This window comes from Isoptericola sp. Y581, from assembly GCF_059445475.1.
This window is the reverse complement of record NZ_JCAIUK010000003.1, coordinates 1-56,536: the sequence shown is the minus strand read 5'-3', so window position 1 is coordinate 56,536 and position 56,536 is coordinate 1. Positions and strand designations below refer to the sequence as shown.

53 protein-coding genes (1 of these 53 cut by a window edge) are annotated in these 56,536 nt (G+C 72.7%); 31 read left to right on the top strand and 22 right to left on the bottom strand.

Features of this window, described 5'->3' with window-relative positions; translation table 11 throughout:
- The 6 genes from AC1C2W_RS06430 to AC1C2W_RS06405 form a co-directional block, all read left to right on the top strand.
- Positions 1-557, top strand: partial view of a sensor histidine kinase gene (locus AC1C2W_RS06430; RefSeq protein WP_495412675.1) — the end only. It extends 673 nt beyond the left edge of the window; 557 of the gene's 1,230 nt are visible here — the last part of the coding sequence; the start codon falls outside the window, past its left edge; it ends in the stop codon at positions 555-557.
- The gene (locus AC1C2W_RS06425; protein ID WP_495412674.1) at positions 554-1,222 is read left to right on the top strand and encodes a response regulator; all 669 of its coding nucleotides are present in this window, start codon (positions 554-556) and stop codon (positions 1,220-1,222) included. The genes AC1C2W_RS06430 and AC1C2W_RS06425 overlap by 4 nt, the downstream gene beginning before the upstream one ends.
- A gap of 127 nt (positions 1,223-1,349) precedes the next feature.
- Entirely contained in the window at positions 1,350-2,189 is an 840-nt protein-coding gene (locus AC1C2W_RS06420; protein ID WP_495390947.1) for a CPBP family intramembrane glutamic endopeptidase, read from the top strand.
- Positions 2,186-3,397, top strand: coding sequence for a sensor histidine kinase (locus AC1C2W_RS06415; RefSeq protein ID WP_495390948.1), 1,212 nt, complete (start codon positions 2,186-2,188; stop codon positions 3,395-3,397). Before AC1C2W_RS06420 ends, AC1C2W_RS06415 begins: the two co-directional genes overlap by 4 nt.
- On the top strand, positions 3,394-4,053 hold the full coding sequence (locus AC1C2W_RS06410) for a response regulator (protein ID WP_495390949.1): 660 nt from the start codon (positions 3,394-3,396) through the stop codon (positions 4,051-4,053). Before AC1C2W_RS06415 ends, AC1C2W_RS06410 begins: the two co-directional genes overlap by 4 nt.
- Before the next feature lie 147 nt (positions 4,054-4,200).
- Positions 4,201-4,662 (top strand): hypothetical protein, encoded by a 462-nt coding sequence (locus AC1C2W_RS06405; RefSeq protein WP_495390950.1) that lies wholly within the window; start codon positions 4,201-4,203, stop codon positions 4,660-4,662.
- Between the two features lie 42 nt (positions 4,663-4,704).
- Here AC1C2W_RS06405 and AC1C2W_RS06400 read toward each other — a convergent pair whose 3' ends face one another.
- Positions 4,705-5,274 (bottom strand): 3'-5' exonuclease, encoded by a 570-nt coding sequence (locus tag AC1C2W_RS06400; protein ID WP_495390951.1) that lies wholly within the window; start codon positions 5,272-5,274, stop codon positions 4,705-4,707.
- 110 nt (positions 5,275-5,384) lie between these two features.
- Between AC1C2W_RS06400 and AC1C2W_RS06395 the strand changes: the two genes are divergently transcribed.
- The 10 genes from AC1C2W_RS06395 to AC1C2W_RS06350 all read left to right on the top strand — a co-directional run bounded on the left by AC1C2W_RS06395 (position 5,385) and on the right by AC1C2W_RS06350 (position 16,330).
- On the top strand, positions 5,385-6,068 hold the full coding sequence (locus AC1C2W_RS06395) for a GNAT family N-acetyltransferase (protein WP_495390952.1): 684 nt from the start codon (positions 5,385-5,387) through the stop codon (positions 6,066-6,068).
- A 145-nt stretch (positions 6,069-6,213) separates the two neighbouring features.
- A complete protein-coding gene (locus AC1C2W_RS06390) occupies positions 6,214-7,398 on the top strand; it encodes an exo-beta-N-acetylmuramidase NamZ family protein (protein ID WP_495412673.1) in 1,185 nt (394 codons plus the stop codon).
- On the top strand, positions 7,395-8,093 hold the full coding sequence (locus tag AC1C2W_RS06385) for a PIG-L deacetylase family protein (RefSeq protein WP_495390954.1): 699 nt from the start codon (positions 7,395-7,397) through the stop codon (positions 8,091-8,093). The genes AC1C2W_RS06390 and AC1C2W_RS06385 overlap by 4 nt, the downstream gene beginning before the upstream one ends.
- Positions 8,090-9,052 (top strand): GNAT family N-acetyltransferase, encoded by a 963-nt coding sequence (locus tag AC1C2W_RS06380; RefSeq protein ID WP_495412672.1) that lies wholly within the window; start codon positions 8,090-8,092, stop codon positions 9,050-9,052. Before AC1C2W_RS06385 ends, AC1C2W_RS06380 begins: the two co-directional genes overlap by 4 nt.
- Positions 9,053-9,087: 35 nt before the next feature.
- Positions 9,088-10,746 carry an ABC transporter substrate-binding protein gene (locus AC1C2W_RS06375; protein ID WP_495390956.1) on the top strand — a complete coding sequence of 553 codons (1,659 nt, stop codon included), beginning with the start codon at positions 9,088-9,090 and terminating at the stop codon, positions 10,744-10,746.
- Positions 10,747-10,837: 91 nt separating this feature from the next.
- Positions 10,838-11,815, top strand: a complete 978-nt coding sequence (locus tag AC1C2W_RS06370) for an ABC transporter permease (RefSeq protein ID WP_495390957.1) — start codon at positions 10,838-10,840, stop codon at positions 11,813-11,815.
- Positions 11,816-11,818: 3 nt separating this feature from the next.
- Positions 11,819-13,645, top strand: coding sequence for a dipeptide/oligopeptide/nickel ABC transporter permease/ATP-binding protein (locus AC1C2W_RS06365; protein WP_495412671.1), 1,827 nt, complete (start codon positions 11,819-11,821; stop codon positions 13,643-13,645).
- Complete coding sequence (locus tag AC1C2W_RS06360; protein WP_495390959.1) at positions 13,642-14,514, top strand: ABC transporter ATP-binding protein; 873 nt, start codon at positions 13,642-13,644, stop codon at positions 14,512-14,514. Before AC1C2W_RS06365 ends, AC1C2W_RS06360 begins: the two co-directional genes overlap by 4 nt.
- On the top strand, positions 14,511-15,443 hold the full coding sequence (gene murQ / locus AC1C2W_RS06355; protein WP_495390960.1) for an N-acetylmuramic acid 6-phosphate etherase: 933 nt from the start codon (positions 14,511-14,513) through the stop codon (positions 15,441-15,443). Before AC1C2W_RS06360 ends, murQ begins: the two co-directional genes overlap by 4 nt.
- Positions 15,444-15,454: 11 nt before the next feature.
- Positions 15,455-16,330, top strand: a complete 876-nt coding sequence (locus tag AC1C2W_RS06350; RefSeq protein WP_495390961.1) for a MurR/RpiR family transcriptional regulator — start codon at positions 15,455-15,457, stop codon at positions 16,328-16,330.
- A gap of 26 nt (positions 16,331-16,356) precedes the next feature.
- On the opposite strand, the gene AC1C2W_RS06345 is transcribed toward AC1C2W_RS06350, so the two are convergent.
- The 11 genes from AC1C2W_RS06345 to AC1C2W_RS06295 form a co-directional block, all read right to left on the bottom strand.
- Complete coding sequence (locus AC1C2W_RS06345) at positions 16,357-16,716, bottom strand: DUF2200 domain-containing protein (RefSeq protein WP_495412670.1); 360 nt, start codon at positions 16,714-16,716, stop codon at positions 16,357-16,359.
- Positions 16,717-16,725: 9 nt separating this feature from the next.
- Complete coding sequence (locus tag AC1C2W_RS06340) at positions 16,726-21,093, bottom strand: FtsK/SpoIIIE domain-containing protein (RefSeq protein ID WP_495412669.1); 4,368 nt, start codon at positions 21,091-21,093, stop codon at positions 16,726-16,728.
- A 1-nt stretch (position 21,094) separates the two neighbouring features.
- Complete coding sequence (locus AC1C2W_RS06335) at positions 21,095-22,744, bottom strand: LysM peptidoglycan-binding domain-containing protein (protein WP_495412668.1); 1,650 nt, start codon at positions 22,742-22,744, stop codon at positions 21,095-21,097.
- 104 nt (positions 22,745-22,848) lie between these two features.
- Positions 22,849-23,553, bottom strand: coding sequence for a hypothetical protein (locus AC1C2W_RS06330; protein WP_495412667.1), 705 nt, complete (start codon positions 23,551-23,553; stop codon positions 22,849-22,851).
- Positions 23,550-24,230 (bottom strand): hypothetical protein, encoded by a 681-nt coding sequence (locus AC1C2W_RS06325; RefSeq protein WP_495412666.1) that lies wholly within the window; start codon positions 24,228-24,230, stop codon positions 23,550-23,552. Before AC1C2W_RS06325 ends, AC1C2W_RS06330 begins: the two co-directional genes overlap by 4 nt.
- Before the next feature lie 4 nt (positions 24,231-24,234).
- Complete coding sequence (locus AC1C2W_RS06320) at positions 24,235-25,665, bottom strand: hypothetical protein (protein WP_495412665.1); 1,431 nt, start codon at positions 25,663-25,665, stop codon at positions 24,235-24,237.
- Positions 25,666-25,721: 56 nt separating this feature from the next.
- Positions 25,722-26,006 (bottom strand): hypothetical protein, encoded by a 285-nt coding sequence (locus AC1C2W_RS06315; protein ID WP_495412664.1) that lies wholly within the window; start codon positions 26,004-26,006, stop codon positions 25,722-25,724.
- A 7-nt stretch (positions 26,007-26,013) separates the two neighbouring features.
- Positions 26,014-26,310: a WXG100 family type VII secretion target gene (locus AC1C2W_RS06310; protein WP_495412663.1), complete on the bottom strand. Its 297-nt coding sequence runs from the start codon at positions 26,308-26,310 to the stop codon at positions 26,014-26,016.
- Between the two features lie 134 nt (positions 26,311-26,444).
- Entirely contained in the window at positions 26,445-27,089 is a 645-nt protein-coding gene (locus tag AC1C2W_RS06305) for a DUF6580 family putative transport protein (protein WP_495390970.1), read from the bottom strand.
- On the bottom strand, positions 27,086-27,505 hold the full coding sequence (locus AC1C2W_RS06300) for a DUF4430 domain-containing protein (RefSeq protein ID WP_495412662.1): 420 nt from the start codon (positions 27,503-27,505) through the stop codon (positions 27,086-27,088). The genes AC1C2W_RS06305 and AC1C2W_RS06300 overlap by 4 nt, the downstream gene beginning before the upstream one ends.
- Before the next feature lie 95 nt (positions 27,506-27,600).
- The gene (locus AC1C2W_RS06295; RefSeq protein ID WP_495390972.1) at positions 27,601-29,727 is read right to left on the bottom strand and encodes a DNA gyrase/topoisomerase IV subunit B; all 2,127 of its coding nucleotides are present in this window, start codon (positions 29,725-29,727) and stop codon (positions 27,601-27,603) included.
- 81 nt (positions 29,728-29,808) lie between these two features.
- Between AC1C2W_RS06295 and AC1C2W_RS06290 the strand changes: the two genes are divergently transcribed.
- Together AC1C2W_RS06290 and AC1C2W_RS06285 are read left to right on the top strand one after the other, a co-directional pair.
- Entirely contained in the window at positions 29,809-30,057 is a 249-nt protein-coding gene (locus AC1C2W_RS06290; RefSeq protein WP_495390973.1) for a DUF7455 domain-containing protein, read from the top strand.
- 189 nt (positions 30,058-30,246) lie between these two features.
- On the top strand, positions 30,247-31,662 hold the full coding sequence (locus tag AC1C2W_RS06285; RefSeq protein WP_495412661.1) for an FAD-binding oxidoreductase: 1,416 nt from the start codon (positions 30,247-30,249) through the stop codon (positions 31,660-31,662).
- A 79-nt stretch (positions 31,663-31,741) separates the two neighbouring features.
- Here AC1C2W_RS06285 and AC1C2W_RS06280 read toward each other — a convergent pair whose 3' ends face one another.
- From AC1C2W_RS06280 to AC1C2W_RS06270, 3 genes are all read right to left on the bottom strand, one after another.
- Positions 31,742-33,319, bottom strand: coding sequence for an RNA polymerase sigma factor (locus tag AC1C2W_RS06280; protein ID WP_495412660.1), 1,578 nt, complete (start codon positions 33,317-33,319; stop codon positions 31,742-31,744).
- 333 nt (positions 33,320-33,652) lie between these two features.
- Positions 33,653-34,027: a universal stress protein gene (locus tag AC1C2W_RS06275; RefSeq protein ID WP_495412659.1), complete on the bottom strand. Its 375-nt coding sequence runs from the start codon at positions 34,025-34,027 to the stop codon at positions 33,653-33,655.
- Between the two features lie 9 nt (positions 34,028-34,036).
- Complete coding sequence (locus AC1C2W_RS06270; protein ID WP_495412658.1) at positions 34,037-35,278, bottom strand: DUF4192 domain-containing protein; 1,242 nt, start codon at positions 35,276-35,278, stop codon at positions 34,037-34,039.
- 186 nt (positions 35,279-35,464) lie between these two features.
- Between AC1C2W_RS06270 and AC1C2W_RS06265 the strand changes: the two genes are divergently transcribed.
- Together AC1C2W_RS06265 and AC1C2W_RS06260 are read left to right on the top strand one after the other, a co-directional pair.
- Entirely contained in the window at positions 35,465-36,106 is a 642-nt protein-coding gene (locus AC1C2W_RS06265) for a hypothetical protein (protein ID WP_495412657.1), read from the top strand.
- 9 nt (positions 36,107-36,115) lie between these two features.
- Positions 36,116-37,222: a polyprenyl synthetase family protein gene (locus AC1C2W_RS06260; protein WP_495390979.1), complete on the top strand. Its 1,107-nt coding sequence runs from the start codon at positions 36,116-36,118 to the stop codon at positions 37,220-37,222.
- 44 nt (positions 37,223-37,266) lie between these two features.
- Here the strand turns inward: AC1C2W_RS06260 and AC1C2W_RS06255 are convergent, their stop codons facing one another.
- Entirely contained in the window at positions 37,267-37,674 is a 408-nt protein-coding gene (locus AC1C2W_RS06255; RefSeq protein ID WP_495390980.1) for an Rv2175c family DNA-binding protein, read from the bottom strand.
- Between the two features lie 48 nt (positions 37,675-37,722).
- Here AC1C2W_RS06255 and AC1C2W_RS06250 point away from each other — a divergent pair, with 48 nt between their 5' ends.
- Complete coding sequence (locus tag AC1C2W_RS06250) at positions 37,723-39,762, top strand: Stk1 family PASTA domain-containing Ser/Thr kinase (RefSeq protein WP_495412656.1); 2,040 nt, start codon at positions 37,723-37,725, stop codon at positions 39,760-39,762.
- A gap of 24 nt (positions 39,763-39,786) precedes the next feature.
- Here AC1C2W_RS06250 and AC1C2W_RS06245 read toward each other — a convergent pair whose 3' ends face one another.
- Entirely contained in the window at positions 39,787-41,151 is a 1,365-nt protein-coding gene (locus tag AC1C2W_RS06245; RefSeq protein WP_495390982.1) for a class II 3-deoxy-7-phosphoheptulonate synthase, read from the bottom strand.
- 37 nt (positions 41,152-41,188) lie between these two features.
- Positions 41,189-42,415: a pyrophosphate--fructose-6-phosphate 1-phosphotransferase gene (locus tag AC1C2W_RS06240; protein ID WP_495412655.1), complete on the bottom strand. Its 1,227-nt coding sequence runs from the start codon at positions 42,413-42,415 to the stop codon at positions 41,189-41,191.
- Positions 42,416-42,585: 170 nt separating this feature from the next.
- On the opposite strand from AC1C2W_RS06240, the gene AC1C2W_RS06235 reads away from it, so the two are divergent.
- Complete coding sequence (locus AC1C2W_RS06235) at positions 42,586-43,182, top strand: GNAT family N-acetyltransferase (protein ID WP_495412654.1); 597 nt, start codon at positions 42,586-42,588, stop codon at positions 43,180-43,182.
- Between the two features lie 33 nt (positions 43,183-43,215).
- On the opposite strand, the gene AC1C2W_RS06230 is transcribed toward AC1C2W_RS06235, so the two are convergent.
- On the bottom strand, positions 43,216-43,965 hold the full coding sequence (locus tag AC1C2W_RS06230; protein ID WP_495390985.1) for a lysophospholipid acyltransferase family protein: 750 nt from the start codon (positions 43,963-43,965) through the stop codon (positions 43,216-43,218).
- A gap of 140 nt (positions 43,966-44,105) precedes the next feature.
- On the opposite strand from AC1C2W_RS06230, the gene AC1C2W_RS06225 reads away from it, so the two are divergent.
- On the top strand, positions 44,106-44,660 hold the full coding sequence (locus AC1C2W_RS06225; protein ID WP_495390986.1) for a hypothetical protein: 555 nt from the start codon (positions 44,106-44,108) through the stop codon (positions 44,658-44,660).
- 49 nt (positions 44,661-44,709) lie between these two features.
- Here AC1C2W_RS06225 and AC1C2W_RS06220 read toward each other — a convergent pair whose 3' ends face one another.
- On the bottom strand, positions 44,710-45,654 hold the full coding sequence (locus tag AC1C2W_RS06220) for an ROK family glucokinase (RefSeq protein ID WP_495412653.1): 945 nt from the start codon (positions 45,652-45,654) through the stop codon (positions 44,710-44,712).
- A 237-nt stretch (positions 45,655-45,891) separates the two neighbouring features.
- Here AC1C2W_RS06220 and AC1C2W_RS06215 point away from each other — a divergent pair, with 237 nt between their 5' ends.
- From AC1C2W_RS06215 to AC1C2W_RS06205, 3 genes are read left to right on the top strand one after another with little or no spacing between them, the layout of a single operon-like run.
- Positions 45,892-47,703, top strand: coding sequence for an AMP-dependent synthetase/ligase (locus AC1C2W_RS06215; RefSeq protein ID WP_495390988.1), 1,812 nt, complete (start codon positions 45,892-45,894; stop codon positions 47,701-47,703).
- Positions 47,704-47,760: 57 nt separating this feature from the next.
- Positions 47,761-49,503, top strand: coding sequence for a DEDD exonuclease domain-containing protein (locus AC1C2W_RS06210; protein ID WP_495390989.1), 1,743 nt, complete (start codon positions 47,761-47,763; stop codon positions 49,501-49,503).
- Entirely contained in the window at positions 49,497-49,778 is a 282-nt protein-coding gene (locus AC1C2W_RS06205; RefSeq protein WP_495390990.1) for an Lrp/AsnC family transcriptional regulator, read from the top strand. Before AC1C2W_RS06210 ends, AC1C2W_RS06205 begins: the two co-directional genes overlap by 7 nt.
- Before the next feature lie 32 nt (positions 49,779-49,810).
- Here AC1C2W_RS06205 and trpD read toward each other — a convergent pair whose 3' ends face one another.
- Positions 49,811-50,878 carry an anthranilate phosphoribosyltransferase gene (trpD, locus tag AC1C2W_RS06200; protein WP_495390991.1) on the bottom strand — a complete coding sequence of 356 codons (1,068 nt, stop codon included), beginning with the start codon at positions 50,876-50,878 and terminating at the stop codon, positions 49,811-49,813.
- Between the two features lie 62 nt (positions 50,879-50,940).
- A complete protein-coding gene (locus AC1C2W_RS06195) occupies positions 50,941-51,372 on the bottom strand; it encodes a response regulator (RefSeq protein ID WP_495390992.1) in 432 nt (143 codons plus the stop codon).
- Positions 51,373-51,636: 264 nt separating this feature from the next.
- Here AC1C2W_RS06195 and ctaE point away from each other — a divergent pair, with 264 nt between their 5' ends.
- The 5 genes from ctaE to AC1C2W_RS06170 all read left to right on the top strand — a co-directional run.
- Positions 51,637-52,290: an aa3-type cytochrome oxidase subunit III gene (ctaE, locus tag AC1C2W_RS06190; protein ID WP_495412652.1), complete on the top strand. Its 654-nt coding sequence runs from the start codon at positions 51,637-51,639 to the stop codon at positions 52,288-52,290.
- Between the two features lie 67 nt (positions 52,291-52,357).
- A complete protein-coding gene (gene qcrC / locus AC1C2W_RS06185; RefSeq protein ID WP_495390994.1) occupies positions 52,358-53,137 on the top strand; it encodes a cytochrome bc1 complex diheme cytochrome c subunit in 780 nt (259 codons plus the stop codon).
- Complete coding sequence (gene qcrA / locus AC1C2W_RS06180) at positions 53,134-54,186, top strand: cytochrome bc1 complex Rieske iron-sulfur subunit (RefSeq protein ID WP_495390995.1); 1,053 nt, start codon at positions 53,134-53,136, stop codon at positions 54,184-54,186. The genes qcrC and qcrA overlap by 4 nt, the downstream gene beginning before the upstream one ends.
- The gene (gene qcrB, locus AC1C2W_RS06175) at positions 54,183-55,889 is read left to right on the top strand and encodes a cytochrome bc1 complex cytochrome b subunit (RefSeq protein ID WP_495390996.1); all 1,707 of its coding nucleotides are present in this window, start codon (positions 54,183-54,185) and stop codon (positions 55,887-55,889) included. The genes qcrA and qcrB overlap by 4 nt, the downstream gene beginning before the upstream one ends.
- A gap of 170 nt (positions 55,890-56,059) precedes the next feature.
- Positions 56,060-56,536, top strand: a 477-nt coding sequence (locus AC1C2W_RS06170; protein WP_495412651.1) for a superoxide dismutase, incomplete at its 3' end; no start/stop codon positions are given.

Here is a 56,536-nt window from a genome sequence, read left to right as displayed (position 1 = left end):
TCGTCAGCGCCCAGGCCGCGGACGCGCTGCTGCGCAGCGAGCCGGACCGCGCGAGCGAGTACCTCGGCGTCGTCAAGCGGGAGGGGCAGGCCACCCTCGCCAACCTCCGCCAGGTCGTGGGGCTGCTGCGCACCGACGAGCGGGGGGAGCTGGCCCCCGCCGCGGCGGTGGACCAGCTGCCCGCGCTGGTCGCGGGGGCGTCCGCGACGGGATCCCCGGTGGCGTTCACCACCACGGGGGACCCGGTCGAGCTCGGGCCGCTCGCCGCGGCGGCGGCCTACCGGATGGTCCAGGAGTCACTCGCGAACACGTCTCTGCACGCGGCAGGTGCCCCGCGCGAGGTGCGGGCGGACTACGGCCGGGACTCCGTCGTCCTCACCGTGCGCAACGCTCCGGGCCGGGAGGCGATCAGGCCGTACCCACCGCGTGACGGCTACGGCCTGATCGGCATGGCCGAACGCGCGGAGCTGGTCGGCGCCACACTCGTGACGGGGCCCGCCGCGGACGGCGGCTGGACGAACACCCTCACCATCCCGTACGGAGACGACCCCTCATGATCGACGTGCTCATCGCCGACGACCAGGCCGTCGTCCGAGCGGGCCTCTCGGTGATCCTGCAGGCCCCCGGCGACATCCGCGTCGTCGGCGAGGCGCGAGACGGGTACGAGGCGGTGGCACTCACCCGCGAGCTGCGCCCGGACGTCGTCTGCATGGACGTCCGCATGCCGGGCCTGGACGGCATCGCCGCCACCCGCCGGATCACCACCGACGCCACGCTCGACGCTCGCGTGCTCGTCGTGACCACCTTCGACGTCGACGACTACGTCTTCGGCGCCCTGGAGGCCGGAGCAGCGGGCTTCCTCCTCAAGGGCGCCGACGAGGACACCCTGCTCGGCGCCATCCGCTCGGTCTCCGCCGGAGACGGGACGCTCGATCAGCGGCTGACGCGCCGGGTGCTCGCCGAGTTCGCCGCCCGGCGCCCGGCTGCGCCGCGACAGCCCGCCGATCTGCCCTCGCCGCTGACCACCCGTGAGCTCGAGATCCTCGCCCTGCTCGCCCGCGGGATGTCGAACCAGGAGATCGCGGACGAGCTCTTCATCGAGCAGACCACGGTCAAGTACCACGTCGCCGGCGTGCTGACCAAGACCGTATCGCGCGACCGCCTGCAGGCGGTCGTGTGGGCGTTCCGCCACGGGGTGGTCGAGCCCCCACCGGTGCCCTGAATCGGCGTGTCCCCCGTGCGAGCTACCCGCGAATGCCCTCCGTACGGTGACGACTCCGCCTCGGGGAGTCCATAGCGTTCTGAGCAGCCCGCGGCGCTCGGCCGCGGCGTCTTGCGAAGGAGTGAACGTGCGTCTGGTGTGGCAGCTCTTGGCCGTGGTGGCAGTGGTGTTCGTCTGTGGTCAGGCCAGCGCCGCGGTTGAGGACAACCCGTGGCTGACGCTCGTCGTCGGCCTGGCCACCGCGGTACTGGCGGTGGTGGTCTACGCCTGGGTGGTCCGGCGCACCGAACGTCGCGACCCGGTGGAGGTGGCGCTGCCGGGTGCCGCGCGCTCGATCGGCTGGGGCACGCTGCTCGGGGCCGGGCTGTTCGCCGCCGTCATCGCGATCATCGCGCTCCTCGGCGACTACACGGTCGACGGACTCGGCTCGCCGACGGGCGCCGTCGGGCTCCTCGGCATCATGGCGGCCGCCGCCGTGACCGAGGAGCTGATGTTCCGCGGCGTCCTGTTCCGGATCGTCGAGGGCTGGACCGGCACGTGGATCGCGCTCACCGTGACCGGCGCGCTGTTCGGCCTCATCCACCTGCTCAACCCGAACGCCACGCCGTGGGGCGCCCTCGCCATCGCCATCGAGGCCGGCGGGATGCTGACGGCCGCGTACGTCGCCACCCGCAAGCTGTGGGTGCCCATCGGCCTGCACTTCGGGTGGAACATCGGCGGGAGCGCCATCTTCAGCACCGCCGTCTCCGGCAACGACACCTCGCAGGGCCTGCTGGACGCCGCGATGTCCGGCCCCACGACGGTCACGGGCGGTGACTTCGGACCGGAGGGCAGCATCTTCGCCGTGGTGCTCTGCGCGCTGGCCACCGGCGTCTTCATGTGGCTGGCCTACCGTCGCGGTCACGTGATCCCCCGCCGCCGCCGGGCCCGGGCGGACGCAGCCGCGGCCGCTACGATCTCTCGGTGATCGAACTCCGGCAGGTCCCGGACCGATGGCGCCAGCTCGACGTCACGGCCCGGGACCTGCCGCTCGCGCTGGTGCCGGCCGTCGCGACGTTCGTGCCCGCGTTCCACGGGCTGGGGACGGAGGTCGGCGAGCTGCCGTCCCGTCCTTTCGACGCGCTCACCGTCGTGGCGGTCGTCTTCCTGTGCGCCCCGCTCATCGTGCGCCGGCGGTGGCCGGCCGCCTGCCTCGTCCTGGTGTCGCTCGGCTTCGCCCTCGACCAGCTCCGGGGCTACCACACGTTCGCGGGCCTGGCGCTCGTCATCGCGTTGCTGAGCGCGGGCTCCCAGCTGGAACACCGACGCCGCACCGTCGTGGCCCTCCTGACGGGCGCCTACCTCGTGCTGGCGGTCGCGCTCTTCCGGGCCGGCGGGGCCGAGCGGCCCGACGGGTACGCCACGTTCTACCTGGCCCTGATCTTGATCTGGGGCGCCGGCGCGTGGCTGCGTTCCACCCGGGCCGCCGAGGCCGAGCACCGCCGCCGGATCGCCGAGTACACCCGCGCCGCCGAACGCACCCGCATCGCCCGCGAGCTGCACGACGTCGTGACCCACCACGTGACGGCGATGGTGGTGCAGACGGAGGCCGCCCGGTACCTGACGGGAGCCCCCGACCGCCTCGACGAGACCCTGGACGCGATCACGGACACGGGCCGGCGGGCCATCGGCGACCTCCGGCATCTCCTGGACCTGCTGGACCCGGGCCACGACGGCGCCGCCGGGACGCCGTCCCTCCGGGAGCTGCGCACGCTCGTCGAGCAGACCCGCCGGGCCGGCCAGCCGGTGGAGCTCACCGAGGAGGGCACGCCGACGGAGTCGGCCGGGAGCGCCGAGCTGGTCGCCCACCGGGTGGTGCAGGAGGCCCTGACGAACGCCCTCAAGCATGCCCTGGGCAGCCCGACGGCGGTCGACGTGCGCTACGACGAGAGGGAGATCACCGTGGAGGTCAGCACCGCCGGGGCACGAGGCGGGCAGGCCGGGGCCGGCCCTCGGTCACCGGGCGGGAGCGGTCGGGGCCTCGTCGGGCTCCGCGACCGGGTGGACGCCCTGGGCGGCGAGTTCGGCGCGGACCGGCAGGCCGACGGCGGATTCGTCGTCCGGGCGCGCATCCCCACCGGGCACATCCCCACCGAGCACGTCCCCAAGCGCGTCCCCACCGAGAGCCGAGTATGAACCCGCCGACCCGGGTACTGGTGTGCGACGACCAGGCGCTGATCCGCACCGGGTTCACGACGATCATCGACGCGCAGCCCGACCTCGAGGTGGTCGGCGAGTGCGGGGACGGGCGGGCCGCCGTCGACCTCGCCGGGCGGCTCGACCCGGACCTCGTGGTGATGGACGTGCGGATGCCGGTGCTCGACGGCATCGAGGCGACCCGCCTGCTCGCCGGCGCCGGGGTGGCGCACCCCGTCAAGGTGCTCGTCGTGACGACGTTCAACCTCGACGAGTACGTCTACGAGGCGCTGCGCGCGGGGGCCAGCGGGTTCCTGCTCAAGGACGCCCCCGCGGCGCAGCTGCTGCACGGCATCCGCACGGTCGCGGCCGGGGCCGCGCTGCTGGCGCCCGAGGTGACACGGCAGCTCGTCGGCAGGTACGCGGCGCGGATCCGCCCCGCCGAGAGGAAAGCCGCCGACACCGTGCTGACGCCGCGCGAGCTGGAGGTGCTGCGCCTCATCGCGGGTGGCCTGTCGAACAGCGAGATCGCCGCGACGCTGGTGATCAGCCAGGAGACCGTCAAGACGTACGTGTCGCGCATCCTGGCCAAGCTCGGCCTGCGGGACCGCGTGCAGGCGGTGGTCCACGCCTACCGGAGCGGACTGGTGACCTGAGCGCCCCGGGCCCGTCGGCTGATCGCCGGCGGGGCATCGGGCACGGGCAGAGCATGCGGCATGCACTTGTCCACAGGGCCAAAGCGCACGGCCTCCGATCTTCGACACACTGCGTCTCCTCCGTGCAGTCCAACTCGAGGAGGAACGGTGCAGTACCCATCACAGGTGAGGTCGGAGGACGCGCGCGCCGAGGCGAGCGCACTGCTGACGAGACTGAGCGCCGAGAAGCGTGCTTCCCGGTGGAACTTCGGCCCCACGACGGGCTCGATCCTTGCCGCGGTTGCCGCACACCCTGATCGGGTCCGGTGCGACCTGCGGCGACTGGACGTCGATGCCCACTGCGCCGCGACCTCGACGGTGTACGTCAAGCCTCCTCGCGCGATGCGGATCTCCGTCGGGCCCAGCCAGTTCAGCGAGCAGTCGCCGTCCGACGACGACTTCCAGCATCCCGCGTGGTGCGAGTGCTCCGAGCTGATGGCGTTCGTGCGGACCGACCTGGGCCTCGACCACGAGCACTGGCCCGACGAGATGCACCCCGCGCCCGCCGTCTGGTCGCCGGACGAGGTGGTGCCGGACGACGGCCGGTGGGTCAGGCTGTGGTGGGACTGAGCCTCCGGTGATGCCCACCCGTACGGCCGGCCCGATCCGCACTCACCACGCGCGGACGTGCTGCCCCACCGCGAGCACCCCGTCCGGGCCGAGTCGTCGGCACAGCTCCACGAGGACCAGCGCGCACTGGCGTGCGTCCGCGCCGGCGTCGTGGTGGTCGTGGGCGGGGATGTTCAGTGCCGCCGAGACGACGGGCAACCGGTACGAGGCGAGGTCCAGAAACGCCTTCGCTGTGTCCCGCGTGCAGAGCCAACGCGACCGTGGCAGGTCGATCCCGTACGCCGTGCTGGCCTGCGTGAGCACCGAGCGGTCGAACGAGGCGTTGTGCGCGATGAGGGCGTCAGTGCCGACGAACTCCGCGAACTTGGCATAGACGACGTCCCACGGCGGCGCACCGACGACGTCGCGCTCCGTGATCCCGTGAACCGCCACGTTGTAGCTGCTGAACTCCTGGTGGCCGGGCGGCGGCTCGACCAGGGTCTCGAGGGAGTCCACGACGAGGCCGTCCCTGACCTTGACGACGCCGACGGAGCAGACCGACGCCCGCTTCGGGTTGGCGGTCTCGAAGTCGATCGCGGTGAACGACAGGCCGGGAACCGCAGCGTGGAGCATGCCGGGCATACTAGGCGAGATCCGGCACGGCGCTGAGCGGTCCGAACAGCCCTCCCGGACTCGCGGCGCACGGGTGAGCCACGGGCGTCCGGGCAGTGCACGATGCTGCCATGACTACGCACCCCCACCACGGCCAGGACGGCCAGGACGGCCGCGCCGTCCCGACACCCACCACCCCTCGCCCGGAGCTCACGGTGGACCGTTACCGCCCCGCGGACCGCGACGCGCTGTACGAGGTGTGCCTGCGCACCGGCGACTCGGGCGAGGACGCCACCGCCCTGTACGCCGACGGCGACCTGCTCGGCCACATGTACCTCGGCGCGTACCTCGCGCTCGAGCCGGACCTCGCCCGCGTGCTGCGCCGCCCGGACGGCGTCGCCGTCGGCTACTGCGTGGCGACCGCGAGCACGCTCGACTTCGAGCGCCGGTGCGAGGAGAGCTGGTGGCCGGAGCTGCGCGCGCGGTACCCCGTGCCCGCCGACGACGACGAGTCGCCGGACGCCCGCCTGCTGCGGGCGATCCACACCCCGTCGCGCACGGCCGCGCCGTGGCTCGCGGAGTACCCGGCGCACCTGCACGTCGACCTGCTGCCCGAGGCCCAGGGGGCGGGCTCGGGCCGCCGCGTCCTCGGCGCCGTCCTGGACGCCGTCGCCGCCGCGGGCGCCCCCGGGATCCACCTGGGCGTCGGCGGGCGCAACATCCGCGCCATCGGCTTCTACGAGCACCTGGGCTTCCGCACCCTCGAGCTCCAGCCGTGGGGCCGGACCATGGGGATGCCCCTGACCTCCCGCTGACCTCTCCCGCACCTCCTCTCACCGTTCCCGGCCGAGACCCTCCGCACCGCTGCCACCTCGGACGATGCCAATTCGCGGAAATAATTGACGTGGGCGAGCACTCCTACGTAACTTATTGGCATACCCGGTGTGAGAGGAGTCACTCGTGACCACGGCAGTGCTGCCACGGACCGGTCTGACCAGGGTCGTCAACGAACCAGGCCTGCTGTCCGGCGGGCCCGTCGCGCTCTGTACCAACTACACCGCGGTCGCGGACGACCTCGCCCGCGGCGTCGACGCGCTCCGCGCCGCGGGCGTCGACGTCGCCGCGCTGCTCACCCCCGAGCACGGCTACTGGGGCGCCGCCCAGGCAGGCGCCAGCGATGGCGACGGCACCGACGCCGGGAGCGGCCTGCCGGTCCTGGACACCTACACCCTCGCCGGGGCCGACCTGGACGCGCTCGTGGGCCGGACCGGCGCCGACCACGTCGTCGTCGACCTGCAGGACATCGGCACGCGGTTCTACACCTACACGTGGACGCTGTTCGACCTCCTGTGCTCCGCGGCCCGGACCGGGCGGCGCGTCACGGTCCTGGACCGGCCCAACCCGCTCGGTCGGCGGCCCGCCGGGCCGGGCCTCGACCCCGCCTGCGCGAGCTTCGTGGGCCGGGTATCCGTGCCGCTGCGGCACGGGCTGACCCTCGGGGAGCTCGCGCGTTGGTTCAACGCCGAGCACGTCCCGGCCGCCACCGGCCGCGCCGCCGACCTCGAGGTCGTCGCGGTCGAGGGCTGGGACGGGCGGGCGGGCGCCGGGGAGCCCTGGGTCATGCCCTCCCCCAACATGCCCACCCGCGACGCCGCCGTGCTCTACCCGGCGACGGGGCTCCTCGAGGGCAGCACGCTGTCCGAGGGTCGCGGTACCACGCGCCCCTTCGAGCTCCTCGGCGCGGCGTGGACCGACGGTCGCCTCGCCGCGGCGCTGCGCGAGCAGGCGCTGCCGGGGGTCGCGGTGCGCGAGGCCGTCTTCCGACCGATGTTCTCGAAGTGGTCGGGCGAGACGGTGCACGGCGCCCAGCTCCACCTCCTCGACCCCGAGGCCGTCGACCCCGTCGCCACGGGCCACGCGCTCCTGCGGACCGTCGCCGACCTCTACCCCGACCGACCCCTGTGGCGCGAGCGCTCCGACGGGCGCCCGCCCTTCGTCGACCTGCTGTGGGGCTCGTCGTCGCTGCGCGAGGGCGTCGACACCCGCGCACCGCTGCGAGAGATCCTCGCCGCGGCGCCCCGCCCGCCCGCACCCCCCGCGGGCACCCTGCTCTACCCGACCCCACCTGCGGAGGTTCCCGCGTGACACCCCAGACCGTCATGGCCGTCGGCGCGCACATCGGCGACATGGACCTCGCGGCCGGCCCCGTGCTGGCCCAGAACGTGCTCGACGGCGGCCGGTCCGTGCTCGTCGCCCTCACGCCCGGCGAGCGCGGCCACCCGCGGCTCGACGCCGCGCGGTACAAGGAGCAGAAGATCGCCGAGGCCGAGGCGTTCGCCGCGCACATCGGCGCGGAGGTGGTCGTCTTCGACGACCTCTCCGACGGGTTCCTGCCCACCGACGACGAGGTCGCGGACCGGCTGGCCATGCTCGTGCGGGAGGTGCGGCCCCAGCTGATGCTCGCCCACTGGCCCCGCGGCATCCACTCCGACCACACGCACGCCTCGGTGCTCGCCGAGCGGGCGCGGTTCCTCTCCGGCCTGCCGGGCCACCGTGAGGACGACCGCCCGCGGCACGGCGTCGCGCGGCTGCTGTACACGGAGAACTGGGAGGACGCCCTCGGCTTCGAGGCCGACACGTTCGTCGAGGTCTCCGACGAGGCGCACGCGAGCTGGACGGAGGCGATCGGCGGGCAGGCATTCGCCCGCGGCGAGACCTACGGGTTCCGCTACATCGACTACTACTCGGCGCAGATGGTCATGCGCGGCTGCCTGGCCGGGGTGCCGCACGCCGTCGCGTTCTCCGGCGGGGACCTCCCGTCCCTGCGGAGGCTCCCGTGACCGTCACCTACCGGGGCCACCGGCCCGGCGACCTGCCCGCCCTCGCCGAGCTCACCGCCGTCGCCATGCCGCGCGACGTCGTCGGCGAGGAGTGGCTCGCCGAGAACGTCCTCCTGGACGTCAACTTCGACCCGGCCGGGCTCGTCGTCGCCGAGGACGAGGCCGGCCGGCCGGTCGGCTTCGTCTACGCGGTCGTCGCGCAGCAGGGGATCCCCGCCCACCCCGCCGCGGGCTTCGTCACGATCGGGTGCGTCCACCCCGCGCACCGGCGCCGCGGCGTCGGCACCGAGCTGCTGCGCCGGGCGACGGAGCACCTCGCTTCGCGGGGCGCGACCACCGTCACCTACGCCGGCTACCCGCAGGCGTACTTCGTGCCCGGGCTGGACGTCGAGGCCTACCCGGAGGCGGCGTCCCTCCTCGCCGCCCACGGGTTCGCCACGCGCTACACCGCCGCGGCCATGACGCTCGACCTCGACGCGTACGTCATGCCGGACCGGGTGCGCGAGCTGCTGCGCGCCCGGGCCGACGAGGGCTACGTGCTCGGCACGGCGACCTACGACGACCTGCCCGAGGCCATCGCGTTCGCCGCCGAGCGCCTCGCACCCGACTGGGGCCACGCGCTGCGCGAGTCGGTGCTGCGGCACGGCCAGGGCCCCCGACGGGTGCTGCTCGCCCGCGACCCCGACGGCGCGGTGGTCGGTCTCTCGACCTACGGCGCCTACCGCGGGCTGCGCGAACGCTTCGGGCCGATCGGCGTCGACGAGAGCCGCCGCGGCGCGGGCCTCGGCCGGGCGCTGCTGCACCTCACCCTCACGCGGATGCGGTCCGAAGGGGCCCACTCCGCCTGGTTCCTGTGGACCGGCGAGAACTCCCCCGCCGGGCACCTGTACCGCTCCACCGGGTTCGACGTCGTGCGGCGGTTCGCCGTCCTACAGGCGCCGCTCGACGCCCGCCCCTGACCGCCCCCCACGACCCGCACCACGAAAGGTCCCTGATGAGAACGACGACGATCCCCCGAGCGGCCGCGGCCGTGGTCGCTGCGTCGCTCGCCCTGGTCGGTTGCACCAGCGGCGGCGGCTCGCCGTCCACGTCCGGCGACGGCGCCGCCCAGCCGCTGACTATCCACGCCAACACCGCCAACACCTACGAGCGCAACTTCAACCCGTACTCGCCGTCGGCCAACCAGGGCACGAAGGGCATGATCTACGAGCCCCTCCTGCTCAACACGCCGATGACCCCCGGCGAGTCCATCCCCTGGCTCGCCGAGTCGATGGAGTTCAACGACGACGGCACCGTGGCCACGTTCGTGCTCCGCGAGGGCGTGACGTGGTCGGACGGCGAGACGTTCGACGCCGACGACGTCGCCTTCACGTTCAACCTCATGCGCGACAACCCCGCCGCCAACGCCTCGGCCCTCGACATCGCCGAGGCCACCGCCGCCGACCCGAGCACGGTCGAGGTGCGCTTCGGCAGCACCTCCTTCGCGTCGAAGGAGGCGATCGAGAACGCGGTCGTGGTCCCCGAGCACGTGTTCGCCGACATCGACCCGCTCGAGTTCACGAACGAGAAGCCCGTCGGGACGGGACCCTTCGTCCTCGGCGACTTCTCGCAGCAGCTGTACACGCTCACCCGCAACGAGACCTACTGGAACGCGGACGAGGTCCAGGTCCCCGAGATCCGGTACCCGGCGGCAACGGACCAGACGTTCAACACCTCGCTCCGGTCCGGCGAGCTCGACTGGGCGGGCGGCTTCGTCGCGAACATCGACCAGATCTTCCTCAGCCCCGACAAGGAGCACCGCTCGTACTGGTACCCCGGCGACGGCCTCGTCAACCTCCTCGTCAACGACCAGAAGGCGCCGTTCGACGACGTCGACGTGCGGCAGGCCCTGTCGGCCGCGATCGACCGCAACCGGCTGTCCGAGGTCGCGATGCAGGGCTACACGCCGCCCGCGCACCCGACCGGGCTCCCCCTGCCCGCCTTCGAGGGCGTCCTGAACGACGCGTACACCGACGCGTCGTTCACCCGCGACGTGAACCAGGCCAACGAGCTGCTCGACGACGCCGGCTTCCCGAAGGGCTCCGACGGGGTCCGCACGACCCCCGACGGCGAGCGGCTCTCCTTCACGCTGCAGATCCCGTCGGACTACGTGGACTGGGTGACGATGTCGCAGCTCCTCAAGGAGCAGCTGGCCGAGGTGGGGATCGAGCTCGAGCCGCAGGGCGTGTCGTTCGACGCGTGGCTCGAGTCCCGCGGCGCGGGCACGTACGACATGACGATCACCTCGGTGCCCATGGGTCTGTCGCCGTACCAGCTGTACCGGGCGCTCATGAGCTCGGAGTACGAGGTCGACGAGGGGTCGGTCATCTCGAACTACGCGCGGTTCTACGACGACGACGCCGACGGCTTCCTCAAGGACTACGCCGCGACGGATGACGCCGCCGAGCAGCAGGCGGCGCTCGACGGCCTCGAGAAGATCATGGTCGAGGAGCTGCCGACCATCCCCATGCTCCAGTCCCCCAACTGGGCGCAGTTCAACACCGTCCGCTGGGAGGGGTTCCCCAGCGACAAGGACCCGTACGCGCTCGGCGCGCCGTACCAGTTCCCCGACAACCTCCTCGTCGTCACGCACCTGACCCCGACGCGGGACTGATCACGACGCCGGCGCGCGCCCTCGCGAACGCGCGCCGGCGTCCGCCCGGCGCCTCGACGCGCCACTCGACGCGCCCCAAGAAGGAGCCCGCGTGAAGTACCTGCTGCGCAAGGTGCTGCTCTATGTGTTCATCGCATGGGCCGCGCTGACGATGAACTTCCTCATCCCCCGCCTGATGCCGGGCGACCCGATCTCGTTGCTCGTGGAGCGCCTCAACGGCCGCGTCGACCCCGCCGCGATGTCGGCGATCGCCGAGAGCTACGGCATCACCGACGCCCCGCTCCTGGCCCAGTACGGCGACTACCTGCGCAACCTCGCGCACGGCGACCTCGGCCTCTCGATCGGCTTCTATCCCGTCCCGGTGGCCGACATCGTCATGGGCGCCCTGCCGTGGACGATCGGCCTCGTCGGGACGACGACGGTGATCAGCTTCGTGATCGGCACCGCCCTCGGCGTCGTCCTCGCCTGGCGGCGCGGCAAGCGTACGGACATGCTCCTGCCCGGCCTGACCTTCCTCAACGCGGTGCCGTACTTCTGGATGGCGCTGATCCTGGTGCTCGTCTTCGCGGTCAACCTCGGCTGGTTCCCCGTCTCCCAGGCGTACACGCCCGGCCTGACGCCCGGCTTCTCCGGCGAGTTCATCGGCTCGGTGCTGTACCACGCCGTGCTCCCGTCGATCACGATCATCATCGCGTCGTTCGCCGGCTGGGTGCTGAGCATGCGCAACATGACGGTCACCGTGCTCGGCGAGGACTACGTGACGATGGCCGAGGCGAAGGGCCTCCCGAAGCGGATGATCCGGCTCGACTACGCGGCCCGCAACGCGATCCTCCCGTCGGTCACGGGCTTTGCGCTCTCCCTCGGCGCCGTCGTCGGCGGCTCCCTGCTGACGGAGGTCATCTTCAACTACCCCGGCATCGGGTACCAGCTCTTCGACGCGGTCCAGAACCAGGACTTCCCGCTCATGCAGGGGCTGTTCCTCGTCATCTCGCTCGCGGTGATCGCGGCGAACCTCGTCGCGGACGTCGTCTACGTCTTCCTCGACCCCCGCACCCGGCAGGAGGGCTGAACCATGTCACCCCGATCATGGGTCCCGGCGTCCGGCAAGGTCCGCCTCGGCCTCGCCATCACGCTCTTCATCGTGCTCCTCGCGCTCGTCGGGCCGCTCCTGACGAGCTACGACCCGCAGCAGAGCGGGCCGGACCTCCTCCAGCCGCCCTCGGGCGCGCACTGGCTCGGCACCACGCAGACCGGGCAGGACGTGCTCGCCCAGTTCGTCTACGGCGCGCGGGTCTCGCTCGGCGTCGGCGTCGTGGCCGGCGTCGTCTCGCAGGTCATCTCCGTGGTGGTCGGCATGATCGGCGGCTACTTCCGCGGCGCCACCGACGACCTGCTCTACGTCGTCACCGCGGTGTTCCTCGTCGTGCCGGGCATGCCGCTGCTCATCGTCCTCACCGGCTACCTGCCGTCCCGCGGCATGGTGTCGGTCTCCCTGGTCATCGCCATCACGTCGTGGGCCGGGTCGGCGCGGGTGCTGCGCGCCCAGACGATGTCGCTGCGACGCCGGGACTTCGTGGAGGCCGCACGCGCCACCGGCGAGTCGCGCACCAGGATCATCTTCTCCGAGGTCATGCCGAACGCGCTGCCGCTCGTGGCCTCGGGGTTCCTGTTCTCCGTCATCACCGCCGTGCTGTCCGAGGCGGGGCTGTCGTTCCTGGGTCTCGGGTCGCTGACCACCACGAGCTGGGGGTCGATGCTCTACTTCGCGCAGAGCGCGCAGGCGTTCCTCTTCGGCGCCTGGTGGTGGTTCGTGCCGCCCGGGCTCGCGATCGCCGTCTTCGGCGCGGGTCTCGCCCTCATCAACTTCGGTATCGACGAGTACAGCAACCCGCGCCTGCGCACCGGCAAGAGCCGGCGCCAGCCCGTGCGCCGGTCCGGCCCGGTCGCCGCCGCCACGAGCGCGACCGCGGCGGCCGCCGCTCTGCCGGAACCCGACGTGCCGGAGCCCGGCGAGCTCGATCCGGCGGCGACCGGCCCGCAGCTCCGACCGGCGGACGTCCAGGGCGAGCCCGTCGTCTCGGTCCGCAGTCTCGTCGTCGAGTACGCCACCCCGGACGGCCGGCTGCGCGCGGTCGACGACGTGTCCGTGACGCTGCACCGCGGCGAGATCCTCGGGCTCGCCGGCGAGTCGGGCTCCGGGAAGTCGACCCTCACCAACGCCGTCACCCGGCTGCTGCGCGTCCCGGCGGAGGTCACGTCCGGGTCGATCACCTACCACCGGCGCGCCCGCGACGGCGCGCGCTCGGCCGACGTCGGCGGCGACGTCGACCTCCTCACCCTCCCGGACGCCGAGCTGCGGACCCTGCGGTGGAGCGAGCTCGCGATCGTGTTCCAGAGCGCCATGAACGCACTCAACCCGGTCACCCGGGTCGCGGCGCAGTTCGACGACGTCGTCCGCGTGCACCGGCCGGGGATGCCCGCCGCCGACCGCCGGGCGCTCGCCCGGCGGATGCTGGAGAAGGTCGGCATCGAGCCCGACCGCGCCGACGCGTACCCGCACGAGCTGTCGGGCGGGATGAAACAGCGCGTCGCGATCGCGATCGCCCTGGTGCTCGAGCCCGAGGTGCTCATCATGGACGAGCCGACCACCGCGCTCGACCTGCTCGTCCAGCGGGAGGTGCTGGACCAGGTGATGGCGCTGCGCGAGGAGTTCGGCTTCGCCATCGTCTTCACCACCCACGACCTCGCCCTGCTGCTCGAGATCGCGGACACGATCGCGGTGATGCAGTCCGGCCGGCTCGTCGAGTACGGCCCCGCCCTCGACGTCTACACCGACGCCCGCCACCCCTACACGCGGTCGCTGCTGCGCTCGCTCGTCGACCTGGGAGCACTCGTATGACCGCCGGTACGACCGCACGCCCGCAAGACGTCGCCACGGGCCAGGTCGTGCTCGAGGCCCGCGACCTGGTCAAGGACTTCCGGGTGCGGCGCACCGGGCTCCGGCGCGACCGGTTCCGCGCGGTCGACCACGTCTCCCTGGCCCTGCGCACCGGGCAGGTGACGGCGCTGGTGGGCCAGTCCGGATCGGGCAAGAGCACGGTCGGGCGGCTGCTCGCGCGGCTCGTGCCCGCGACCTCGGGCGAGATCCTGCTGCGGGGGCAGCCGGTGACGGCGACCCACGGGCGCCGCTTCGTCGAGTACACCTCCACGGTGCAGATGACGCTGCAGGACCCGTTCGCGTCCCTCAATCCCGTGCACCGCGTCGACCACGTGCTGGAGCGCTCGCTGCGGATCCACCGACACGCCAGCACCGCCGAGGAGGTCGAGGAGCAGAGCCTCGAGCTTCTGCGCCGGGTCAACCTCACTCCGGCCGAGCGGTACCTGCGGCGCTTCCCCCACGAGCTGTCCGGGGGCGAGCGGCAGCGGGTCTCGTTCGCCCGGGCCCTGGCGGCCCGGCCCCAGGTGCTCCTTGCGGACGAGCCGGTCTCGATGCTCGACGTCACCATCCGCAAGGAGATCCTCGACCTGCTCGCCGACCTGCGCCGCACCGAGAACCTCGCCGTCCTCTACATCACCCACGACCTGGGCTCCGCACGGACCTACTCCGACGAGACGATCGTGATGTACCACGGCGAGGTCGTCGAGCGCGGCCCCAGCCACGAGGTGATCGACGACCCGCAGCACGAGTACACCCGGCGCCTGCTCGCGGCCGCGCCGAACCCCCGCCGACGGCGCGACACCGGATCGCCCGACGGGGGCCGCGCGTGACCGCGCCGGCCGCGGGGCCCCGGCCGGACCTGGACGGGCTCACGACCGAGCGGGTCGACGACCGGTACGCCGACCTCGACTCCCGCCCCACCGTGGAGGTGCTGCGCGCCCTCAACGAGGCGGAGCAGGAGGTCCCAGGCGCCGTGCGCCGCGTGCTGCCCGCGATCGCGGCGCTCGTCGAGGAGGTCGCGGACCGGCTGCGCGACGGCGGCCGCCTCGTCTACGTGGGCGCGGGCACCTCGGGGCGGCTGGGTACCCTCGACGCCGCCGAGGTCCCCCCGACGTTCCACGTGCCCCCGCACGTCGTGCAGGCGGTGATGGCCGGCGGCCCCGCGGCGCTCGTCGGCGCCACGGAGTCGGTCGAGGACTCCGCCGAGGCCGGCGTCGCGGCGGTCGACGGGCTCGGCCTGGGCGCGCGGGACACCGTCGTGGGGATCGCGGCGAGCGGCCGCACGCCCTACGTCCTCGGCGCGGTCCGCCGCGCCCGCGAGGCGGGGGCGCTCACGGCGGGGGTCTCGTGCAACACCGGCTCGGCGCTGGGGTCGGCGGTCGACCACCCCATCGAGGTGGAGGTCGGGCCCGAGGTGGTCGCAGGATCGACCCGGCTCAAGGCCGGGTCGGCCACCAAGCAGATCCTCAACATGATCTCGACCGGCGTGATGGTGCGGGGCGGCAAGACCTACGGGAATCTCATGGTCGACGTGACCGTCTCCAACGCCAAGCTGCGCGACCGGGCCGAGCGCCTCGTCGTGCGGATCACCGGCGTCGACCGCGCGACGGCCGCGCGGACCCTGGTCGCGGCCGGCGACCGGGTGAAGACGGCCGTCGTGATGATCGAGCGCGGCCTCGACGCGGCCGGCGCCACGGCGCTGCTGGCGCGTCACGAGGATCGGATCGCACCTATCCTCAGGGGGCAGATGCAGCAGTAGGGAGGCATGCCGTGCTCTCGTCGCCGGTCCCCGAGGGCGTCGCCCTCGTCGCACGGATCCGTGCCATGCTCCCCGAGCTCCGGCCGGCCGAGCGCCGCGTCGCGGACGCGGTGCTCGCCGACCCCGCGGAGGCGGCCCGCGAGTCGATCACGGTCCTGGCCCAGCGGTGCCACACCTCCGCCCCCACCGTGGTGCGCTTCGCGCGGCGCGTCGGCTTCCCCGGCTACCCGCAGCTACGCCTCGCCCTCGCCAAGGACGCCGGCCTCGAGGAGGGGCGCACCGCCCGGGAGCCGCTCTCCGGCACGCTGGACGCGGACGACTCCCTGGCCCAGGTCGTCGCGAAGATCGGGTACGCCGACGCGCGTGCGGTCGAGGACACGGCCGCGTTGCTGGACGTCGCGGCCCTGGAGGCCGCCGTGAGCGCGCTCGTGCGGGCACGCCGCATCGACCTCGTCGGGGTCGGCGCCAGCGCCGTGCCCGCGATCGACCTCGAGCAGAAGCTCGCCCGCGTCGGGCTGACCGCCGCGTGCCACACCGACCGGCACTCGGCGATGACGGCGGTGTCCCTGCGGTCGGCGGGCGACGTCGTCGTCTCGATGTCCCACTCGGGCAGCACGACGGACGTCATCGCCCCCACCGAGCTCGCGCAGGGTCTGGGTGCCACCACGATCGCGATCACCAACCACCCGCAGTCCCGCCTCGCCACCCTGGCCGACGTCACCCTGGTCACCGCGTCCCGGGAGACCACGTTCCGGTCCGGGGCGATGGCGAGCCGCATCGCCCAGCTCATGGTCGTCGACTGCCTCTTCGTCGGCGTCGCGATGCGCGACATGACGACGACGCAGGCGGCGCTGGACGCGAGCTTCCGGGCCGTCGCCGACTTCTAAGGAGACCGGCTTGCGAGAAGCCCTGCCTACGCGTCGCTCCCGCGCAGCACGGACGTCATCTTCTTGCCCTTGGCGACCTCGTCGACCAGCTTGTCCATCCAGCGGATCTGCTGCATCAGCGGGTCGTCGATCTCCTCGACGCGGACGCCGCAGATGACGCCGGTGATGAGGGACGCGTTCGGGTTCATGCGGGGCGCCTGCGCGAAGAAGGTCTCCAGGTCCACCTCGTCGGCGATCGCCTTCTCCAGGCCGACGTCGTCGTACCCGGTGAGCCAGGTGACGACACGGTCGAGGTCGTCCCGGCTGCGGTCCTTGCGCTCCACCTTCTGCACGTAGAGCGGGTAGATGCTCGCGAAGCTCGTGGCGAAGATCCGGTGTCGTGCCATCCCCCGATCCTAGAGAGTCGGCACCAGGATCGTCATCAGCTCGCCCGACCCGAGGTGCACCAGCGCCTTGCCGGGGCTCACCTGGTTCGACACCGCCGAACGCGGCAGGCTGACGCCCACCAGGTCGCCGTCGAACCGGTCCGCCGGGCTGAGGAGGGCTCCCCGCCGACTCTTCTTGACGTCGACCTGCCAGCCGGAGAACCCGCCGGCCACCTCGGAGGCGTCGCCGCCGAGGATCAGCCCGCGTCGGTGGTCGGCCGCGGTGCGCAGGTAGGCGCGCAGCCAGGTCTTCGCCGGAGCGTCGGTCACCTGCTCGCCGTCGTCGACCACCAGCACCACCGGAGTGCCGTCGGGGTCGAGGTGCGCCGCGAGCATCTCCTGCGTGACCTCCGTGTCGGTGATCACGGCACGCACGCCGTCGCGCCCCTCGAAGTTGCGCAGGATGCTCGGCCGCGGCGCGAGCACCACGACCTGGGTGCCGCCGCGCAGCAACGACTCGGTCATGACGGCCAGCATCGTGGACCGCCCGGATCTCGCCGGACCCGCCACGACGAACGTCGGCGCGTCGCCGGCGAGGTCCGCGCCGAAGGCCGTGAGGTCGTCGCCGCCGACCCCGAGCATGGCCCACATCGGCCGGGCGGCCTCGGGCCCGGCGTACGCGTACGCGGCGTCGATCTGGATCGTGGACGGCAGGTCGTCGACACGGAACGGGCCCGTGCCGGGCACCACGTCCGCCCGCTCCCGGATCGCGGCGGCCGTCGCACGCGCGGCCGCCGTCTGCGCACGCCCGGCGGGATCGTCGCCGAGGACCGCCACCTGCACCTCGCGTCCGGATCCCGACCGGAAGCCGCGCCCCGGTGGGATCTCGTCCGGGATGGTCTTGTGCGCGATCCCGGCCATGCCGTAGTCGAACTTGTCGGTGAGCCGCAGCACCACCGTGTCGTCGGTCAGCACACCCATCCGGCTGGACAGCAGCGACCTGTCGCCGGCGATCAGCAGGTGGATGCCCGCGCTCGCGCCGTCGCGCAGCAGCTCCTGGACCGCGTCCACGAGCGCGCCGCCGTCGACCTCGCCGTAGGTGGACACGAAGCTCTCCCACCGGTCGATCAGCAGCATGACGCGCGGCAGCCGCTCGACGGCGGGAGCCAGCTCGCGCTGCTCGGTGACGTTGGCGTAGCTGCCGTCGCTCAGCACCTGCTGGCGCCGCCCGAGCTCCGCCTTGAGGCGGCCCAGCAGTCGCGTGGCGCGCTCCTCCTGGCCGCGCTGCACGACGGCGCCCGTGTGCGGCAGCTCGTCGAGCACCGCGAGCGCCCCGTTGCCGCAGTCGATCCCGTACAGGTGCAGGTCGGCCACCGGCAGACGGTCCGCGGCGGCGAACGCCGTCGTGCGCAGCACGGTGGACCGCCCGGAACCGGGCGCACCCACGACGTACCGGTGGGAGAACTCGTCCAGGTCGATGACGGCGGGCCCCTGCCGCTGCGCGGCCGGTTCGTCCTCCAGCGCCCAGGCGAACGCCGCGGGCGCCGAGGGCTGCGCGACCTGGTGCAGGGACAGCAGCCCCGGCAGGGCGGGCAGCCACGGCCGGCGCGGCTCGGGCAGCTCGCCGAGGCTCGCCGCCTCCCGCAGGGCGGCGACGATGGCCGACAGGTCGGTCTGGACGTTCTCCGTGCGGGCGACGACGGGTCGGCGGGGCACCGAGGCACCGAGGTCGGCGACGCTCAGCCGGGCGATGTACGGCGGCTCGATCTCGGCGTTCTCCCGCAGCGACAGCCGACGCCCGCCGACGCGCGCGGACTGGAACGGCAGCAGGGACGCGGCCCCGAGACGGGCGTAGGCCCGGCCGGGCTGCGACTTGGCGATCTGGGCGGCCTCGGGCGAGTCGATGACGTCGGAGGACTCGCCGGCGTCGGTCATCCGCAGGGCGACCCGCAGGTTCGTGTTCGCGCGGATCTCAGGTGAGATCACGCCGGACGGGCGCTGCGTGGCCAGGATCAGGTGGATGCCGAGGGACCGCCCGCGCTGGGCGATGTTGACCAGGCCGGTGACGAAGTCGGGCAGCTCGCGCGCCATGGAGGCGAACTCGTCGATGACGATCAGCAGCCGAGGCAGCGTCGGCCCCGTGTGCCCGCGGCGCTGCGCGTCGAGGTAGTCCTCGAGGTCCTTCGCGCCGACCTCCGCGAGGATGTGCTCGCGGTAGGTCAGCTCGGCGCGCAAGGACGCCAGGGCGCGTTCCACGAGGTGCGTGTCGAGGTCGGTGACCATGCCGACGGTGTGCGGCAGCAGCTCGCACTGGCTGAACGCGGCACCGCCCTTGTAGTCCACGAGCACGAAGTTCATGGTCTGCGGCGTGTTCGCCACGGCAAGCGAGGCGACGACCGTCTGCAGGAACTCCGACTTGCCGGAACCGGTGGTGCCCGCGACCAGAGCGTGCGGCCCGTCGCGGACCAGGTCCAGGTGGAACGGCCCGTCCAGAGAGACACCGACCACGGCGTCCGTCGTGCCGGAACCCATCTTCCAGCGCTGCAACGCCGTGGGGCCGTCGAGCTCCTCGATGCCGAGCACCTCCACGAGGCGTGCCGAGTCGGGGATGAGCCCCTCGCCCTCGGTGGCCGTGACGTCGCGGACCGCGGCAACGGACCGCGCGACCTGCTCGTACCAGTCGTCGGCGACCTCGTCGACGGTGATCCGGCGGACGTCGTCGGCGTCGTGGCGACGCAGGAGCATGCCGCCCTCGGCGCGCGCCAGCGCGACCACCGAGCACTCCTCGGGCAGCAGCTGCTCGTCGCCGTCGAGGCAGACCACGCTCACCCCGACGCCTGGCCCGTCCCGCAGGATGGTGACGACGCCGGGCAGGGCACGCAGCCGGCGGGCGCCGTCGAGCACCACGACGATCTGCGGGCCTCCGCCCGCCTTGCCGTAGGACTCCTGGACCGCGGCTCGCCGCTCGGCGATGAACGCGTTCACCTCGGCGACTCGCGCCGCGAGGGTCTCGGTGGTGGTACCGATCATGGCGACGGCGTCCTGCCCGAAGGACGGGCGCACGTGCGGCAGCCAGGCCGCCCACTCCCATTCCTGCAGGTGCTCGGAGGTGGTCAGCACGTACACCTGGACGTCACGAGGGCTCTGCAGCACCCCGAGCTGGCCCACCATCCAGCGCGCCCGGCGCCGCGGCCAGTCGCCCGGCCCCGCCACGCCCACGACGCCAGCCTCGCGCAGCGGCACGGTGACCGGCACCGACCGCATGGTCGCGCGCGTCTTGCGCCGGTGCTCCGGCTCGGCGATGTCCTCGACCTCGACCTGGCTCGTCACGTCGGCCAGACCAAGGCGGACGTTCAGGTGGTCGGGGTCGGTGGAGCGCCGCTCCCAGAGGCGACGTGTCGGGGTGGTGGCGATGAGGCTCAGCTCGGCGGCGCCGGGACTGGACACCCGGTGCCGGTGCTGCTCACGCTGCACCGCATCGAGCACCTCGGCCTCGAGGCTCGCGCGCTCCTCGGCGTGCTGCTTGACCCGCTCCCGATGCGTGCTCCGGCCGTTCTTCTTCTGCATCCACCAGTTGCCGAGAGCCATCAGCGGCGAGGCGAGGGCGAACGTCAGGTAGTACGGCGACTTGAAGATGATCGCCATCGTGATGCCCAGCACCGCCGGCATGGCCATGGTCAGCCAGGGCAGCGCGTTGCGGGTGGGCGGCGGCGGCTCGGCCGGCAGCTTGAAGCGGGTGGCCGGCATGGGCGGCAGCAGGCGCGGGGGCCGGTTGTAGTCCAACGTGCCCGGCTCGGACCCGGGGCGCAGGTCGGCGTCCGACCGGGTGGCGGGCTGCACGGTGAGCACGCTCGGCCCGATCCGCATCTGCGTGCCCGTGGGCCAGACCTCGTCCTGCTCACCGAGCGGATCCGTCGACCTGTCGAGCTCGACGAGGCGGCCGGCGGACCGGGGGTCCGGGACCCGGCGTGCCCGGACGGCGCCGTCCATCCCCACGGCGACGGCGACGGCGGGCAGTCCGCCCTCACGGTGCTCGTCCACGCGGACCCGTCCGTCGGGCCCGACCTGCAGCACCGACTCGCCGACGCCGAGGCGCACCACGGCGCCGGCACCGACGCCGCCGGTAACGCACAGGTCGACGGGCCCGGCCGCCGCGGGACGGTCGGCGGTTGCGGCGAACGTGATGACCGCGCCGTCCCGGACGGGCGTGCCGGCCACGAGTCGCCCGGCCTTCTCGAGACCCACGGGGAGCCCGTCCACGTGCAGCGTGCTGCCCCGGGGCGCGCCCACCTCGGCGGCGAGCCGTTCGAAGAGGACCACGGCCTCGGTGGCCCCGTCCACGTCCACGGCGAGCAGCGCCTCCCGCTCGCCGTACCGCGCTGTGATCAAGGCGTGCATGTCACTCCCCCGCTCGACGGACCGGCGTCGCGTCGTTGTACCGCACGTCGGGCAGGAAGCCGCTGCGCAGCAACCCGGCGTCGTCGGCCGTGAAGCGCCACTTGGCAGTGGGGACCGGGCCGAGCACCACGACCACCCAGCCGAACCGCGGGTCGCTGAACCGCGAGGCGAGCATGTCCAGCTGCGCCGCAGCAGGGGCCTGGGACAGCACCAGCACGCCGCCCGCCTCGGACTCCAGCTCCGGGACCAGCTGCTCCACGGTGTTCAGGTGCTCGGCCAGCTCAGGCTGCGGCAGGCCGTTGCCCACCATGACCACGCGCGGGTCGTCCGACCACGGGTTTCCCGTGAACTCGCCCAGCCAGCGGCGCAGCACCTCGTGCCGCGCCCGGGTGGGGCCGTCCAGGCTGATGAGGCCGCGCGCCTGCGCGAAGTCGACGAGCACCCGGCCTGTGTCGGCCACGCCCACGGTCACCAGGCGGGAGAACGCCGCGGTGGGCTCCTCCGATGCCGGCGCCGACTGCAGCTTCCCCAGGGGCGCCGACCAGCTCGCGCCGTCCTCGTTCGCCGTCCACGGCGCGGGAGCGGGCGTCGCCGGGTTGGAGAGCCGCAACCGCAGCGCCCCGCCCTCGATGAATACCCCGATGACCCCCGGCCGCGGCAGCCCGTCCCGCTCGCAGGAGGCCACCAGCACGCGCAGCGCGCGATCCACCATCCAGGCCGATGAGGTGTCGGTGCGCAACAGGCTGTCGTCGAACGGCTCCTGACCCTGCTTGCGCCGGCGAACCAGCACGAACGCGGTCACCGCACCACCGATCACGACCAGTGCACCCACGACGATCAGGACCACGGGCAGCACGCTGGACGACGCCTCCTGCCGGCTGCCGGCGGCCGCGCTGTCCGACGGGCCGTCCGACGCCCTGCCCGACGGGCCGGACGACGCCGGCGGCCCATCGGCCACGGGCAGCGGGCCGTGCTCCAGGCCCTCACCCTCCGCGTCCTCGGGCATCTGCAGCACCCAGCCGACCTCGACGCTCTCGGCGGTGGACATCTTCCCGCCGTCGGGCTGCTCGCGGCCCTCGTTCAGCTCGAAGATCTCCCTGTACCGCTCGCCGTCGCCCAGGAGCTTCTCGGCGAGCCCGTAGAGGAACTCCGGCTCGCCGTCCTCGGTGGTCGCGACCACGTAGTAGGGCACATCGGGCGTCGCGGCCTCCTCGGCGTCGCCGTTCTCCCCGCCGACCTCGGGCAGCGGGCCGACCTCGATCCCCTCGCCCTCGGCGTCGTCGGGCATCTGCAACACCCAGCCCGGGGCCAGGATCTCCGGCTTCGTCACGGTGTTGCCGTCGGCCTGCTGGTGACCCTCGTTCAGCTCGAAGATCTCCAGGTACCGGTTGCCGTCGCCCAGGAAGCGCTCGGCCAGCTCGAAGAGGAATTCGGGCGAGCCGTCCGCCGCGGCCTGGACAACGTAGTACTGGACGTCCTCGCCCTTGTCGGTGGTGTCGCCGCTCAGCGCCGTGCTGGGGGTGGCTGCCACGACAGCCCGGACGGGCTCGGCCGCCGCGGGAGCCACTGTGGCGGCCGAGAGTCCCGCTGTTGCGGTGATGGACAGGGCCACCGCGGCGAACGCGGCGGCGGTGCGATGGGCGAGGTGCACTGTTGCTCCGTCTTCAGATGTCGTGCTGGGTCAGATAGTTCGTGGAATGGGTGGTTCGTGGCATGGGAGGTTCGTGGCGGCCGAGTGGCCGGCGGCTCGAGCTCTCAGGCGGAGCCGGGCACCATGCGCTCGGGGACGCCCTGGAGATCGGCGCCGGGTCCCGCCCAGCGGAAGGTGGTCATCACGGCGTCGAAAAAGAGGACGAGGGCTTCGGCGAGCAGCTCGGTGTTGTGGCTGTTCCACACGGTGGAGAAGGACAGGAGCAGCCACTCCCCTGCGTCCTCGTCGCGCGAGACCACGTACACGACCTGTCGGGTCGTCACCTCTGGCCAGCTCTCGTCGCGGCGCATCTTGTGCTGGGTGTGCACCACCCGGACGCCGGGGCGCCCGTCGACCTCGACCAGGTCGCTCTCCTCGTACTCGTCGCCGAGCACGGCCGCCACCACCTGGAGCGGGTCGCTGCCCGCCTCGCCGGTCCACTCGACCTCCGCCAGGGATGCGGGGATCTGCACGCCCTCCATCGGTTCGGTCGGCATGTAGATGGCGCCGGTGCCCGCGTCACGCGCATCGACGAGGTTCTTGTGCAGCTCGTCGCGGAGCATGCGGCGGTAGGGCTCGGCCTTGTCGCGCGGCAGCGAGTCCGGCAGCGCCCTCGCGACGACCTCCTCGACCGCGCGGTCGAGCTCCCGTTCCTGTCCCGCACCCGTCGGGAACCGCGCCCACCCGGGCGGAAGGAGCATCAGCCATGCGTCGGTCGGCTTGCCGCTGCGCCACACGGCGGGCCCGGCGGTCTGGTCGTCGTCGGTCATGGTTCGCTCCGGGTGATCCGCACTGCGGGCAACAGCCTGTCGACAGCCTCGGCCACCGACTCGAGGATGATGAGGTCCTGGGTGCGCCACACGATCACGGTGTCCACCACCGCGTCCGGGTGCTCGGTGCGCCGGCCCACGCCGAGGCTCACCCAGGGGCTGCCGTCCGACGGGTCGATGTCGAGCCGGCTGATGCGGACCCCATCGCCGTCCGGCAGGTCGAGATACTCGATGCTCGGGGGGCTCAGCGGATTCCCGCCGGTGGCGCCCAGCACCTCCATCAACGTGTCGTCCGGGGCGTCCAGCTCACCGAGCGCCACGCTGACCATGACGGGGACCGGGCCTCGGTTCTGCAGGCCGACGAGAGCCACCACGCGCGTGCCGGGTGTCGTCTCGTCGGCGGCGGCGAGCAGATTCTCGACGGCGTCGGTGACCTGCCGCCCGAGCTGGTCGCGGTTCTCCTCGGAGAGGCCGTCCTCCGGGCTCAGCACTCGCGCGAGCCGCGGCTCGATCGTCGAGCGGACCACCTCGACGATCTCGGCCTGCCACGCGCTGACGACCTCCGGCGGATCAGACCGCCGCGACGGGACCACCGTCCACCCGTCCAGCGGATCGATGGTCCACGACCACCCCTGCCGGTCGATCTCGTGCGTCCCAGCACTCGCCGTCGCGCTCATCCGGTCACCCCAGCCCGCTCGGGCCGCGGTACGGCGTCGTCATGCGCTCGTCCTCAAAGGTCTTGGTCCCCTCGTAGTTGTCGCGTGCGTCGTCCCCGTACGACGGGCCCGGGCGCGCGTCGTCCGCGAACGCCGAGGCAGGCACACCGGTGCTCCCGGCGCCGGCGGCGAACCCGGCGAACCAGCTGCCGGAGCCCAGGCCGTACACCCCGTACATCCACGGCTTGACGATCACCTGCGGCATCGAGATCTTGAGCTCCTGGAGGGCGACGTTGATCGCCTTGAGCTCCTTGGTGCCGCCGAGGCCGACCGCGGCTGCCCAGTTCCAGACCTTCCACGCCGCCGGGTTGATCTTCACGGCCGCTTCCAACCCCTTGACGCTCTTGAGCGCCTCGACCAGCTTGATGTTGGCCGAGTTCACCCGGTCGAGCGCGAAGGTCCTGCCGAAGGTCCCTGGCGGGACGTCACCCTTCTTCTTCCAGAAGGCGAGCGCCTTGGCGATCTTGTTCATGTCGAAGAGCTTGGTGGCCATCCCCTCGGTGGCAACACCCTTCGCCGCCTTGGTGGCGTTGGCGATCATCCTCGCCGCGGCGAGCCCTCCGACGGCGGCGAGCACGCCCACCGCTCCCCAGACCACTCCCATCCAGCTCGCCTCGCCCAGGCCTGCGAGCGTGATCGCGCCGAGGAGGCCGACGACCCCGACCGCGAGGGCCGCCCAGGCGAGCGCCCCGAGCCCGGGGATGATCATCGCGACGACGGCGAGCGCCATGCCGATCCAGCCGAGCACCTCCACGAATCCCTTGAGGAACTTGATGAAGTTGTGGTAGGCCGCCTCCTGCCAGGAGTGGTGCAGCCCGTCGTCGCCCCAGTTCTCCTTGATCTTGCTCGCGGCGGCGTCCGCCGCCGCGTCGAGTGCGGCCATGGCACTCGCCGCCTTGGCCCTGGCGGCCTCGAGGTCACCCTCGGCGGCGCCGATCTTGTCCGACCGGTTGCGCGACGCCTGCTCGTCGTCGTCGGAGAGCGGGTCGTCGTCCGAACGGTCCTCGTCCGCCGGGTCGGGCAGTCCCTCGGCGCTCTTCTTGTCGCCTGCAGCCTTCTCGGCGGCCGTCAGGGCCTTGCGCGTCTCCGACCGGGCTGTCTGCAGCTCCGGCTGGTACGTGTCGAGGGCGTCACGCACGTCCTCGTAGCGTGCACCGGCCTTGCCCAGGTTCTCGTGGGTCTCGCCGGCACGCTCCCGGATCGCGTCGGCGGACTTGCCCTTCAACAGGTTCTCGTCGCCCTCGCCGATCTTTTTGAGGAGCGCCGCCTGCGTGGTCATCGCGTCGGCGATTTTCGTGTAGTGGCTGATCAGGCCAGTCAGCTCCGTACCGTCAGCGGGGACGGGGTCGGAGTCGTAGCCGAGCAGGTCCCACTGACCCGCGCGGGCGGCGCTCATCCAGGCTCCTTCAGTGTTGCGGGCGACATCGTGCAAGCTGCCGAGCTCTCGCCGGCTCAGCCCTTCGGCTGCAACGACTCGTCCAGCTCGGTCTCGACGTCGTTCCAGGCCTCAGCGGACTGCTCCATCTTTTCCTGGAGGTCCTTGACGTTGTCCTGGAGCTTCTCGCGCTTGACCCACCAGTTCTCGATGAAGTCGTCCATGGCGCCCGCGACCTTCGTGTGACCGAAGATGCCGCCGTCGTCCCACTTCGCGTCCATGTTCTCGAACTCGTGCAGGACTGCCTCGAGCTTCTCGGCACCCTCATCGATGACCTCCTGGGTGACCTTGAGGTCGGCCATCGTGCGACTACTTGTTCAGGGCGTTGGCGAGCTCTTCATCAGTGTTGCGCAGCGCCTCGGCAGCCTGCTTCAGGTATTCGCCGATGCCCGTCAGGCCCTCGAGGACCTGCTTGCCGCCCTTGTCGAGCTCCTTGTACGACTCGTCGAACCGCTTGGACGACTTGTCCGTGACGTACCCGTCCTGGACCAGCGCCTCGACCATCGAGCGCAGCTGGTCGAGCTTCCCGCGCATGTCGTCCGACTCCTGCTTCATCCGCTGCGAAGCATCTTCCATCTCCTGGAAGGTCACCTTGATGTTGGCCATGGGTCAGTCCTCTCGGTTGCCTGTGGAAGCAATCGAGGCTACACGACCTCTAGACAATCAACGCGAACCGGACCAAACGTGCGGCGGCATCCGCGGAAACGTCGGGAAAATTGGCCGACGTGCGTCCCCGCAGGTCAGGCTCCCGGGGCGGCAGGGCGTCCGACGAGATCGGCGGATCGAGACGCGTCGCGCGGCAGCCGCTCCAGGCGCTCTGCGACCGCCACGACGCCGGCCGCGAGCGGGACGAGCACGAGGTTGCCCAGCAGCATCGTGCGCAGGAACGGCAGGCCGGCGGCGTAGCTCGCCAGCAGTCCGTCGAGACCCTGGGGGTAGAACGTGCCCCGGCCGATCCACCACACGCCGGCGTTGGTCCACAGGTAGAAGAACAGCGAGCCGGCGACGCCGAAGCCGAGCGCGCTGAGCCAGCGGGCGCCGCCACGCACGCGGCCCGCCCACCAGGCGCCGACGCCGACGACGGCCCACGCCGTCCAGGTGAACACCAGCACCGAAGAATTGCCGAGCAGCACGTCGCTCGCCGCGACGACCGCCAGGGGCGCGAGCATCGCGAGGCGGTGGCGCAGCAGGCCCGCCGCGGCGAACGCCGCGGCGGTCGAGAGCTCGAGGTTCTGCGGCGCGCCGAGGTCGTTCTTCACCAGCCGCCACGCGACGGCGCCGACCACGAGCAGCACCGCGAGTGCCGGGCGCCACCAGCGGTACACGAGCTCGCGGGCGGGCAGCGGCCGCTGCACGCGCGGCGCGGCGGCGGATGTCGCGGTCACTTGATCTCCTCGAGCTTCCACGTGATGGTCTGGCCGTCCTTGGTCTCGAGCGTCCCGGCGCCCACCTGGGCCGCCTCGCCGTCGACGTACAGGCCCCAGAACTCGTTGCCCTGGTCGGCCTCGCGCCCGCCGATGCTGGTGACGAACGCGTTCTCCCCCTCGCCCTGGACGACCGCGTCCGGGTCCTTCTCGACGAGGAGCTCGAGGGCGGTCCTGCCGTCCTCGCCCTCGTAGGAGAACTCGCTGAGGTTCTCCGCCACATGCTCGGTGGGGTCCACCGACGCGGAGGCGGAGGCGGTCGCGCCTGCGTCCGGCGAGCCGCCGTCCGAGCACCCGGCGACGAGCCCGACGGCCAGGGCCACCGCGGGCAGGAGGGCGAGCAGTCGGGGCGCGCTCGGGCGCGGTGCGGTCTTCACCGCCCGAGGGTAACCAGAGGCGGCGCGGCCGCGCGCGACGGGCCAGGATGCGGGCGGCGACCACCCCGACCGGCCCGACCGGGGTATCGCCGTCGTCAGGCGTCGATCCGCGACTGGTCCAGCGTGCCGGCCCCCGCCACGATGAACTCCTTGCGGGGCGCGACGTCGCTGCCCATGAGCAGCTCGAAGACCCGCTCCGCCGCCTCGGCGCCCTCCACCGTGACGCGGCGCAGGGTGCGGTGCCGCGGGTCCATCGTGGTCTCCGCGAGCTGGTCGGCGTCCATCTCGCCCAAGCCCTTGTAGCGCTGGATGTCCTCCTTGTAGCGCCGGCCCGCGCGATCCAGCCGCTTCAGCGTCGCGGTCAGCTCCGCCTCCGAGTACGTGTAGACGTACTCGTTCTTGCGCCGGCCGCTGCCCAGCACCTCGACCCGGTGCAGCGGCGGCACGGCCGCGAACACCCGGCCCGCCTCGACCAGCGGGCGCATGTATCGGTAGAACAACGTGAGCAGGAGCGTGCGGATGTGCGCGCCGTCGACGTCGGCGTCGGTCATGAGCACGACCTTGCCGTAGCGCGCCGCCTCGAGCTCGAAGGACCGGCCCGAGCCCGCGCCGAGCACCTGGATGATCGCCGCGCACTCGGCGTTGCGCAGCATGTCGCTGATCGACGCCTTCTGGACGTTGAGGATCTTGCCGCGGATGGGCAGCAGCGCCTGAAAGTCCGACGAGCGCGCGAGCTTGGCCGTGCCGAGCGCGCTGTCGCCCTCGACGATGAAGAGCTCGCTGCGGGTCACGTCGTCGCTGCGGCAGTCGGCGAGCTTGGCCGGCAGCGACGACGTCTCGAGGGCGTTCTTGCGCCGGGAGATCTCCTTCTGCTTGCGCGCCGTGACGCGGGCGCGCATCTCGGCCACCACCTTGTCGAGCAGCAGCGCCGCCTGCGCCTTCTCGTCGCGCTTCGACGAGGTCAGCAGGGCGCCGAGCTCCTTCTCGACGACACGGGAGACGATGCCCCGCACGGGCGCGGTGCCCAGCACCTCCTTGGTCTGGCCCTCGAACTGGGGCTCGGCGAACCGCACCGTGACCACGGCGGTCAGGCCGGCCAGGACGTCGTCCTTCTCGATGCGCTCCGCTGCGTCCTTCATCGAGACCTTCAGCCGCCGCGCGTTCGCCTCGATCTGTTTGCGCACCGTCTTGAGCAGGCCCTGCTCGAACCCGGACAAATGCGCCCCGCCCTTGGGCGTCGCGATGATGTTGACGAACGTGCGCAGCTCGGTGTCGTAGCCGCCACCCCAGCGCAGGGCGATGTCGACCTCGCAGTCGCGCTGCACCTCCTGGGGCGACATGTGCCCCCGCGAGTCGAGCACGGGCACCGTCTCGGTGAAGTGGCCGCTCCCGCGGAGCTGCCAGGTCGCCGTCACCGGGGTGTCCGGGGCGAGGAACTCGACGAAGTCGACCGCCCCGCCGTCGTGCTGGAAGACCTCCTCGTGCGGCCCCGTCTCCCCCGGCGTCCCCGGCAGGCCCCGCTCGTCGCGCACCGTGAGCTTCAGGCCCGGCACGAGGAACGTCGTCTGGCGGGCGCGCGTGACCAGCTCGTCGTAGCTGAACACCGCCGTCTTCGGGAAGACCTGTCGGTCCGCCCAGTACCGCACGCGGGTGCCCGTGACGCCCCGCTTGACCTTGCCGACCACGGTGAGCTCGCTGTGGTCGGTGAACGGCGCGAACGGCGATTCCGGCGACGGGCCGGCCGCCGAGTCGGAGAACACGCCCGGCTCGCCGCGGTGGAACGTCATGCGGTGCGTCTTGCCACCGAGGTCGACGTCGACGTCGAGGCGGGCGGAGAGCGCGTTGACGACGGAGGCGCCCACGCCGTGCAGGCCGCCCGAGGCCGTGTACGAGCCGCCGCCGAACTTCCCGCCCGCGTGCAGCTTGGTGAAGACCACCTCGACGCCCGAGAGCCCCGTCTTGGGCTCCTTGTCCACCGGGATGCCGCGTCCGTCGTCCTCGACCGTCACCGACGAGTCGGCGTGCAGCACGACCCGGATCGCGGTCGCGTGGCCGCCCAGGGCCTCGTCGACCGAGTTGTCGATGATCTCCCACAGGCAGTGCATGAGGCCGCGCGAGTCCGTCGACCCGATGTACATCCCGGGGCGCTTGCGCACCGCCTCGAGGCCCTCGAGGACCGTCAGATGGCGCGCGGTGTACCCGGACTCGGAAGTGGCTGTCACGGGAACGAGGGTAGACGACTCGAACGGATGTTCATGTGGCCCACGCCGCTATGCCGGGAGCGAACCCGGCGCCCTGCCGGGATGCTTCCCCGCGGGGGATGGTTGGATAGAGACGTGAGCACCACGACAGCCGAACCCACCCAGCCGCTGACCGCCGCCGACCGCTGCGACCGCTGCGGCGCCCAGGCGTACGTGCGAGTGGTCCTGCCCGTCGGAGAGCTCCTCTTCTGCGGGCACCACGCACGTGCGCACGCAGGCGCCTACGAAGGTGTCGCCGTCCACGTCCAGGACGAGACGGACCGGCTCCACGCCGAGCACGGAGCCCGCTGAGGCTCCGACCTCCTCGGCCCGACCGACAATCCACACGAGAGCCCCGCACCCTCCGGTGCGGGGCTCTCGCGCGTCGACGCCCGGGCGCTCGCCCGGCCTCACCCAAAGTCGACGCCGCCGGCGCGTCACAAAGGACCCGCACACGCCTCCCTCTTCTCGGCACCACCAAGCAAACCCAGGGAGACCCCAATGTCCAGCACCATCCCCTCCGACAACGACCTCGCGAGGGCTACCGGGTTCGCGGCCCGGCTCGCCCCCGCGCTCGATGGTGGAGCGGCTCTGCCCCCGGACCCGGCGTACGACGCTGCGCTCCACGGCTTCAACCTCGCGGTGGCCCACCGGCCGGCGCTCGTCGTGCACGCCCGGTCCGCCGCGGACGTCGTCGCCACGGTCCGCGCCGCCGCGGAGCACGGGTTCGGCGTCGGCGTCCGCTCGACGGGCCACAGCGCCGCCCCCACGGGGGCCGGCGACGTACTGCTCGACGTGTCCGCCCTCGACCGCCTCGACATCGACCCCGTCGCACGTACCGCGACCGTCGGGCCGGGCGTGCCGTGGCAGGCGGTGCTCGCGTCCGGTGCACCCCACGGCCTCGGCGGCCTGTGCGGGTCGTCGCCCCACGTCGGGGTGGTGGGCTACACCCTCGGCGGCGGCCTCGGCCCGCTGGCCCGCACCTTCGGCCTCGCCGCCGACCACGTCCGCGCGATCGACGTCGTCACTCCCGACGGGGAGCTCGTCACCGCGACGCCGACGCAGCACGAGGAGCTCTTCTGGGCGCTGCGCGGCGGTGGCGGAGCGTTCGGCGTCGTGGTGGCGATGACCTTCGACCTGTTCCCGCTGCGTACCGTGCGGGCGGGCACGCTCTGGTTCGACGTCGACGACGCACCTGCCGTGCTGCACCGGTGGCGCGTCGAGACCGGGCACCTCCCCGAGGAGATCTCGACCTCCGTGGCCCGGCTGAACCTGCCGCCGCTTCCGACGTTGCCGGAGCCGCTGCGCGGCCGTGCCTTGCTCGCCGTCCGCTACGTGCGCCACGGCGACCTCGCCGCGCCGGACCCGCTGGTCGAGACGCTGCGCCAGGTGGCGACGCCCGTCCTGGACACCGTCGGCGACCTGCCGTACACGCGGATCGGCGAGGTCCACGCCGACCCGGACGAACCGATTCCCTTCGTCGACCGCGGCAGCCTGCTCCGCGAGCTCACCGAAGAAACTGTCGACACGTTCCTCGGCGCCGTGCCGCCGGATTCCCCCTTGCTCGCCGCCGAGATCCGCCTCCTGGGCGGCGCCGTCGCCCGGCCGGCGGAGGTGCCGAACGCCGCCGGCGGCAGGGATGCCGCCTACACGGTGTTCCTGGGCGCGCCCGTCGGCCCACCGAACGTCGCCGACGAGCTCCAGCGGGTGTGCGACGCGCTGGCGCCGTGGAGCACCGGCGGCGCGATGATCAACTTCGCCGGGCCGCGCGACGCGGTCTCCGCGTCCCTCGTGAGCCAGGCCTTCGGCCCGGCGACGTACGACCGCCTGGTGGCGTTGCGTCGGCGGCTCGACCCGGGCGGCGTGCTCGACCCGTCCGCCCGGTGGTCGGTGGTGGACGGCGTGCCCGTCGCCTGACCGCGCCGCCGAGCGCCCCCGGACGCGCGAGAGCCCCGGTACCGGATCTCCGGTACCGGGGCTCTCCCGTCAGGCGAGGTCAGTCGAGGTAGTCGCGGAGCACCTGCGAACGGGACGGGTGGCGCAGCTTCGACATCGTCTTGGACTCGATCTGCCGGATCCGCTCGCGTGTGACGCCGTAGACCTTGCCGATCTCGTCCAGCGTCTTGGGCTGACCGTCCTGCAGGCCGAACCGCATGGACACGACGCCGGCCTCGCGCTCGGACAGGGTGTCGAGCACCTGGTGCAGCTGCTCCTGGAGCAGGGTGAACGACACGGCGTCCGCGGGCACGACGGCCTCGGAGTCCTCGATGAGGTCGCCGAACTCGCTGTCGCCGTCCTCGCCCAGCGGGGTGTGCAGCGAGATGGGCTCGCGGCCGTACTTCTGGACCTCGACGACCTTCTCGGGCGTCATGTCGAGCTCCTTGGCCAGCTCCTCCGGCGTGGGCTCGCGGCCCAGGTCCTGGAGCATCTGGCGCTGCACGCGGGCGAGCTTGTTGATGACCTCGACCATGTGCACCGGGATACGGATGGTGCGGGCCTGGTCGGCCATCGCGCGGGTGATCGCCTGCCGGATCCACCAGGTGGCGTACGTCGAGAACTTGTAGCCCTTGGTGTAGTCGAACTTCTCGACCGCGCGGATCAGGCCGAGGTTGCCCTCCTGGATCAGGTCCAGGAACAGCATGCCGCGGCCGGTGTAGCGCTTGGCGAGCGAGACGACGAGACGCAGGTTCGCCTCGAGCAGGTGGTTCTTGGCGCGCTTGCCGTCGTGCGCGATCCACCGCAGGTCGCGGTACATGCGGCGCCCGTCGGCGTTCGCCTTGGTCTTGTCCCAGTCGGCGTAGTTCTTGGAGAGCCGCTCCTCCGCGAACAGGCCGGCTTCGATGCGCTTGGCGAGCTCGACCTCCTGCTCCGCGTTCAGCAGCGCAACCTTGCCGATCTGCTTCAGGTAGTCCTTGACCGGGTCCGCGGTGGCGCCGGCCGTGATGACCTGCTGCGCGGGCTGGTCGTCGTCGTCAGTGTCGGACACGACGAAGCCGGACTGCTCGTCGTCCTTGCCCGCACCGGCCTTCAGGCCCCGGCGGGTGGCCGAGCGCCCGGTGCCCTCGGCATCGTCGTCGTCCTCGGGCTCCTCGACGCCGTCGGGCGTGGGATCGTCCTTCGCCGCGGCCTTGCGGCCACGAGCCGGCTTCGCCGCGCTCTTGGTCGCGGGGGTCTTGGTCGCGGCCTTCTTGGCGGTCGACGAGGTCGAGGACTCCGCCGCGTCGTCCGCGGGCGCCTCGGCGGGCTTCACCGTCGAGGTCTTCACCGGGGACGCCGATCGCGTCGCAGGGGCCTTGGCACGGGTCGCGGTGCTGCGGCCGGCCGAGGCGGCCGCGACCTTGGTGGCCGTGGGCACGCCGATCTCGACGCCGGCGGTCGCGAACGCCCGCAGGACGGCCTTCAGGCGCTTCGGGTCAGCGACCGCCGCATCCTCGCAGGCGGCGCGGAAGCTCTCGGCGTCGACCCGGCGGTCGGCAGTGCCTCGAGCGAGCAGCCCCTGGAGAGCGGGGTGCTCGAACTCGCGGGGAAGAGCGGGGTTCTGCGCAGTGGACGCCACAAACCGACCTTTCGGCATTCGAGGGGACGGTGCACCGCCGTCAAGGCCTCCGACGCGGACTGTCGTGGCTCAAGCGGACACCTCTATTGTAACGGCGACACCCGCGACGGAGGGGCACCACAAGCTTCCGCGCCCGTTCCCTGCACCCGCGTCGTCCGTTCACCGACGCTGGCACAACGCACCGGGCGCCAGGAAGATTCCCGTCGTCCCGCGCCGCAGCGCCGTTCCGGCGGGCACGACGCCCCGCACCGACGGGGGCGATCGGGGGTCACGAGCGTCACACCACCCGGGCGCGTCGCACGACGGTTGGACTCGACGCGACGGACCCGGGCGAATGCGGCGCCGTCGACGTCACGGTTTGACCGCCAGCACCGGTTTGACCGCCAGCACCGGACAGGGCGCCTCGAGCAGGATGCGCTGCGCCCCCGACCCGAGGATGAGCTTGCCGACCGGGCTGCGCCGGCGCAGCCCGACCACGATCAGCTCGGCCCCGGCGTCGCGCGCGGTGCTCACCAGGTCATCGGCGAGGTCGCCGGTGCCCCCGACGACGGAGAACGTGATGCCTGCGGCGGTCAGGTCCTGCTCGACGGCCTGCCTCCCGGCCCCTCCGTCGTCCCTGGTCACGACGACGGTGAGCGGGACGGACCGCTCCTGCGCCTCGCGCTTCGCTGCGGCCAGCGCCGCCTGTCCTTCGGCCGTGCTCAGGAGTCCGACGACGATCGTCATGGGGGCACGCTACCCGACCGTGCGGGCGGGCACAGAGGCCGGTTCCGGGACGCCCCCGGCGCGGACCCAGCCGGGTGGCACGGCGGCCCGGAGCACGCCGTCCAGCAGCGCGGCGAGCCGGTGCTCCGGGTCCTGCCGGGCCGCGTCCCGCACCCGTCGCGCGGCGCGGCCGCCGTCGCCCCGCCACCAAGCCAGGAACCCCAGCAGCGCCAGCGGCGGGGCGTGCAGGCGGCGTGGCACGTGACCGACCACCTGCTCCAGCACCAGCCGCGCGGCCTCCGCGGTCGCGGCCTCCGGCGGCACCGCGACCCGGGGGTCGACGACCCGTGCGATCGCCCGGGCCGTCGCGACCTCGACGGCGGCGGCGGCGGTGGGGCTGCCGGCCATCCCGGCACCGGCGGTACGGCCGGCCGCGTCGTGAGCCCCGGGCACGAGGGAGAGCAGGACCGCGTCCCGCACGGTCACGTCGGCGAGCGCCGCCGCCAGCCGCCCCAGCCCGGCCGGCGGGAGCGACAGCTCGCGGGGCGGCCCGGCACGCAGCTCGGTGGCCGCGTGCCGCATCAGCTCGCACCACAGGCCGTACGCCTCGGCCCGCCACCGCCGGGTGGCGTCCTCGGCGGGCGTGGTCGCGCCGCCGGTCGCCGCCTCGCGGGCGCGCTCCGCGCGGGCCGCCGCACGGGCAGCGCGCTCACGCAGGCCCCCCGCGGGGCGCGGGATCCGGAACGCCTCCTCCTCGGAGGCCGCGACCGCCCGCCCAGCCACCACGAAGGCCGCGCTGACCTCCCGGTGCTCGAGCTCGCTCAGGGGGTGGCCCGACGCCGGGCAGCACACGGGGTCGGCGCAGTCGAGCCCGCGGAACCCGGTGGGGGACACGAGCCAGGTCTCGATGTCCAGGGGCGCGTCCGCCGCGTCGAGTGCGCGGAGCACGGCGTCCGCCGCGGCACGGGCCGATGCCTGTTCCTGCGCGGAGTAGACCGCGACGACCGCGAGCTCGGCCCCGACCCGGGTGGCGGCCCTGGCCACGGAGACGACCTCCGGCGGGGCGTCGTCGAGCTCCCCCAGCGGGATCCGAGCGACCAGCCCGACCCTGCCGTCGGCCGTGATGCACACGACCACGCAGCAGTCCCGTGGCCGGAAGCCCAGCAGGTACGGGATCGCCGCGAGCAGGTCGCGGGACGAGCGGAGCACGACCGGCGGGTCGAAGGAGGAGCCCGGCTCCTCGGAACGGTGGGTGGCGTAGACGGTGTCCATGCGTCGATCCCAGCCCAACGGCCGGCCCGGCGGCGTCCCTCCGGGACATCTGTGGAGGGTCGTGGCTGGGGGGCAGGGTCCGACGCCTGCGGCACGGGCGCGCGTCCTCGAGCGCCGGGCGGCGCCGGCCTGGCGGGCGGGCGGTCGGGGTCGGTCCGGCGCCGGCGGGCCGCTACGGTGGGCGCCGTGCCCACGCTCCCCCGCCGGTCGCACGCCCGGCGACACCGCTCCGCACCGAGGGTCGCGCACGTCGCCGCGGCGGCCGCCGCGGCGACCCTGCTCGCCGTGTCGGGATGCGGCGTCCTCCCCGGCGCCGGCGCTGCGGGGGACGACCCCCCGGCGACGGACGGCTCGGGAGTCGGGGTGCGCGACGCCGGCGAGCCCGGGGCGTCAGCGAGCCCGACGGCGGAGCCGGACGCCGGGACGGCACTGCCCACCTTCGACCCGGGCACGGCAGTCGGCGGCTACGCGAAAGGGTTCCCCCGCGACCTCCTCGGCGCCCCCGACGACGCCACCGTGCTCGCCAGCTCGGCGACCCCCGGCGAGGGCACGCTCACGGACGTCACCCTCAACCTGGCCACGGACCGGAGCGCCCAGGAGGTGCTCGACCAGCTCGCGAAGCCCCTGCGCAAGGCGGGGTTCACCGAGTCCGGCTCGTCGACCTTCACCGGGTTGACGGCGCAGACCACGTTCGGCCGCGAGTCGCCGCCGAAGGGGAAGAAGAAGGGCGGGGACCCCGTCGTGGAGTCCGTCACGCTCGGGGTCCTCGACGACGACGACCGCCGGCTGGTCACGGTGAGCGGATCGGTCGTCGTCGCTGACGCTTAGGCTGACGACATGCCCTCCGCACCCGCACCGGTCGACCTCGAGAACCTCCGGAACGACGTCGACTCGGAGGTCGAGCGCCACCTCGCGGAGCTCGCAGCGGAGGTCGCCACCATCGGCGGGTCCGCGACCGCCCTGACCGACCAGGCGGCGGTGCTGCTGCGCGGCGGCAAGCGCCTACGCGCCGCGTTCTGCTACTGGTCCTTCCGGGCGCACGGCGGGCCGGCGGTCGGCGCCGAGCGGGACGCCGTCGTGCGGGCGGGCGCCGCCCTCGAGCTCTTCCAAGCGGCCGCGCTGCTGCACGACGACGTCATGGACGCGTCCGACACGCGACGCGGCCGGCCCACCGCCCACCGTGCCTTCGAAGCACGCCACGACACGGCCGGCTGGGCGGGGTCCGCCGAACGCTTCGGTACGGCAGCCGCCATCCTGCTCGGCGACCTCTGCCTCGTGGCCTGCCAGCGGGAGATCGCGTCGGCGGTCGCCGAGCTCCCGGCGGACCGGGCCGCGGCCGCGCGGGCGCTGTTCGACGCGATGCAGAGCGAGGTGGTCGTGGGCCAGTACCTCGACGTCCTCGTGCAGGCCGAGCCGTGGGGCCTCGATCCCGCGACCGACGAGGACCGCGCCCGCACGGTGCTGCGTGCCAAGTCGGCCCGTTACTCGGTGGAGCGCCCCCTCGTGCTCGGCGCCCTGCTCGCCGGCGCCGCCCCCGGCCGGGCGGAGGCCGTCTCGGCCGCGGGGCTGCCGCTCGGCGAGGCGTTCCAGCTCCGGGACGACGTGCTGGGCGTGTTCGGCGACACCGCCCTCACCGGCAAGCCCGCGGGCGACGACCTGCGGGAGGGGAAGCGCACGGTGCTCGTGGCCCGCACGATGGCGGCTGCGAGCCCGGCGGATCGCGACCTGCTCGTCGCGCGGCTCGGGGACCCCGAGCTGACGGACGTGACCGTCGAGCGGCTGCGCGGCGTGATCGCGGGCTCCGGCGCGCTCGACGCGGTCGAGACGCTCATCGGCTCCCTGGCGGACGGCGCGCTCGACGCTCTCGGGGCGGCCGAGCTCGCCGAGCCGGGACGGACCGTGCTGCTCGACCTCGCACGCGCCGCCGTCGATCGCGCCGCCTGACGGCGCGCGGGCAGCCAGTCTGGCGGCCAGGTCTGGCGGCCAGGTCAGAGCAGCGCCTGCGCCACCCGTCGCACCTCGCCGCGGCGGCCCGCCAGCAGGTCCTCGATGGGCGGGCGACCGATCGTCGGCTCGGTCTCGAACAGCCACCGCAGGATCTCGGCGTCGTCGAGGGCGGCGTCGGAGAGCAGCATCACCGTGCCGCGCAGCGTGCTGAGCACGTGCGGCTTGCCCTCGTCGGTGACAAGGAACGCCGCGGGCACCTGGAACGTGTTCCGCTCGCCCCGCTTGATCCCGACGAGGGTGCGCTCGGAGACCAGTCTCCGAGCCTTGCCCAGCTCGATGCCGAGCGCCTCCGCGACATCGGGCAGGGTCAGCCACTCGTCCACGAGGGACTCAAGGGCGGTGCGGTCGTCGGGATGGCTGCCGGGCTCCGGCGCGTGCGTTTCACTCACGGGGCCAGCCTACGGGCCTGGCGAACAGGGCGCCCCTACACTCGTCGCGTGGCCATCACGACGACCGATCCGATGCTCGGCCGCCTGGTCGACGGGCGGTACGAGATCGTCGCGCGCGTCGCCCGCGGCGGCATGGCCACCGTGTATCGCGCCACCGACCGTCGCCTGGACCGCGAGGTCGCGATCAAGGTGATGCACCCCCACCTCGCGGACGGCGTGGACGGCGCCGCCTTCGTCTCGCGGTTCCGGCGCGAGGCGCGCGCCGCGGCCCGCCTGAGCCACCCCGGCGTCGTCGCCGTCTACGACCAGGGCGTGGACGGCGACACCAGCTACCTCGCGATGGAGTACGTGCCCGGCAGCAACTTGCGCCGGGAGCTGCACGACTCGGGCGCCCTGTCGGTGCGGCGCACGCTCGATGTCCTCGCGCAGGTGCTGGCCGCGCTCGCCGCCGCGCACCACAAGGGGCTCGTGCACCGGGACGTGAAGCCCGAGAACGTGCTCGTCGTCGGGGCCGAGCAGAGCGCCGGGCAGAACGACGGACAGAACGACGGACAGGCCGACGGTGCGCCGGCCCCCGGCGGGCGCGTGAAGGTCGCGGACTTCGGCCTCGCGCGCGCCGTCACCGAGGTCACCTCCACCGCGACCGGCACGGTCCTCGGGACCGTCGCCTACCTCGCCCCCGAGGTGATCACCAGCGGTGGCTGCGACGCCCGCACCGACGTCTACGCCGTGGGCGTGCTCGCGTACGAGCTCCTCACGGGCACGCTCCCCTACCCGGGCGAGACCCCGATCCAGGTGGCCTTCCACCACGTGCACGAGGACCTCCCCGCGCCGTCGGAGCGCGTGGACTGGCTCCCGGCGGACCTCGACGCGCTCGTCGCGTCGTTCACCGCCCGCGCCCCCCGGCTCCGGCCGACCGACGCAGGCGTCGCGCTCGACGCCGTCGAGGCCCTGCGCGCCGCCCTCGGCGTCGAGGTGCTCGACCGGCGCGCCGAGCCGCCCGCCCCGACGGGTGCGCCCGACGCCGTCGAGGCGCCGACGGCGGACGACGACCCCGCGCCGGGAGCCGACGGCACCGGCGCGGTGGACGAGATCCCCACGGCGTTCTTCCAGGAGATCTCCCCCACCGCCGGCGCGCAGCCGACGGACCGCCTCGTCGAGCAGCCCACGGAGGCCTACCGGCGGCCCGGGCCGCGCCGCCGCCGCGCCGTCGTCTGGCCCCTGGTGCTGCTGCTGGTCCTGGCCGGCGGCGGGGGCGGCACCTGGTGGTGGTTCACCGACGGGCCGGGAGCGTGGACGTCCGTGCCGACCGGCGTGGCCGGCGTGCCCGTCGAGGACGCGCAGACCGCGCTCGAGCAGGCGGGCCTGGGCACGACGACGAGCCGGGAGTTCGACGACGACGTCCCCGAGGGGTCCGTGGTGACCACCGTGCCGGCACCGGGTGAGCGGGTGCGCGACGACGGGTCGGTCGAGCTGGTCGTGTCCCGCGGGGTCCAGATGCTCACCGTGCCCGACGGGCTCGTCGGGGCCGACCGCCGGGAGGCGGCCGCAGTGCTGACGAGCGCGGGCTTCACCGTCGGTACCCCGGAGCGGGCGCACGACGACGAGGCCGAGGCCGGCGTCGTCCTCGACCTCTCCGTGGACGAGGGGTCGCGCCAGCGGCACGACATGGTCGTCGGGCTCACCGTCTCCGACGGCCCCGCCCCGGTCCAGGTGCCGCAGGAGGTGGGCAAGCCGAAGGACCAGGCCGTCGCCGACCTCGAGGGGCTGGGTCTCGTCGTGAAGACCGGCGACCCGGAGTACTCCGAGGACGTGCCGAAGGGCCACGTCCTGGCGCAGGACCCCGAGCAGGGGGCGAACGCCCACCGCACCGACACGGTGACCCTGACGATCTCGCAGGGCCCGCCCCTCGTCGAGGTGCCGAACGTGGTCGGCAAGCACACGGACGCGGCGCGCAAGGCGCTCGAGAGGGCCGGCCTCAAGGTCGAGGAGAACGCCTACCTCGGCGGCCTGCTGGACACGGTGCGCTTCCAGGACACCACCGGCAAGGCCCCCAAGGGCAGCACCGTGACGCTCACCGTGTGGTGAACCACCCGCGGGGGCACGGGCCGGTCACCAGCTCGTGAGCATCTCCGCGACGCGGAAGGCCATCTCGAGCGACTGCTGGTGGTTGAGCCGGGGGTCGACGAGCGTCTCGTACCGCAGGGCCAGGCCCGCGTCGTCGATCTCCTCGCTGCCGCCCAGCACCTCGGTGACGTCGTCGCCGGTGAGCTCCATGTGCAGCCCGCCGGGCACGGTGCCGAGCGCGCGGTGCACCTCGAAGAAGCCCGTCACCTCGTCCAGCACGTCGGAGAACCGCCGGGTCTTGTACCCGCTGTCCGACGTGATTGTGTTGCCGTGCATCGGGTCGGTCACCCAGGTCGCGGTGACGCCGGCCGCGGTGACCCCCTCGACCACCTCGGGCAGCACGTCGCGGACCCGTGCGGCGCCCATCCGGGTGACGAAGGTCAGCCGGCCGGGCACGTTGCCCGGGTTGAGCCGCCCCGCGAGGGAGATCGCGTCGTCGGGGGTCGTCGTCGGCCCGAGCTTGACGCCGATCGGGTTGGCGACGCGGGACAGGAACTCGACGTGCGCGCCGTCGAGCTGGCGGGTGCGCTCGCCGATCCACAGGAAGTGGGCCGACGTGGCGTACGCCTGCCCCGTGCGGGTGTCGACGCGCGTGAGCGCCCGCTCGTAGTCGAGGATGAGCGCCTCGTGGCTGAGGTAGAACTCGACGGTGCGCAGCGCGTCGAAGTCGGCCCCGCAGGCGTCCATGAACCGGATCGCCCGGTCGATCTCGGCCGCCGTGCGCTCGTAGCGGGAGTACGCGGGGTTGCGCATGAAGCCGCGGTTCCACTCGTGCACCCGGCGCAGGTCGGCATGGCCGCCCTGCGTGAACGCCCGCACGACGTTGGCCGTGGCGGACGAGATCCGGTACGCCTGCTCGAGGCGGCGCGGGTCCGGGGTGCGGGACTCGAGGGTGAACTCGTGGCCGTTGACCATGTCGCCGCGATAGGCGGGGAACGTGACGCCGTCCCGTGTCTCGGAGTCCGACGAGCGCGGCTTGGCATACTGCCCGGCCAGCCGGCCCATCTTCACCACGGGCGTGCTCGCCCCGTGGGTGAGCACCACCGCCATCTGCAGGATCGTGCGCATCTTGTTGCGGATCCTGGTCGCGTTCGCGTCGGCGAACGTCTCGGCGCAGTCGCCGCCCTGCAGGAGGAACGCCTCGCCGCGGCCGGCCGCGGCGAGGCGCTCCGTGAGCCGCCGCGCCTCGGCCGGCACCACCAGGGGCGCGGCCTCGGAGAGCCGGCCCGCCACCGCGGCGAGCGCCCCGGCGTCGGGCCACACGGGCTGCTGGCGCGCCTCGAGCGCCCGGAAGCGGTCGAGGCCCTCGGGGTCGCTCCCGGGCGCCACGGTGTCGACGGCGGTGGTCATGCGGGCGGCTCCTGCCTCGTTGCTGCGGGGCGCGGCGTCAGTGCGCGGCGGGCTTCGCCGGCACCCGCGACTGGCCGGTGGCGTCAAGGATCTCGCCGAACCACGGCACCGAGACGTCGAACGCCTTGCCGCCGGCGATGCGCGGGAACGCGATCGCCTTCAGCCGGTCGCCGTCCTCCTCGTCGTGGCCGATGACGCCGGCCTCGCCGCGCAGCGCGCACTCGACGGCCAGGTCGGTCATCGACTTGATGAGGCGCAGGTCCTCGGCGTTCGCGGCCGCGGCGCGCGAGTAGTAGCCCGACTTCTGCACCATGACCTTCTCGGCACCCAGCTTCTCGGCGAACTGCTTCGCGAACCACTGGCCCGGGTTGATCGTGTCGAGCTTGACGTGCCCGAACGGGTCGCGCGGCACCTCCTCGCCGGCCGCCTCGAGCTGCTCGACGATCTCGTTCATGCCCGCGCCCTCGGACAGGAAGATGTTGACGTTGCCGATCTCGTCCATCACGGCACGCAGGCGGGTCGCCTCGGCGTCGATGTCGAGCTCGAGCTCCGGCAGGAAGACGGCGTGCACGTCCCAGCGCTCCTTCGTCAGGCCGAGGGCCGGGGCCCACTCCTGCGCGTCGAGCCACTTGCGGTATTCCTTCGCGGCGGCCGCCGTGAGCCAGCCGCAGTGCCGGCCCATGACCTCATGCACGATGAGCATGCGCGGGCCGGAGCGGTGCTCGCCGATGACGTTCGCCGCGAACCCGGCGGCCTCCTCGGCCGCGGTCCACGCGCCGAGCGACTGGCGGATCGGCACGACGTCGTTGTCGATCGTCTTCGGCAGCCCCACGACGGTGAGCTCGTAGCCGTTGTCGTGGAGGTAGGCCGCGAGGTCCGCCGCCGTGGTGTTCGTGTCGTCGCCGCCGATCGTGTGCAGCACGTCGACGCCGTCGGACTTGAGCCGCTCGGCGGCGACCTCCAGCGGGTTCTCACCCTCCTGGACCAGGCCGCGCTTCACGCAATCTGCAGCGTTGGTGAGCTTGACGCGGGAATTGCCGATCGGCGAGCCGCCGAAGCGGTGCAGGATGCCGGCCTGCTGGCGACCTTCCTCGTCGATGACGATCTTCGTGCCCGTCAGCAGGCCGTGGTAGCCGTATTGGTAGGCGATGATCTCGATCGACGGATCGAGCTCCGTGTAGCGCTCGATGAGGCCGCCGACAGCGGAGGACAGGCAGGGCGCGAAGCCGCCGGCGGTCAGGAGCGCCACGCGACGAACCGACATGACAGGTGCTACCTCTCGGTGGGGGACGAACAGCATGCCCATCCTAGGAGCACCGGGTCCCGCGGCGGGGCGACCGTCCGCCGGACGACCCGGCGGCGGCGCCACGGCCTGTCGCGTGCGATGATGTCTGAGAGCCTCCCCGCCTGTCCGGCGTCGGGAGGCTCTTGCGTATGACGAACTCTCGACCCGTGCCCCTGGCCGCCCCCGACGCCGCCCTCGACTCCCCCGCGCCCGATGCCCCAGCCCCCTTCGGCCCGATTCGTGTCCGCCACGCGACGGCGGCCGACGGCGACGTCCTCGAGCGGCTGTGGCTGATGTTCCGCCACGACCTGTCCGACGTCACCGGCGAGCTGCCGAGGGTCGACGGCCGCTTCCGCGACGAGCGGCTCCGCACCGCGCTCGACGACGGCCGCGCCGCCGGCTGGAGCGCGCACCTGGCCGAGTCCCGCGACGGCCGGCCGGTGGCGTTCGCGCTGGTCCGCGGGCACGACGGCAGATCCGACAGCGGCGCCCGCGTGCTCTCCGCGTTCTTCGTGGTGCGGGCGGCACGACGCCACCGCGTGGGACGACAGTTCGCCGGCGACGTGCTCCGGACGGTGCCCGGCCCGTGGGAGATCGCGTACCAGGACGCCAACGCCCCCGCCGCGGCGTTCTGGCCACGGGTCGCGACCGACGTCGCGGGCGAGCGCTGGTCGCTCGAGCACCGCGCCGTCCCGGGCCGCCCGAAGCTGCCGCCCGACGCGTGGCTCCGGCTCACCGTCAGCTGAGGAGCCCGCCGCCGCAGGGGCCGGCGGCCTCCGTCAGGCCTCTGGGGCCGGCTGTGTGGGCGGCTGCTCGGGCGGCTGCTTCGGCGGCTCCGGGTACTGCGCCGCCGCGGCGAGGCGCGCCTTCATCGTGGCGGCGTACATGTCGACGTACTCCTGCTCGCTGAGCCGCAGGATCGCGTACATGATCTCGTCGGTCACGGACCGCAGCACGAACCGGTCGCCCTCCATCCCGCGGTACCGGCTGAAGTCGAGCGGCTCCCCGAAGACGATGCCGATCGGCATCGGTCGCGGGATCGCCCGGCCCAGCGGCTGGGCCACGTCCGTGCCCACCATCGCCACGGGGATCACGGGCGCTCCCGACTCGAGCGCCAGCCGGGCGACGCCGGTCTTGCCGCGGTAGAGCCGCCCGTCGGGGCTGCGCGTGCCCTCCGGGTAGATGCCGAACAGGTCGCCCTCGTCCAGCACCCGCAGCCCCGTGCGCAGGGCCGCCTCGCTCGCCTTGCCACCCGCACGGTCGACGGGGATCGTGCCGACGCCGCGCATGAACCCGGCCACGACCCGGCCGCGGACGCCGCCGCCGGTGAAGTAGTCCGACTTGCCCAGGAACTGGACCTGGCGGTCCAGCACCAGCGGGAGCACGAACGAGTCGATGACGGCGAGGTGGTTGCTCGCCAGGATCGCCGGACCCGAGGACGGGATGTTCTCGACGCCCTTCGTCCAGGGGCGGAACGCCAGCCGGAGCCACGGCCCTACCAGCACGTTCTTCATCACCCAGTAGAACAACGGTCCTCCTCGCCCATCGTCGGCCCATCGTCGGCCCATCTCAGCAGCGCCCCGGTCTGCGGTCCGCCCGCGAAGGTCCGTGGCGCGGGCGAGCGTCGCCGCCGGTCACGAAGCATCGCCCACGACAATAGAGTGAACCCATGCCCGCACCGAACCCGGACGCCGAACCGGACCTGCCGGACGACGACCTGCCGGACGACGCCGTCGAGGCGCGCTGGGCGGACATCGTCGCGCAGCTCGGCTCGCTGGACGGGCCCTCGGCACGGGACGACGCCACGGGCGAGGCCACCACCACGGCGTTCGGCGCCGACGGTTCGGTCGCCGACGGTTCGGTCGACGCCTCGGACCAGCGCTCGAGCACCGCGCCGCCCGCCGTGGGGACCGGCCCACGAGACTGGCCCACCACGCCCGAGGTCGAGGCCCTGGATGAAACGGAGTCTCATTTCACGCCGCCGGAGCCCGAGCCGGTGCTCTCCCGCGACCCCGTGTTGACCCTCGCGTGGGCCCTCGTGATCGGGATCCCGCTGCTCACGGTGGTGTCCGTCGTCGTGCGCGCCGCGGTACCCGGGCTCCTCCTGCCCGCCTGGTCAGGGCCGGTGGCCGGCGGGCTCTTCCTCGCCGGGCTCGGGGTGCTGCTCTGGCGTATGCCGCACCGCCGCGACCCCGACGACCACGGCACGGGGGCCGTCGTCTGACCCGTCCCTGACGGCCGGCGCGGCGTCCGGCACCACGACCGGACGCGGATCAGCTGCGTGCGAGTTCCGCGGCGCCGATGATGCCGGCCTCGTTGCCGTGCTCGGCCAGCTCGATCTGGGCCACCGGGCGGTGCCCCAGCGCGGAGAGCTGCGCCTCGTACGCCTTGCGCATGGGGAGCAGGAGGTGGTCCCCCGCCGCGCCCACGCCGCCGCCGATCACGAAGAGCTCCGGGTCGAGCAGGGCGGCGACAGACGCCGACCCCTCGCCGATCCACCGGCCCAGCGTGGCGAGCAGCTCGAGCGCGAGCCCGTCGCCGTCCTGCGCCGCCTGCGTGACGTGCGGCCCCTCGATGTCGTCGACATCGCCGCCGGCGAGCTCCAGCAGCCGGGCGGCGCGCACCGGCTGGGCGATCGCGGCCTGCTTGGCGTCCCGCACGAGCGCCGTGCCCGACGCGTACTGCTCCCAGCAGCCCTCGTGCCCACAGCCGCAGTAGTGCCCGCCGGGCACCACGCGCATGTGCCCGACCTCGGCGGCCACGCCCCACTTGCCGCGCACCAGCTCGCGGTCCACGACGATCGCGCCGCCGAGCCCGGTGCCCACCGTGAGCATGAGCATGTCGGTCGCGTCGCGGGCCGCGCCGAACCGGAACTCGGCCCAGCCGGCGGCGTTGGCGTCGTTCTCCACCACGACCGGGACGTCGAGGTCGAGGAGCCCCTCGATCCGCTCGGCGAGCGGGTACTCGCGCCACGCGATGTTCGGGGCGAAGAGCACCGAACGGCGGTCGGGGCTGACGAAGCCGGCCGCGGCGAGGCCGATGGCGCCGACCTCGTGCTCCTTGGCCAGCTCGGCGCACGCGTCGGCGATCGCGTGGTCGATGCTCGCGACGTCGTCTGCGACGGTCTCGCGCCGGACCTTCGCCAGGATCCTGCCCGCCTCGTCCACCACGCCGACGGCGATCTTGGTGCCGCCGATGTCGACTCCGATGGCGTGCATGCAGGAACCTCGCGTTCTGTGTCAGGACGCCCCGTCCGCACGGCGCATCTCCCCGGTCGCCCTCGCAGGACGGGAGCGCGCGGTGCGCGCATGGACCAGAATAGCCATCAGGACCATGGAGGTGCGACGCGCGACCGTCACCGAACCGTGTCCCAGATCTCTCCTGAGACCCGGTATCGTGACGGCCGGGGAACGAGCCCCTTGGCCAATGCACTGAGCATGGACGATGGAGTCAGCATGGACGAGATCACCACCCCGCAGGCGGTCGAGCTGCCTGCGACGTCGAACCTCAACGATCTCCTCGCCACCCGCGTGGCGAGGGACCCGCGTGCCGCCCTTGCCGAGCGCCCCGCCGGCGACGGCTGGGAGACGGTCTCCGGGGCCCAGTTCGACGCCGAGGTGGTGGCCGTCGCGAAGGGCCTCGTGGCGAAGGGCGTGCAGCCGAGCGACCCGGTCGGGATCATGGCACACACGAGCTATGAGTGGACGCTGCTCGACTTCGCGGCGTGGGCGGCCGGCGCCGTGCCCGTGCCGATCTACGAGACGTCCGCCGCCGAGCAGGTGGAGTGGATCCTCACCGACTCGGCGATCACGGTCCTCGTCGTCGAGGACTCCGGCCTGGCTGCGACGGTCGCCGAGGTCTCCGACCGTGCCCCGGCGCTGCGGGAGGTGCTCAGGCTCGACGACGGGGCCATCGCCGCCCTGACCGCCGCCGGTGCGGAGGTCCCCGACGAGGAGATCGCGCGCCGCCGCGGCCTGGCGGACCTCGCCGACGTGGCGACGCTCATCTACACCTCGGGCACCACCGGCACCCCCAAGGGCGCCGAGATCACCCACGGCAACCTCGCCCTGCTCGCGGTCAACGGCGTCGCGGCGGCCCCCGAGGTCTTCAAGGACGGCGGGCGCACCCTGCTCTTCCTCCCCCTGGCCCACGTCTTCGCCCGGTACATCGAGATCCTCGCGATCGCGAGCGGCACCGTGCTTGGCCACTGGTCCGACCTCAAGACCGTCACCGCGGGACTCGGCGCGTTCCGCCCGACGTACATCCTCGCGGTGCCGCGCGTCTTCGAGAAGATCTACAACGCCGCCGAGCAGAGCGCCGCCTCCGGCGGCAAGCTGAAGATCTTCCACTGGGCGGCCGCGACGGCGATCGCCTACTCCCGCGCCCTGGACACCGCGGGCGGGCCGTCGCCCTGGCTGCGGCTGCAGCACAAGGTCGCGGACGCCCTCGTGTACACCAAGCTGCGTGCCGTGCTGGGCGGGCAGGCGCAGTACGCCGTCTCAGGCGGCGGCCCCCTGGGCGAACGTCTCGGCCATTTCTTCCGCGGGCTCGGCCTCACGATCCTCGAGGGCTACGGCCTTACCGAGTCCACGGCCCCCACCAGCGTGAACCGCCCCCAGGCCACCAAGATCGGGTCGGTCGGCCTCCAGCTGCCCGGGTGCAGCGCGAAGATCGCCGCGGACGGCGAGGTGCTGCTGCGCGGGCTCCAGGTCTTCCGCGGCTACCACAACAACCACGAGGCCACCACGGAGGCCTTCGAGGAAGGTTGGTTCCGCACCGGCGACCTCGGCGCCCTCGACGACGACGGGTTCCTCACCATCACGGGTCGTAAGAAGGAGATCATCGTGACGGCGGGCGGCAAGAACGTCGCACCGGCGATGCTCGAGGACCGCATCCGTGCGCACGCCCTGGTGAGCCAGTGCGTGGTCGTCGGCGACAACCGCCCGTTCATCGGTGCCCTGATCACCCTCGACGCCGAGGGCCTGCCCGGCTGGCTCAAGATGCACGGCAAGCCGGAGCTGACGCCCGATCAGGCGGCCACCGACCCGGACGTGCTCGCGGCGATCGACGCGGCCGTCACCCGGGCCAACCAGGCCGTGTCGAAGGCGGAGTCGATCCGCAAGTTCGCGGTGCTGCCGGGCGACCTCACGGTCGAGAACGGCTACCTCACGCCCAAGCAGAGCGTCCGCCGGCACATCTTCGTCAAGGACTTCGCGGCCGAGATCGACGATCTCTACGTGGACACCCGGCAGAAGTCCGCGAGCTGACCGAGCGCTGGTTGAGCGTTCTCGTCGTTGTCGTACCCCGTGACTAGGTTGCGGGACATGCCGAGCACCACCTCCGTCCAGCCGTCCTTCGAGGACCTCGGCACCCCGCTGCGGGACGTCACGTTCGTCGTCGTCGACCTCGAGACCACGGGCGGCCGGACGGCGGACGGCGGCATCACCGAGATCGGCGCGGTGAAGGTCCGCGGTGGCGAGGTGCTCGGCGAGCTGCAGTCGCTCGTGAACCCCGGCCACGCGGTCCCGGCGTTCGTCGCCCGCCTCACCGGCATCACGACCTCGATGGTGGCCACGGCCCCGTCGATCGAGCTCGTGCTCCCGAGCTTCCTCGAGTTCGCCCGGGACGCCGTGCTGGTGGCGCACAACGCGCCGTTCGACGTCGGCTTCCTCCGGGCCGCATGCGAACGCCTGGGGTACGAGTGGCCCGGGTTCCGCGTGGTCGACACCGTCCCGCTGGCGCGACGGGTCGTCACGCGGGAGGAGGCCCGGAACCACAAGCTGTCGACCCTGGCGGCGCTCTTCCGCGCCCGGGTCACACCCGACCACCGCGCGCTCGCCGACGCCCGCGCAACGGTCGACGTGCTCCACGCCCTGTTCGAGCGGCTGGCGCCCCTGGGCATCACGCACCTGGAGGACCTCGCCACCGCGGCCGACCCGGTGCCCCCGGACGTGCGGCGCAAGCGCACCCTCGCCGACGGGCTCCCCGAGGCGCCCGGCGTCTACCTGTTCCGCGGGCCAGGCGACGAGGTGCTGTACGTCGGCACCTCGACGAACCTCCGCAAGCGCGTGCGGTCGTACTTCACCGCCGCCGAGAAGCGCGGCCGCATCACCGAGATGGTACGGATCGCCCACGCCGTCACGCCGGTCGTGTGCGCCACGCCGCTCGAGGCCCAGGTGCGCGAGCTGCGCCTCATCGCCGAGCACGCGCCGCGCTACAACCGACGTTCCAAGCATCCCGAGCGCCAGTCCTGGGTCCGCCTCACCGACGAGGCCTACCCGCGGCTGTCCGTCGTGCGCGACGTGCGCGCCGGCACGCCGCACATCGGCCCGTACCCGTCACGACAGGCCGCACTCGCCGCGGTCGAGGCGCTGCACGACGCACTCCCGCTGCGGCAGTGCACCGCCCGCCTGCCTCGGGTGACGCGGACCGCCGGCAGCCCGTGCGCGCTGGCGGGGATGGGGCGGTGCTCGGCGCCCTGCGTCGCCACGGAGGACGCGGACACGTCGTACGACGACGTCGCGGCCATGGCCCGCTCGGCGCTGACGTCGGACCCCTCCGTCGTCGTCGACGCCCTCGCGGCGCGGGTCGGCCGGCTCGCGGCGCAGGAGCGGTTCGAGGAGGCCGGGCGGGTGACGCATCGGCTCCGCGCCTTCGTGCAGGGCGCGGCGCGCGCCCAGCGCCTCGACCCGGTCGCGCGGTGCGCCGAGCTGGTCGCGGCGCTCCCCACGGCCGCGGGCGGGTGGGAGCTCGTCGTCGTGAAGCACGCACGCCTGGCAGCGACGGCGGTCACCGGGCCGGACGAGGACCCCCTGCCCGTGGTCGACGCGCTGCGGGCGACGGCGGAGGACGTGCCCCCGGCGGTGCCCCCGGCGCCGGCCTGCCACCCTGAGGAGGCGGCGCTCGTGATCGCGTGGCTCGAGCAGCCCGGCGTACGCCTCGTGCACGTGAGCGGCCCGTGGACGTGCCCGGTGCGCTCGGCCGCCGCGCACGTCGACCTCTCGACGGTCTCGTCGACTGTCGCAGGCACGGTCGCGGGCAGCGTGGCTACGATGACCGCATGCTGACCGCGATCGTGCTCATCGACACCGAGGCCGACCAGATCCCCGAGGTCGCCACCCAGGTCACCGACCTCAAGGGGATCAGCGAGGTCTACTCCGTCACCGGCAAGGCCGACCTGGTCGCCATGGTGCGGGTGCGCGAGCACGAGGAGCTGGCCGACGTCATCGCCGACGGGATCAGCAAGATCCCCGGCGTGGTCCACACCGAGACGCTCATCGCCTTCCGCACCTACTCCCACGTGGACCTCGAGCAGGCGTTCGCCCTCGGCCTCGACGACTGACCTCGACGCCCGGCACGGACGACCGGCACCTGTCAGGCCCGCGTCGCGGCCACCCAGCGCTCCAGCACCTCCGCCGCGGCGCCGTCGTCCACGCTGCGGGCCGCGTGCCCGAGTCCAGCGGCGAGCCGCTCCGCGAGCGACCCCGACGCCGTCCCCGGCAGGCTCCCGTCCGCCACGACCGCGGCCGCGGCGTTGAGCAGCACGGTCTCCCGCACCGCCCCTTGGTCCGTGCCGTCGAGCACGGCGCGCGCCACGCCCGCGTTGTGCTCCGCGTCGGCCCCCCGCAGGTCGGCCACCTCGATCCGGCGCAGCCCGAGCTCCTCCGCCGCGTCGAGCCGCTCCTCACGCACCCGGCCCTCGCGCACCTCCCACACGGTGGCGCCGCCGGTGGCGGCGAGCTCGTCGAGCCCGTCGTCGCCGCGGAACACCAGTGCGTCGATACCCCGCGCCGCGAACACCCCCGCCATCAGGGGGGCCATCCGCGCGTCCGCGCACCCCACGGCCGTCGACCCGGGCTGCGCCGGGTTGGTGAGCGGGCCGAGGAAGTTGAAGGCGGTCGCGATCGCGAGGTCGCGCCGCGCCACCGCGGCGTGCCGCATCGAGGGGTGGAAGAGCCCCGCGAAGCAGAAGGTGATGCCCACCTCACGGGCCAGGGCCGCGACCCGTCCCGGTTCCTGGTCCAGCCGGACCCCCAGCGCCTCGAGCACGTCGGCCGAGCCGGACGAGGAGGACGCGGCCCGGTTGCCGTGCTTGACGACCCGCAGGCCGGTCCCCGCGAGAACGACCGCGGCCATGGTCGACACGTTCACCGTGCGGTGACGGTCGCCACCCGTCCCGACGATGTCCACCGTCCGGCCGGGGACCTCGATCCGCGTGGCGTGCGCGAGCATCGCGTCCGCCAGCCCGGTCAGCTCCGCGGCGGTCTCCCCCTTGGCCCGCAGCCCGACGAGGAAGCCCGCGAGCCGGGTCGGCGGCACCTCGCCCGACATCACCTCGTCCATGGCCCACGCCGTCTCCCGGGAGGTCAGGTCGCGCCCGCCGACCAGCTCGGTGAGGATGCCGGGCCAGGTGGGTTCGGAGGCCGGGTCGGTGGTGGCCACGGTGGTCCCTTCGGTCGGTGCCGAGCACCCGCCGACGGGGACGTGTCGCCCCGGTCGGCGGGTCAGGCGGCTGCGGTCAGGAGGCCGGCCACGGTGCGCTGCAGCTCGATGGCGTCGAGCGGCCGTGCCACCACGGCGTCGGCGAGCGACCACGATGCTAGCCACCCGTCGTCCGGCCTGCCGGTGAGGACCACGACGGGCGGGCAGCGGTACACCTCGTTCTTGAGCTGCCGGCACAGACCCATGCCGCCGGCCTTGTCCGTCTCGCCGTCGAGCACCAGCAGGTCCCAGCCTCCGCGGTCCGCCGCGGCGACGAGCGCGGCGGCCGTCGCGACCTCGGCCCACGCGATCTCGGGTGCGTGGGCCCGCAGCCGCGGGCCGACGGCGGTCCGCACCTGCTCGCGGACCGTCCGGTCATCGCTGTACAGCAGCACCCGCGGGTTCCTGCCCCCCGGGGCCGGGCTGGTCGGGCGCTGGGTCGTCTGTTCCGTCATCGAGGCTTCCCTTCAAGGACGTGCACGGCTTCGGGCACGGACAGGACGCCCGTTGCGACCGCGCGGCCCTCGGACGTCGATGTTTGCTGGCATCGTGGCACACCTGCGTCACCTCGGTCAGCCGCCAAACGTGGTCTTTTACTGGCACTCTCCCTGAATGCGTCATCTCGTAGCGGCAGAGTGGCGAGTTTCCGCAGATCCTGTGGACATGGTGTTCGGGAAGCGCCCGCCCGAGTGGCTCGAAGCGGCGCTATATCGGCCATAATGGCTCACGTGTCGACCGCAACGGCTGCTGCCCCCCATGCCCACCAGCACGTGAGCGTCAACCGTCCGAACCCCGTGTCGGTCGGGACGATCGTCTGGCTCGCGAGCGAGCTGATGTTCTTCGCGGGCCTCTTCGCGATGTATTTCACCGTGCGCTCGGTGATGCCCGAGGCCGAGTGGGCCGCCGAGGCCGAAAAGCTCACCGTCGTCCTCTCCGCGATCAACACCACTGTGCTGGTGCTGTCTTCGGTGACGTGCCAGATGGGTGTGTGGGCCGCCGAGCGGTTCAAGCCGGCGCGCACCGGTTCCATCCTGCAGGTCAACCGGTGGGGCATGAACGAGTGGATGACGCTCACCTACCTGATGGGCGCCTTCTTCATCGGCGGCCAGATCTTCGAGTACACCGAGCTCGTGCACAACGGCCTGACGATCTCCTCGAGCGCCTACGGGTCGGTCTTCTACCTGACCACCGGCTTCCACGGTCTGCACGTCCTGGGCGGGCTCTTCGCCTTCCTGTTCCTGCTGGGCCGTTCGTTCGCCGCCCGAAACTTCGGCCACCACGAGGCGACCACCGCGATCGTCACGTCCTACTACTGGCACTTCGTCGACGTGGTGTGGATCGCGCTCTTCGCGGTCATCTACCTGTTGCAATGAACCCCCAGCCGGCGTCGGAGCCGGCCTCAGACCCTGCACCTTCGATCTGCGAGACGAGGATCATTTCGTGAAGGCACTCGCCGCCCGCAGGCACCACCGGCTGGCCCCGGTCGTGCTGCTGCTGCTGGCGCTGCTGGTCACGGGCGGCGTCTACGCCGCCCTGGCCCCGAGCCCTGCCCAGGCCGACACCGCCAGCACCGCGGATATCGAGACCGGGAAGAAGCTCTTCCAGGCCAACTGCGCCACCTGCCACGGCAAGAACGCCGAGGGCACCTCCCAGGCTCCCTCGCTGATCGGCGTGGGCGCGGCCGCGGTCGACTTCCAGGTCTCCACGGGCCGTATGCCCATGCAGATGGACGGCCCCCAGGCCGAGGCCAAGCCCCCGCAGATGAATGAGGAGCAGACCGCCGCGCTCGCCGCGTACGTCGCGTCCCTCGGCGCCGGGCCGGCCATCCCCACCGACGTGCAGGTCGACGGGAGCCTGGGTGACCCCGCCAACGGTATGGCCCTGTTCCGCACCAACTGCGCGATGTGCCACAACGCCGTCGGCGCCGGCGGTGCCCTCTCGGAGGGCAAGTTCGCGCCGCCGTTGTTCGACACGTCGAGCCGCAACGTCTTCCAGGCCATGCTCACCGGCCCGCAGTCGATGCCGGTGTTCAACGACGCCAACATCGCCCCCGACGAGAAGCGCGACATCATCGCGTTCCTCGACGTGCAGGACGAGGGCTCGGCCGGCGGCCTCGCCCTCGGTTCGCTCGGCCCTGTCAGTGAGGGCCTGTGGGCCTGGATCATCGGCATCGGGCTGATCATCGGCGCCGCGGTGTGGATCGGAGCAAAGTCCTCGTGAGCGAGAACCAGAACCCCCAGGGCCCGTCCCAGGACGTGACCCAGCACGACGGCAACGGGACGGTCGCGCAGACCGACCACTTCGCCGACCCCGGGGTCCCCCCGCACAAGCACCGCCTGGCGGACATCGACCCCAAGGCCGCGAAGCGCAGCGAACGGATCGTCGTCCTGCTGTTCGCGATCTCCTGCCTCGGCACCATCGCCTCACTGGTCGCCTACTTCGCCGTGCGGCCGGACGGCACCACGCCCGGCGTGCGCACCTCGACCGTGCTGCTCGGCGTCGCCCTCGCCGTCTCCCTGTTCGGCATCGGCTTTGCAGCCGTGCACTGGGCCAAGACGCTGATGTCCAGCAAGGAGTACGTCGAGGAGCGGCACCCGAGCAGCAGCTCGGACGAGGTCCGCGGGGTCGTCGCCACCCAGTTCAAGGACGGGCTCGAGGACTCCGGGATCGCCCGGCGCCCCATGCTCAAGGGCGCGGTCGTGTCCGCGCTCGCCCTGTTCCCGCTGACCATCGCCGTGCCGCTCGTCTCGAGCGTCGGCGGCAACTGGGACGTCGGCAGCTTCCGGTACACGATCTGGAAGAACGGCCGCCGGCTCGCCTACGACCCGTCCGGCCGCCCGATCAAGGCCTCCGACCTCACCGTCGGCTCCGTGGCGCAGGTCATGCCCGACGTGTCCGCCGAGGAGCGCGAGTCGCACGAGTGGATCACCGAGAAGGCCAAGGCCATCGTGCTGCTCGTGCGCCTCGACCCGCGCGACCTCAAGCGCGACCAGCGCGAGGGCGCGTCGTACGACGGGATCGTCGCCTACTCGAAGGTCTGCACCCACGTCGGGTGCCCGGTCGCCCTCTACGAACAGCAGACGCACCACCTGCTGTGCCCGTGCCACCAGTCGACGTTCGACGTCGCGGACGGTGCGAAGGTGGTCTTCGGTCCGGCCAAGCGCCCACTGCCGCAGCTGCCCATCACCGTCGACGACGAGGGGTATCTTGTAGCTGAGGACGACTTCAACGAGCCCATCGGTCCGAGCTACTGGGAGCGCCTGAAGTGAGCACGACGACCACTCCCCCCACTGCAGCGGCGGAGCCGACGACCGCGATCGGCAAGACCGCCGACTTCCTCGACCAGCGGACCAAGATCGGCGTGCTCGCGAAGCAGCTCGTCCGCAAGGTCTTCCCCGATCACTGGTCCTTCATGCTCGGCGAGATCGCGCTGTTCTCGTTCGTCGTGCTGCTCATCTCCGGCGTCTTCCTGGCGATGTTCTTCGACCCGTCGATGGCGCTGACCACGTACCACGGTCCGCCGGTCACCATGGACGGCCAGCTGATGTCCGTGGCTTTCTCGTCGACGCTCGACATGTCGTTCGAGGTGCGCGGTGGCCTGCTGATGCGGCAGATCCACCACTGGTCGGCGCTGATCTTCGTCGCCGGCATCGTGGTGCACATGATGCGCGTGTTCTTCACCGGCGCGTTCCGCAAGCCGCGCGAGCTGAACTGGCTCGTGGGCACCACGCTGCTGATCCTGAGCCTCCTCGCCGGCTTCTCCGGCTACTCGCTGCCGGACGACGTGCTCTCCGGCAACGGCCTGCGCATCACCGACGGCGTCATCAAGTCGATCCCGATCATCGGGTCGTACCTGTCGTACTTCGTCTTCGGCGGCGAGTTCCCGGGCGAGCACATCATTCCGCGCCTGTTCACGGTGCACATCCTGCTGGTGCCTGCGTTGATCCTGGCGCTCATCGGCGTGCACCTGTTCCTCATGGTGCTGAACAAGCACACCCAGTACCCGGGCGGCGGCCGCACCGACAACAACGTCGTCGGCTACCCCGCGGTCCCGGCGTTCGCCACGAAGATGGGCGGCAACTTCTTCATCATCTTCGGCGTGCTGGCCCTGATGGGCGGCACGATGGCGATCAACAACGTCTGGAACTACGGGCCGTACGACCCCTCCCCCGTCTCAGCAGGCGCTCAACCTGACTGGTACATGCTGTTCCTCGAGGGATCGCTGCGCCTCATGCCAGGTCAGGCCGAGATCGTCACGTGGGGCGACTACACGCTCTCGCTGAACATCCTCGTCCCGGCGGTCATCATCCCGGGCCTGTTGTTCACGTTCCTGTTCGTGTATCCCTTCGTGGAGGCGAAGGTGACCGGCGACCACCGCGAGCACCACGTGCTCGACCGGCCCCGCAACGTGCCCACCCGCACCGGCCTCGGCGTCGCGTTCCTCACGGCGTTCGTCATCCTGGCGCTCGCCGGCTCGAACGACCTGATCGCCACGCAGTTCTCCCTGTCGATCAACACGATCACCTGGGTCTTCCGCGTGCTGTTCTTCGTCGGCCCGGTCTTCGCCTTCTGGATCACGAAGCGGATCTGCATCGGCCTGCAGCGCAAGGATCGCGAGCTCGTGCTGCACGGTCACGAGACGGGTCGCATCGTGAGGTTCGCGAACGGCGAGTACATCGAGGTCCACCGCCCGCTCGACGACCAGGAGCGCTGGCTCCGTGTGAACTACGACCCGCACCGCCCGCTAGAGATCGAGCCTGCGACGGACGCTCGTGGCGTCAAGCGCAAGGGCTACAAGGAGGACCGGCGCTGGCAGAAGCTGTCGCGGTTCTTCTACGAGGACCGAGTGGAGCCGGTGACCCCGGCCGAGCTGGCCGCGGCGCATGCGCACGGCGAGCACGACGAGCTCGAGCCGGCCCACGACACCCCCGAGCTGGTCTCGGGGTCTGGAACCGTCGAGCGGGAGCACTGAGTCTCCTGCAGGCTGGAACGGTGGCCCGCGCACCTCTTTCCCGATCGCTCGGGGTGGTGCGCGGGCCGTCGTCATCCCCGGCCGGTGAGCCCGACCGGTCGTCCAGCGCTCGACGACGTCCCACCGCACGCCGGCTACGACGTGCGGCAAGCAACCGGAGGTAACTCAGCATGGCTGTCTACACGCTTCCTGACCTGCCCTACGACTACAGCGCCCTGGAGCCGCACATCAGCGGCAAGATCATGGAGCTGCACCACGACAAGCACCACGCCGCCTACGTGGCCGGCGCCAACACGGCCCTGGACAAGCTCGCCGAGGCCCGCGAGTCCGGCGACCTCGCCGCCGTGAACCTGCACGAGAAGAACCTCGCGTTCAACCTCGGCGGCCACACCAACCACACCGTGTTCTGGAACAACCTCTCCCCCACCGGCGGCGGAGAGCCCGACGGCGAGCTCGCCGCGGCCATCACCGACCAGTTCGGCTCCTTCGCCGCGTTCCAGGCCCACTTCACCGCCACCGCCACCGGCATCCAGGGCTCCGGCTGGTCCGTGCTCGGCTGGGACTCCATCGGCTCCCGCCTCGCGATCTTCCAGCTCTTCGACCAGCAGGCCAACGTGCCCGTCGGCATCACGCCCCTGCTCATGCTC

What these genes read in the sequence shown, in the direction of transcription:
- AC1C2W_RS06425 (WP_495412674.1), top strand. Translation starts at nt 554, where the DNA reads ATGATCGACGTGCTCATCGCCGACGACCAGGCCGTCGTCCGAGCGGGC.
- AC1C2W_RS06410 (WP_495390949.1), top strand. Translation starts at nt 3,394, where the DNA reads ATGAACCCGCCGACCCGGGTACTGGTGTGCGACGACCAGGCGCTGATC.
- AC1C2W_RS06400 (WP_495390951.1), bottom strand. Translation starts at nt 5,274, where the DNA reads ATGCTCCACGCTGCGGTTCCCGGCCTGTCGTTCACCGCGATCGACTTC.
- AC1C2W_RS06395 (WP_495390952.1), top strand. Translation starts at nt 5,385, where the DNA reads ATGACTACGCACCCCCACCACGGCCAGGACGGCCAGGACGGCCGCGCC.
- AC1C2W_RS06375 (WP_495390956.1), top strand. Translation starts at nt 9,088, where the DNA reads ATGAGAACGACGACGATCCCCCGAGCGGCCGCGGCCGTGGTCGCTGCG.
- AC1C2W_RS06365 (WP_495412671.1), top strand. Translation starts at nt 11,819, where the DNA reads ATGTCACCCCGATCATGGGTCCCGGCGTCCGGCAAGGTCCGCCTCGGC.
- AC1C2W_RS06360 (WP_495390959.1), top strand. Translation starts at nt 13,642, where the DNA reads ATGACCGCCGGTACGACCGCACGCCCGCAAGACGTCGCCACGGGCCAG.
- AC1C2W_RS06345 (WP_495412670.1), bottom strand. Translation starts at nt 16,716, where the DNA reads ATGGCACGACACCGGATCTTCGCCACGAGCTTCGCGAGCATCTACCCG.
- AC1C2W_RS06340 (WP_495412669.1), bottom strand. Translation starts at nt 21,093, where the DNA reads ATGCACGCCTTGATCACAGCGCGGTACGGCGAGCGGGAGGCGCTGCTC.
- AC1C2W_RS06330 (WP_495412667.1), bottom strand. Translation starts at nt 23,553, where the DNA reads ATGACCGACGACGACCAGACCGCCGGGCCCGCCGTGTGGCGCAGCGGC.
- AC1C2W_RS06325 (WP_495412666.1), bottom strand. Translation starts at nt 24,230, where the DNA reads ATGAGCGCGACGGCGAGTGCTGGGACGCACGAGATCGACCGGCAGGGG.
- AC1C2W_RS06320 (WP_495412665.1), bottom strand. Translation starts at nt 25,665, where the DNA reads ATGAGCGCCGCCCGCGCGGGTCAGTGGGACCTGCTCGGCTACGACTCC.
- AC1C2W_RS06315 (WP_495412664.1), bottom strand. Translation starts at nt 26,006, where the DNA reads ATGGCCGACCTCAAGGTCACCCAGGAGGTCATCGATGAGGGTGCCGAG.
- AC1C2W_RS06310 (WP_495412663.1), bottom strand. Translation starts at nt 26,310, where the DNA reads ATGGCCAACATCAAGGTGACCTTCCAGGAGATGGAAGATGCTTCGCAG.
- AC1C2W_RS06290 (WP_495390973.1), top strand. Translation starts at nt 29,809, where the DNA reads ATGCTTCCCCGCGGGGGATGGTTGGATAGAGACGTGAGCACCACGACA.
- AC1C2W_RS06285 (WP_495412661.1), top strand. Translation starts at nt 30,247, where the DNA reads ATGTCCAGCACCATCCCCTCCGACAACGACCTCGCGAGGGCTACCGGG.
- AC1C2W_RS06280 (WP_495412660.1), bottom strand. Translation starts at nt 33,319, where the DNA reads ATGCCGAAAGGTCGGTTTGTGGCGTCCACTGCGCAGAACCCCGCTCTT.
- AC1C2W_RS06275 (WP_495412659.1), bottom strand. Translation starts at nt 34,027, where the DNA reads ATGACGATCGTCGTCGGACTCCTGAGCACGGCCGAAGGACAGGCGGCG.
- AC1C2W_RS06270 (WP_495412658.1), bottom strand. Translation starts at nt 35,278, where the DNA reads ATGGACACCGTCTACGCCACCCACCGTTCCGAGGAGCCGGGCTCCTCC.
- AC1C2W_RS06260 (WP_495390979.1), top strand. Translation starts at nt 36,116, where the DNA reads ATGCCCTCCGCACCCGCACCGGTCGACCTCGAGAACCTCCGGAACGAC.
- AC1C2W_RS06245 (WP_495390982.1), bottom strand. Translation starts at nt 41,151, where the DNA reads ATGACCACCGCCGTCGACACCGTGGCGCCCGGGAGCGACCCCGAGGGC.
- AC1C2W_RS06240 (WP_495412655.1), bottom strand. Translation starts at nt 42,415, where the DNA reads ATGTCGGTTCGTCGCGTGGCGCTCCTGACCGCCGGCGGCTTCGCGCCC.
- AC1C2W_RS06235 (WP_495412654.1), top strand. Translation starts at nt 42,586, where the DNA reads ATGACGAACTCTCGACCCGTGCCCCTGGCCGCCCCCGACGCCGCCCTC.
- AC1C2W_RS06225 (WP_495390986.1), top strand. Translation starts at nt 44,106, where the DNA reads ATGCCCGCACCGAACCCGGACGCCGAACCGGACCTGCCGGACGACGAC.
- AC1C2W_RS06220 (WP_495412653.1), bottom strand. Translation starts at nt 45,654, where the DNA reads ATGCACGCCATCGGAGTCGACATCGGCGGCACCAAGATCGCCGTCGGC.
- AC1C2W_RS06215 (WP_495390988.1), top strand. Translation starts at nt 45,892, where the DNA reads ATGGACGAGATCACCACCCCGCAGGCGGTCGAGCTGCCTGCGACGTCG.
- AC1C2W_RS06210 (WP_495390989.1), top strand. Translation starts at nt 47,761, where the DNA reads ATGCCGAGCACCACCTCCGTCCAGCCGTCCTTCGAGGACCTCGGCACC.
- AC1C2W_RS06205 (WP_495390990.1), top strand. Translation starts at nt 49,497, where the DNA reads ATGCTGACCGCGATCGTGCTCATCGACACCGAGGCCGACCAGATCCCC.
- AC1C2W_RS06195 (WP_495390992.1), bottom strand. Translation starts at nt 51,372, where the DNA reads ATGACGGAACAGACGACCCAGCGCCCGACCAGCCCGGCCCCGGGGGGC.
- ctaE (WP_495412652.1), top strand. Translation starts at nt 51,637, where the DNA reads ATGGCTCACGTGTCGACCGCAACGGCTGCTGCCCCCCATGCCCACCAG.